Source organism: Acaryochloris thomasi RCC1774, from assembly GCF_003231495.1.
In the GTDB taxonomy this organism is placed as follows: Bacteria; Cyanobacteriota; Cyanobacteriia; order Thermosynechococcales; family Thermosynechococcaceae; genus RCC1774.
The window spans coordinates 1-57,671 of the sequence record NZ_PQWO01000003.1; the positions used below are offsets into that span (position 1 = coordinate 1).

General features: G+C 50.1%; 46 protein-coding genes (1 of these 46 running past the window's edge). 19 read left to right on the forward strand and 27 right to left on the reverse strand.

The window, feature by feature from the left end; all coding sequences use genetic code 11:
* Positions 1 to 735 precede the first annotated feature (735 nt).
* The 4 genes from C1752_RS05650 to C1752_RS05665 all read right to left on the reverse strand — a co-directional run bounded on the left by C1752_RS05650 (position 736) and on the right by C1752_RS05665 (position 4,270).
* The gene (locus C1752_RS05650) at positions 736 to 1,263 is read right to left on the reverse strand and encodes an SHOCT domain-containing protein (RefSeq protein WP_110985094.1); all 528 of its coding nucleotides are present in this window, start codon (positions 1,261 to 1,263) and stop codon (positions 736 to 738) included.
* An 89-nt stretch (positions 1,264 to 1,352) separates the two neighbouring features.
* Entirely contained in the window at positions 1,353 to 1,832 is a 480-nt protein-coding gene (locus C1752_RS05655) for an SHOCT domain-containing protein (protein WP_110985095.1), read from the reverse strand.
* A complete protein-coding gene (locus C1752_RS05660) occupies positions 1,819 to 3,111 on the reverse strand; it encodes a VWA domain-containing protein (RefSeq protein ID WP_110985096.1) in 1,293 nt (430 codons plus the stop codon). The genes C1752_RS05655 and C1752_RS05660 overlap by 14 nt, the downstream gene beginning before the upstream one ends.
* Positions 3,112 to 3,187: 76 nt before the next feature.
* On the reverse strand, positions 3,188 to 4,270 hold the full coding sequence (locus C1752_RS05665; protein WP_110985097.1) for an N-acetylmuramoyl-L-alanine amidase: 1,083 nt from the start codon (positions 4,268 to 4,270) through the stop codon (positions 3,188 to 3,190).
* Positions 4,271 to 4,499: 229 nt separating this feature from the next.
* Between C1752_RS05665 and C1752_RS05670 the strand changes: the two genes are divergently transcribed.
* The 3 genes from C1752_RS05670 (at position 4,500) to C1752_RS05680 (ending at position 9,477) form a co-directional block, all read left to right on the forward strand.
* Positions 4,500 to 7,103 (forward strand): M1 family metallopeptidase, encoded by a 2,604-nt coding sequence (locus C1752_RS05670; RefSeq protein ID WP_110985098.1) that lies wholly within the window; start codon positions 4,500 to 4,502, stop codon positions 7,101 to 7,103.
* Positions 7,104 to 7,219: 116 nt separating this feature from the next.
* On the forward strand, positions 7,220 to 7,948 hold the full coding sequence (locus C1752_RS05675; RefSeq protein WP_274704502.1) for an ABC transporter ATP-binding protein: 729 nt from the start codon (positions 7,220 to 7,222) through the stop codon (positions 7,946 to 7,948).
* A 101-nt stretch (positions 7,949 to 8,049) separates the two neighbouring features.
* Positions 8,050 to 9,477, forward strand: a complete 1,428-nt coding sequence (locus tag C1752_RS05680) for a protein adenylyltransferase SelO (protein WP_110985100.1) — start codon at positions 8,050 to 8,052, stop codon at positions 9,475 to 9,477.
* Between the two features lies 1 nt (position 9,478).
* Here the strand turns inward: C1752_RS05680 and C1752_RS05685 are convergent, their stop codons facing one another.
* Positions 9,479 to 10,060: a DUF1997 domain-containing protein gene (locus tag C1752_RS05685; RefSeq protein ID WP_110985101.1), complete on the reverse strand. Its 582-nt coding sequence runs from the start codon at positions 10,058 to 10,060 to the stop codon at positions 9,479 to 9,481.
* 241 nt (positions 10,061 to 10,301) lie between these two features.
* On the opposite strand from C1752_RS05685, the gene C1752_RS05690 reads away from it, so the two are divergent.
* Positions 10,302 to 11,705 (forward strand): aromatic ring-hydroxylating dioxygenase subunit alpha, encoded by a 1,404-nt coding sequence (locus C1752_RS05690; RefSeq protein ID WP_110985102.1) that lies wholly within the window; start codon positions 10,302 to 10,304, stop codon positions 11,703 to 11,705.
* 32 nt (positions 11,706 to 11,737) lie between these two features.
* On the opposite strand, the gene C1752_RS05695 is transcribed toward C1752_RS05690, so the two are convergent.
* The 3 genes from C1752_RS05695 to cysE form a co-directional block, all read right to left on the reverse strand.
* Positions 11,738 to 12,433 (reverse strand): potassium channel family protein, encoded by a 696-nt coding sequence (locus C1752_RS05695; RefSeq protein WP_110985103.1) that lies wholly within the window; start codon positions 12,431 to 12,433, stop codon positions 11,738 to 11,740.
* Between the two features lie 184 nt (positions 12,434 to 12,617).
* Positions 12,618 to 13,034, reverse strand: coding sequence for a tetratricopeptide repeat protein (locus C1752_RS05700; protein ID WP_110985104.1), 417 nt, complete (start codon positions 13,032 to 13,034; stop codon positions 12,618 to 12,620).
* A gap of 217 nt (positions 13,035 to 13,251) precedes the next feature.
* On the reverse strand, positions 13,252 to 13,983 hold the full coding sequence (cysE, locus tag C1752_RS05705; protein WP_110985105.1) for a serine O-acetyltransferase: 732 nt from the start codon (positions 13,981 to 13,983) through the stop codon (positions 13,252 to 13,254).
* Between the two features lie 172 nt (positions 13,984 to 14,155).
* Here cysE and C1752_RS05710 point away from each other — a divergent pair, with 172 nt between their 5' ends.
* Both C1752_RS05710 and C1752_RS05715 read left to right on the forward strand, forming a co-directional pair.
* Positions 14,156 to 14,479, forward strand: coding sequence for a phasin family protein (locus C1752_RS05710; RefSeq protein WP_110985106.1), 324 nt, complete (start codon positions 14,156 to 14,158; stop codon positions 14,477 to 14,479).
* A 28-nt stretch (positions 14,480 to 14,507) separates the two neighbouring features.
* Positions 14,508 to 15,038 carry an FKBP-type peptidyl-prolyl cis-trans isomerase gene (locus C1752_RS05715; protein ID WP_110985107.1) on the forward strand — a complete coding sequence of 177 codons (531 nt, stop codon included), beginning with the start codon at positions 14,508 to 14,510 and terminating at the stop codon, positions 15,036 to 15,038.
* A gap of 8 nt (positions 15,039 to 15,046) precedes the next feature.
* Here the strand turns inward: C1752_RS05715 and C1752_RS05720 are convergent, their stop codons facing one another.
* The 6 genes from C1752_RS05720 to C1752_RS05745 are packed head-to-tail and all read right to left on the reverse strand — an operon-like array spanning position 15,047 to position 19,909.
* Positions 15,047 to 16,345 (reverse strand): FGGY-family carbohydrate kinase, encoded by a 1,299-nt coding sequence (locus tag C1752_RS05720; protein WP_110985108.1) that lies wholly within the window; start codon positions 16,343 to 16,345, stop codon positions 15,047 to 15,049.
* Positions 16,342 to 17,133: an energy-coupling factor ABC transporter ATP-binding protein gene (locus tag C1752_RS05725; protein ID WP_110985109.1), complete on the reverse strand. Its 792-nt coding sequence runs from the start codon at positions 17,131 to 17,133 to the stop codon at positions 16,342 to 16,344. Before C1752_RS05725 ends, C1752_RS05720 begins: the two co-directional genes overlap by 4 nt.
* 20 nt (positions 17,134 to 17,153) lie before the next feature.
* Complete coding sequence (cbiQ, locus tag C1752_RS05730; RefSeq protein WP_110985110.1) at positions 17,154 to 17,942, reverse strand: cobalt ECF transporter T component CbiQ; 789 nt, start codon at positions 17,940 to 17,942, stop codon at positions 17,154 to 17,156.
* Between the two features lie 9 nt (positions 17,943 to 17,951).
* Positions 17,952 to 18,590, reverse strand: coding sequence for a cobalt transporter CbiM (cbiM, locus tag C1752_RS05735; RefSeq protein ID WP_110985111.1), 639 nt, complete (start codon positions 18,588 to 18,590; stop codon positions 17,952 to 17,954).
* Complete coding sequence (locus C1752_RS05740) at positions 18,590 to 19,045, reverse strand: carboxypeptidase regulatory-like domain-containing protein (RefSeq protein ID WP_110985112.1); 456 nt, start codon at positions 19,043 to 19,045, stop codon at positions 18,590 to 18,592. The genes cbiM and C1752_RS05740 overlap by 1 nt, the downstream gene beginning before the upstream one ends.
* A gap of 9 nt (positions 19,046 to 19,054) precedes the next feature.
* Complete coding sequence (locus C1752_RS05745; protein ID WP_233501391.1) at positions 19,055 to 19,909, reverse strand: DUF4382 domain-containing protein; 855 nt, start codon at positions 19,907 to 19,909, stop codon at positions 19,055 to 19,057.
* Positions 19,910 to 20,276: 367 nt separating this feature from the next.
* Here C1752_RS05745 and C1752_RS05750 point away from each other — a divergent pair, with 367 nt between their 5' ends.
* The 10 genes from C1752_RS05750 to C1752_RS05785 all read left to right on the forward strand — a co-directional run bounded on the left by C1752_RS05750 (position 20,277) and on the right by C1752_RS05785 (position 32,567).
* Entirely contained in the window at positions 20,277 to 21,194 is a 918-nt protein-coding gene (locus C1752_RS05750; protein WP_199464302.1) for a HoxN/HupN/NixA family nickel/cobalt transporter, read from the forward strand.
* Between the two features lie 235 nt (positions 21,195 to 21,429).
* On the forward strand, positions 21,430 to 22,623 hold the full coding sequence (locus tag C1752_RS05755; RefSeq protein ID WP_233501394.1) for a ferrochelatase: 1,194 nt from the start codon (positions 21,430 to 21,432) through the stop codon (positions 22,621 to 22,623).
* Positions 22,624 to 22,896: 273 nt separating this feature from the next.
* Positions 22,897 to 23,103 (forward strand): hypothetical protein, encoded by a 207-nt coding sequence (locus C1752_RS28010; RefSeq protein ID WP_146242276.1) that lies wholly within the window; start codon positions 22,897 to 22,899, stop codon positions 23,101 to 23,103.
* A gap of 8 nt (positions 23,104 to 23,111) precedes the next feature.
* Positions 23,112 to 23,474, forward strand: coding sequence for a type II toxin-antitoxin system VapC family toxin (locus C1752_RS05760; protein ID WP_233501395.1), 363 nt, complete (start codon positions 23,112 to 23,114; stop codon positions 23,472 to 23,474).
* Between the two features lie 24 nt (positions 23,475 to 23,498).
* Positions 23,499 to 26,396, forward strand: coding sequence for a glycerol-3-phosphate acyltransferase (locus tag C1752_RS05765; protein ID WP_110985116.1), 2,898 nt, complete (start codon positions 23,499 to 23,501; stop codon positions 26,394 to 26,396).
* Entirely contained in the window at positions 26,393 to 26,557 is a 165-nt protein-coding gene (locus C1752_RS28335; RefSeq protein WP_158535024.1) for a hypothetical protein, read from the forward strand. Before C1752_RS05765 ends, C1752_RS28335 begins: the two co-directional genes overlap by 4 nt.
* A gap of 230 nt (positions 26,558 to 26,787) precedes the next feature.
* Positions 26,788 to 28,149 carry a hypothetical protein gene (locus tag C1752_RS05770; RefSeq protein ID WP_110985446.1) on the forward strand — a complete coding sequence of 454 codons (1,362 nt, stop codon included), beginning with the start codon at positions 26,788 to 26,790 and terminating at the stop codon, positions 28,147 to 28,149.
* Entirely contained in the window at positions 28,146 to 29,441 is a 1,296-nt protein-coding gene (locus C1752_RS05775) for a DUF1822 family protein (RefSeq protein ID WP_110985117.1), read from the forward strand. The genes C1752_RS05770 and C1752_RS05775 overlap by 4 nt, the downstream gene beginning before the upstream one ends.
* A complete protein-coding gene (locus tag C1752_RS05780) occupies positions 29,438 to 31,828 on the forward strand; it encodes a CHASE2 domain-containing protein (RefSeq protein ID WP_110985118.1) in 2,391 nt (796 codons plus the stop codon). The genes C1752_RS05775 and C1752_RS05780 overlap by 4 nt, the downstream gene beginning before the upstream one ends.
* Positions 31,821 to 32,567, forward strand: coding sequence for a hypothetical protein (locus C1752_RS05785; protein ID WP_110985119.1), 747 nt, complete (start codon positions 31,821 to 31,823; stop codon positions 32,565 to 32,567). Before C1752_RS05780 ends, C1752_RS05785 begins: the two co-directional genes overlap by 8 nt.
* Positions 32,568 to 32,668: 101 nt before the next feature.
* Here the strand turns inward: C1752_RS05785 and C1752_RS05790 are convergent, their stop codons facing one another.
* The 12 genes from C1752_RS05790 to C1752_RS05850 form a co-directional block, all read right to left on the reverse strand.
* Positions 32,669 to 35,107 carry a two-partner secretion domain-containing protein gene (locus C1752_RS05790; RefSeq protein WP_110985120.1) on the reverse strand — a complete coding sequence of 813 codons (2,439 nt, stop codon included), beginning with the start codon at positions 35,105 to 35,107 and terminating at the stop codon, positions 32,669 to 32,671.
* A 298-nt stretch (positions 35,108 to 35,405) separates the two neighbouring features.
* The gene (locus C1752_RS05795) at positions 35,406 to 36,086 is read right to left on the reverse strand and encodes a hypothetical protein (protein ID WP_146242277.1); all 681 of its coding nucleotides are present in this window, start codon (positions 36,084 to 36,086) and stop codon (positions 35,406 to 35,408) included.
* A 245-nt stretch (positions 36,087 to 36,331) separates the two neighbouring features.
* Positions 36,332 to 38,851 (reverse strand): CHAT domain-containing protein, encoded by a 2,520-nt coding sequence (locus tag C1752_RS05800; protein WP_146242278.1) that lies wholly within the window; start codon positions 38,849 to 38,851, stop codon positions 36,332 to 36,334.
* Between the two features lie 358 nt (positions 38,852 to 39,209).
* The gene (locus C1752_RS05805; RefSeq protein WP_110985123.1) at positions 39,210 to 39,449 is read right to left on the reverse strand and encodes a hypothetical protein; all 240 of its coding nucleotides are present in this window, start codon (positions 39,447 to 39,449) and stop codon (positions 39,210 to 39,212) included.
* Between the two features lie 409 nt (positions 39,450 to 39,858).
* Entirely contained in the window at positions 39,859 to 45,846 is a 5,988-nt protein-coding gene (locus C1752_RS05810; RefSeq protein WP_110985124.1) for an EAL domain-containing protein, read from the reverse strand.
* Positions 45,847 to 46,195: 349 nt separating this feature from the next.
* On the reverse strand, positions 46,196 to 47,083 hold the full coding sequence (locus C1752_RS05815) for a methylenetetrahydrofolate reductase (protein ID WP_110985125.1): 888 nt from the start codon (positions 47,081 to 47,083) through the stop codon (positions 46,196 to 46,198).
* A 100-nt stretch (positions 47,084 to 47,183) separates the two neighbouring features.
* Positions 47,184 to 47,699, reverse strand: a complete 516-nt coding sequence (locus C1752_RS05820; protein ID WP_110985126.1) for a DUF192 domain-containing protein — start codon at positions 47,697 to 47,699, stop codon at positions 47,184 to 47,186.
* The gene (nblR, locus tag C1752_RS05825; RefSeq protein ID WP_110985127.1) at positions 47,680 to 48,372 is read right to left on the reverse strand and encodes a response regulator transcription factor NblR; all 693 of its coding nucleotides are present in this window, start codon (positions 48,370 to 48,372) and stop codon (positions 47,680 to 47,682) included. Before nblR ends, C1752_RS05820 begins: the two co-directional genes overlap by 20 nt.
* Before the next feature lie 210 nt (positions 48,373 to 48,582).
* Complete coding sequence (locus C1752_RS05835; RefSeq protein ID WP_110985129.1) at positions 48,583 to 50,478, reverse strand: serine/threonine-protein kinase; 1,896 nt, start codon at positions 50,476 to 50,478, stop codon at positions 48,583 to 48,585.
* A gap of 238 nt (positions 50,479 to 50,716) precedes the next feature.
* Positions 50,717 to 51,295 (reverse strand): hypothetical protein, encoded by a 579-nt coding sequence (locus C1752_RS05840; RefSeq protein WP_110985130.1) that lies wholly within the window; start codon positions 51,293 to 51,295, stop codon positions 50,717 to 50,719.
* Between the two features lie 74 nt (positions 51,296 to 51,369).
* Complete coding sequence (gene glgB, locus C1752_RS05845) at positions 51,370 to 53,676, reverse strand: 1,4-alpha-glucan branching enzyme (protein WP_110985131.1); 2,307 nt, start codon at positions 53,674 to 53,676, stop codon at positions 51,370 to 51,372.
* Between the two features lie 133 nt (positions 53,677 to 53,809).
* A complete protein-coding gene (locus C1752_RS05850) occupies positions 53,810 to 54,574 on the reverse strand; it encodes a type 1 glutamine amidotransferase (RefSeq protein WP_233501397.1) in 765 nt (254 codons plus the stop codon).
* Positions 54,575 to 54,750: 176 nt separating this feature from the next.
* On the opposite strand from C1752_RS05850, the gene C1752_RS05855 reads away from it, so the two are divergent.
* The 3 genes from C1752_RS05855 to kaiC are packed head-to-tail and all read left to right on the forward strand — an operon-like array spanning position 54,751 to position 57,586.
* Entirely contained in the window at positions 54,751 to 55,644 is an 894-nt protein-coding gene (locus tag C1752_RS05855) for a circadian clock protein KaiA (RefSeq protein ID WP_110985132.1), read from the forward strand.
* Positions 55,645 to 55,674: 30 nt separating this feature from the next.
* Positions 55,675 to 55,986 carry a circadian clock protein KaiB gene (kaiB, locus tag C1752_RS05860; protein WP_110985133.1) on the forward strand — a complete coding sequence of 104 codons (312 nt, stop codon included), beginning with the start codon at positions 55,675 to 55,677 and terminating at the stop codon, positions 55,984 to 55,986.
* A gap of 49 nt (positions 55,987 to 56,035) precedes the next feature.
* Positions 56,036 to 57,586: a circadian clock protein KaiC gene (gene kaiC, locus C1752_RS05865; protein WP_110985134.1), complete on the forward strand. Its 1,551-nt coding sequence runs from the start codon at positions 56,036 to 56,038 to the stop codon at positions 57,584 to 57,586.
* Between the two features lie 16 nt (positions 57,587 to 57,602).
* Here the strand turns inward: kaiC and C1752_RS05870 are convergent, their stop codons facing one another.
* On the reverse strand, positions 57,603 to 57,671 hold the final stretch of the coding sequence (locus C1752_RS05870; protein WP_199464303.1) for a glycosyltransferase family 2 protein. It continues 1,125 nt past the right edge of the window; the window shows 69 of its 1,194 coding nt (coding positions 1,126–1,194); its start codon lies off the right edge, out of view — the gene reads right to left on this strand; its stop codon occupies positions 57,603 to 57,605.

Here is a 57,671-nt window from a genome sequence, read left to right on the forward strand (position 1 = left end):
AATTACTGTAAAACAGCAACTCCTTAGTTCATTTGAACGAGGTTTATATGTGCTATTATGGCTTTCAAACTATTAACTTATCTAGGTTCAGAGCGCTTCCGAAAAACGTGTCTCTCTCGAGCGCTTTACTAATATAGCGACCCTCTTTTGCAGAGTCAAGCGCTTTTTGAGAGAAAGTTTGATCTTTTTTTGGGTAGCACTCTGAAGTCTTTTGAGAGCAAGGGATTTCAGGGAAAATATTTTTTCAAATTCTTTGTTTTTTCGTCGAAACGGATGCTGTATCGATGGGATGTGGACCCCAATTGTGGTGAATGTGGGGTAGATGCGTTGAGAGGAAGGGTGCGATCTCACTGCGGTCGTCTGGGCAAGTTTGATATGGATGAAAGGGGAAATTGGTTGAATCGTCCATTAGACTTCTTGCGTTGATCATCATTTCTAGACAATTGACGTTCGTTGTTTAGCAGTGCTGTTGAAATTCCTCACTCTATTGCACTGGCCCGTCCGGCCTCCCAATTCTGGGGGGAGAGCACTGCAAGTTTCGTTGGTGTTGCCTCAAGGGTGACAATTGTTCACTGAGTTAAAGCTGACAAGTGGATGCATTCGCGATGCGATGTTTTTTGCACTTACCAGTCGGCGCTGTAATTTTTGCTGGATATCTTTGAGTTTGCGATCGCTTCCCCATCGTCGCCCAGCCAACCCTCTAAACGCTCTGCTCGCTGTGCTTCAGAACACTCATCAGCTCTTGCCTAGACTTTGACGACGACGCAGATACCGTTCGTGAGCCTTATTGTATTGCTCGGCTTTCTTGTAGACTCTGATACTCAGGTATACGCCGAACACCATAAACAACACACCGAACAGCGGAAAGAGGCTAAAGCAGATCGTAAAAAATGCACCAATGCCGCTGAATTTTATTGAAGATGCAACCGCCGCCGCTAAGGATGCAGACCATATCGTCCAGAGGGTGCCACCAATGACAACGAGGATGCCCCCCAGCACGCTGCCACCTTTAGTGGGTATGAAGCTATACCATCCACCGAATCTACTTGACCGCGAAATCATGTATTTCTTGCGTTCTAGTTCCCATCCGCGATCGAGTTTTGCAAGTGCGTCGTGGGCCTTGATCTCTTCAAAATAATCGGCCAGGCCGCCGTCCTGTGGTTCATCAAGGACTCTGCGTTTAGCCATCTCGAATTCTTCCGGCGAAAGGGTACCGTTGCGGCGAAGCTCGTCCAGTTTCTGGAGTTCATCGGAGATTGTCATTGGTTTGATCTGCGAGTGTGGGGTACAAGCGAATACGGGGCGTTATGCTGGTCCAGCCTATCTGCGGGCTATGCGGCGCTTAGCGATGCCTATGGTTGGCGATTCTTGCTTAGACTTTGACGGCGATGCAGATACCGCTCATGCGCCTTCTTGTATTGACCAGCCTTCACAAAGGATCGAATACTCACACCTATGCCAGCTACTGTAAAAAATACACCGAATAACGGAAAGAGACTTAAAAAGCTGCCACTCGCCATAGATGCAGCCATCATTGTCCATAAGATGCCAAAAACGACAATGATGATGCCCCCAAATACGCTGCCAGATTTACTGGGTATATGCCGACGTCCATACCGCGTCGAAATCATGTAATTCTCGCGTTCTAGTTGCCATTCACGATCGAGCTGTGCAAGTTCGGTGTAGGTCTTGATCTCCTCAAAACGGTCGGTCAGAACGTCGTCCTGTGGTCCTTCAAGGACTCTGCGTTTAGCTATCTCGAATTCTTCCGGCGAAAGGGTACCGTTGCGGCGAAGCTCGTCCAGTTTCTGGAGTTCATCAGAGATTGTCATTGGTTTGATCTTCAAGTTTGCGATCGCGTTCTTCTCTTGCCCCCTCCAGCTTTCGATCTCGCTCTTCTTTGCCCTTGTCAAGCTCTCGATCTCGCTTTCCCTTAGACTCATCAAGAATGCGATCGCGTTCTTCTTTAGCTGGCTTTAGTATCCCGTCTCGTTTCTGCCTAGCTGCATTTAGAATGGCATCGCGAGTCTCTGATGTGATTTCATCCTCCCTGCTTTGTCTATAAACCTCGGTAGATATTTTTCTATACTCTTTGTATGCTTTCTGAGAAAGACAACGGTAGCGACCATATTGAGCTTGAGAGGTTTCTCTATAAGCACCATACTGCTCTTGAGAGATACAACGGTACTTGCTGTAAGCTTCTTGAGAAGTTTGCCTAAAGATACGGTATAAGTCATTGCGGTTAGCGGCCTGCAGGTACTCTCCGCCACCTGCATTAGCAACCTCACGCAGTTGTGCAGCCGCTTTGGCATCGACATCAAAGCCAATCACGTTCACAATCGTCTTCACATCAGACTGATTCAACGCTCTAGCTGCAGTCACCGGATCACCATCACAGGTCTCAATGCCATCTGAAATCAGATAGACAACATTCTCATTTGTCTTCGGGTCATAGGACTCAAAATCACTTGCGGCTTGCTTCAACGAACCCGCAATGGGTGTCCAGCCAGTTGGCTGAAATGATTCAATCGCAGATGCAAACTTCTCTTTGTTGAGGGACTGGAAGTTATACAGGAGCTCTGTCCCTGCACAAGACCTTGCTTTATCTGCGCCGCTATTTGAGCCAATATGTCCATACACGCGCAGCGCCACCCTAGATTGAGACGGTAAACCACCCACAAACTCGGTCAGCGTTTCTTTGGCAACCTTGAGCTTTTGTTCACCGCCCACTGAACCCGCCATTGAGCCAGAGGCATCAAGCATGAGCTGTACATTGAGGTTTTCTCTGGGTGCTTCGCCACCCGTTACGCCATCAGCACTACAGGAGTTGGCCTGCGCTTGAATGCTCGGACCACAGCTTTCGTAATCTTCGTCATACTCTTGCAGCAGTTGAGCATAGAGGCTTTGAGCATCTGAATTCATGGCAATGTCGGCTGACTCATTAGTGTCTATCTCCTCACGAGTTTCTGGCTCCTCACGCCGACCAGAACTCTTTTGACTGCTACTTTTTTCATCACTGAGAAGGTTACAGCCCGTTAGCAGGCCGAGGAGAACTGTCCCAAACAATAGGAAGGCTGTGGGCTTAGGAAGATTTTGAGAAATAAGCCGCATATTAATCCAACCAATGTATTGTCAAAGTTCCGTCTAGAGAAACCATACCGAGTCAAGCTCTGTAGAGTAGAAACGACTAGCGAATTCCGAGGTGACTGAGAATGCCTTCTGCGATCGCATCTGCCATCTGCTTGCGAAAAGCAGGCTGCCGGAGTCTTGGTGAATCTAAGCTACCCGTAACAAAGCCTACTTCTACTAATGACGCTGGCATAGAACTTTTACGAAGGACATAGAAGCGGGCCTGCCGTACGCCACGGTCTCCGATGCGAATACGGCGATGGATACTGCTGTGAATTGACTGGGCAAGGCTTCTGCCGGTTTGGTAATAAAAGGTTTCGACGCCGTTGACGTCAGGACGACTGAGGCTAATAGCGTTAGCGTGAATGCTGACGAAGACCTTGCCTCGGGCGCGTTCGGCAATGCTCACTCGCCCCTGCAAACTTACGTACTGGTCTGTGCTGCGTGTCATTATGACGTTCACGCCTTTTGAACGTAGGATACGTTCGACTTCTTGAGAGATTGGCAACACAACCTGAACCTCTTTTAAGCCGCCGATACCAATAGCGCCAGGATCTCGTCCACCATGGCCTGGATCAATAACAACCGTCGGCCTTTGACTTGAGGAGCGCCACGGAGAGGGAGGGAGAGATGATGACGGGGAGGAAGGCGCTGAGGGCGTAGAGGCCAAGCTAGAGTTTCTGGGTGGTGACACAACAAGAGGAATGGGACGCCGTCGCACGGCCAGAGCGCGACGATCTTGAAAAGAGTATCGCTTCGGTTTCGGAAGCTTGATCAGCCAACGATTAGGAGCAACTCCTTCGATGCGAACCGATCGCGGCGAAACGCGATATTTTTTACCCAACTCAATTACAATTCGGGTCGTGTACTGATCGAATTGCCCAGCACGCAAGCTTTGGAAACGTTTTCTGAGCTCTTTTTCACTATTGGCTTGGCCGAGCTGAGTATTGGGTAAATCAATTACCACCCGAGTTGGATCGGGTACAAGGTACGCTCGGGGAGAGACGTCTGTTTCAGTGACAATTTCGAGCTGCCGTTCGTCTTGGTCAAACTGCCACTTGAGGAGTCTGCCACCAGCATGGGCAGGGAGAGCCGCAAGCAAAAGGCCCAATAGACTGGGAATGAACCAATAAGATCGCACAGGCTAGTCTCAAAACAGTAGGTTCAGGCAAGGAGACGCAGAGAGAAGTCTGCATGTTTCTGAGCCCCCTGAGAATTCCTCAAGGAAAGCTTAGCAGTCTAAGGGGAATTCGTTGAAGAATATTTGACACACATCTGCTATTAAGTCTTGCCCTCTAGAAGCACGCTAATCTGGATCAAATAAGCGCTCTGAGAGCGTACAAGATCGATAACCGCAGCGGATGAGTGTAATGTCTAACTTCTTTATAGATGAACCTAAAAAGCATAAGTCTTTTGAACTGGCGGGCGCGCGTCCCCACTACAACCCCGATCGCCCAGGTCAAGTCGAACATATCTTTTTGGATCTTGCGTTAGATATTGATCAAAAGATCTGTGAGGGAACATGCCAAATTCGTTTGAATCCGGTTCGTAGCGGAATTACACAACTGGCGCTGGATGCGGTCAATCTCAATATCCAAGATGTACGCATCGGGAGGGCTAAGCAACCCTTTGATTACGACGATGAGCGTTTGGTGATTCATCTGAAGCAGGAGACAAAGGTGGGAAAGGCGATTACGGTTGCGATCGCATATTCTGTAAACCAGCCTCAGCGAGGTCTCTACTTTGTGGGACCGGAGCCCAACTATCCCGACAAACCGACACAGGTCTGGACCCAAGGAGAAGATGAAGACTCACGTTTTTGGTTCCCCTGCTTTGACTACCCAGGGCAACTTGCGACCTCTGAGATTCGGGTGCGGGTACCGAAGGAATTCCTAGCGGTCTCTAACGGTGAGCTGGTGGAAACCAGCCTGGAAGAGAATCAGATGATCTACCACTGGCTGCAGAAGGAGATTCATCCGACTTATCTGATGACGCTAGCGGTGGGAGAGTTTGCCGAGATTCGGGATGAATGGCAGGGCAAGCCGGTCCTTTACTACGTCGAGAAGGGCCTAGAGGACAGTGCCCGTTTGAGTATGGGTAAAACGCCTCAGATGATGGCATTTTTATCGGAAAAGTACGGGGTGCTCTATCCTTACCCCAAATATGCTCAGGTCTGTGTTGCTGACTTTATCTTTGGTGGGATGGAGAATACTTCGACGACGCTACTGGGCGATCGCTATCTATTAGATGAAAGAGCCGCCATCGACAATCGCTGGACAGAAAGTTTAGTCGTTCATGAGCTAGCCCACCAATGGTTTGGCGATCTGGTCGTGATCAAGCACTGGTCTCACGCCTGGATTAAGGAGGGAATGGCTTCCTACTCAGAAGTGATGTGGACAGAGAAAGAGTACGGAGTGGATGATGCAGCTTACTACCGCCTCAATGAAGCGCGTAACTACTTCAATGAAGATAGCAATCGCTACCGGCGGCCTGTCGTCACGAATATATATAGAGCGGCGATTGAACTCTACGATCGGCACATCTATGAGAAGGGGGCCTGCATCTACCACATGCTGAGGGCTGAGCTAGGGGAAGATCTCTTCTGGAAAGCCATTCACACTTTTGTTCAGGACAATGCCCACAGTACGGTGGAAACTATCGATCTGTTGCGGGCCATTGATAAAGCGACGGGGCGGAACTTGGCGTTTCTTTTCGATCAGTATGTGTTCCGAGGGGGTTATCCAGACTATAAGGTTAGCTATAGCTGGGATACGGATAGTAACCTTGCGAAGGTGACGGTAAAGCAAACACAGGCAGATCCGAAAAAGCCGAAACACCAAGAACTCTTTGATCTCAAAATTCCGATTGCGTTCGGCTGGGTGAAAACTGCTGGGAAGAAGCCGCCTCAAGTGGAGCAGCAAACGTTTACGGTGCGGGTTCACGAAGCGGAGCAGAGTTTTTACTTGGTACTGCCCTCTAAACCTGACTTTGTCAGCTTCGATGCTGGGAATCATATTTTGAAGCAGGTGATGCTTGAGTATCCGGTACCAGAGTTGAAGACCCAACTGCAGCACGATCCCGATCCGCTATCTCGAATCAATGCAGCAGCAGCGTTAGTAAAGAAAGGTGGATTAGAGGCTGCTCAGGCCTTAGGAGAGGCACTGAAGAAAGATACGTTTTGGGGTGTTCGCATTGAAGTGGCTCAACAGTTATCAAAGCTGCAGTTAGATCAAGCTCTGGATCTTTTGAAGGCAGGGTTGAAGGATGAGGATGCACGGGTAAGAAGAGCGGTGGTAGATGCGATCGCAACTCTAAAACACGGCAACAGTTACAAACTTCTCAAACCCATCGCCGAGAAAGGCGACCCCAGCTATCTTGTCGAAGCCGCAGCCATTCGCGGTATTGGCACCTTAGCTGGTTCGGGCTTAGCAAACAAACCCAAGGAAGATAAAGTCATCAAACTCTTCAAGTCAGTGCTTAAAAAACGAGCGGGCTGGAACGAAGTCATCCGCTCTGGAGCCATTTCAGGTCTGAGTCAGATGAAGACCTCAACTGATGCCCTTGATTTGGTCTTAGAGCAGACGGTTTCTGGTACTCCGCAACCACTCCGTCTCGCCTCGATTCGAGCACTGGGAGCGATTTCAGCCGGACAATCACCCACAGATCTACAGCGGATTTTGGATAGTCTAAAAGCGATTTCAGGCGAATCTTTTTTCTTGACGCAAGTAGCCGTCGTCTCATCACTCGGACAAATGGAAACGCCAAAGGCCATCGGCATTCTGCGAGGTCTTGCGAACCAAACCTCAGATAATCGAGTGGAGCGAATGGCAGAAGAGGCGATCAAAAAAGTACAGAAAAAAGTAGGCTCCGGTCAGGCCATTCAGTCTGTTCAGGAGGAGCTAGAGCAGCTCAAGAAAGATAACCAAACGCTCAAAAGCCGATTGGAGGAACTGGAGGCGAAGGCCAAGAAATAATGTCACGGGTTGTGGAAGTGAGGTTTAGCTAGCGATAGCTCAAATCACGGCCTATACACAAAGACAAATTAAGCACGTTAGGGTGGAACTACAGCTTAAGGTGGAGGTCCATCCCTTTGTCTCCTAACGATCAGTCCCACCCCATCATTTACTTAGAAGAAATCACCAAGGTTTATGGTTCTGGTGAAACGACAGTTAATGCTCTAGGTGGGGTGGATTTAAAGATTTTACCCAGCGAGTACTGCTCAATTATGGGGGCTTCCGGTTCTGGGAAGTCCACCATGATGAATGTGATCGGCTGTCTGGATCGTCCCTCTGCAGGCCGATACGAGTTAGATGGTGTAGACGTTGCGCAGCTTGACGATGATGCGTTAGCCCTAATCCGCAACCGTAAAATTGGTTTTGTCTTCCAGCAGTTTCACTTACTGAGTCAGGTCAGCGCCCTCGACAATGTGATGTTGCCGATGGTCTACGCCAATGTGCCGATACAAGAACGCAAGGAACGCGCCGCCCATGCGCTCAAGCAGGTGGGGCTAGAAGACAGAATGAATAATCGGCCCAATCAGCTTTCGGGGGGACAGCAGCAGAGAGTTGCGATCGCACGTGCAATCGTCAACAATCCGGTCCTATTGCTAGCGGACGAACCCACTGGCGCACTAGATACCAAAACCACCCAAGAAATCCTGGGCATTTTTACAGGCTTGAATGACAGCGGCATGACCGTCGTAATGGTCACTCACGAACCCGAAGTAGCCCAAAGCACCCAAAGAGTCGTTTGGTTCCGAGACGGCAAAGTCATTCACAGCAACATGCGTCCCGAAGACCTACATCAAACCGCTTTTTGAGCATCAAGAACACCAGACTGGAATAGCCACGCAGGCCAGAGAGCAGGCACAATAGCAAAGGAACAGCCGACGTAAAACTTCAAGCAGGATTCCATTGCTCGATGACCACTGCCAACCCCTTTCTCAATCTTGACTATGAACCGGCATTAGAATCTCTAGGAGATGACTATTTTGATCGAGTTGCGGCAGCAGAGTTCCCGCAGCACACTCTACGATTTCGTAACGATGACGTTCTGCAGCAGCTCGGACTCGACCCTCAGCAGATCAGCGAGACCGACTTCATAGAAGCCTTTGGTCAGTTTCAAGCACGAGAACCCTTTCTAGCCCTCCGCTACCACGGCTACCAGTTCGGTGAATACAACCCCTGGCTCGGAGACGGGCGCGGGTTTCTTTACGGGCAGATTCGCGGTACCGATGGCGAACTCTATGATTTTGGCACCAAAGGTTCAGGAACGACGCCTTACTCTAGAACAGCCGATGGCCGCCTAACCCTTAAAGGGGGCATTCGGGAAATTCTAGCGTCTGAGGCCCTGCACCATCTGGGGGTAAAAACCTCCCGCTGCTTCAGTCTGATTGAAACGGGAGAAAAGCTATGGCGAGGCGACGAACCCTCCCCAACGCGATCAAGTGTGATGGTGCGGTTCAGCAAATCTCATATTCGATTTGGCACCTTTGAGCGTCTCTACGCCATTAAACGTCCCGACTTGATCCAAAAGCTGCTTGATCACGTCATCGAGATCTATTACCCACACTTCGATAACCTAACCGATAAATATCTGCAGTTCTACACAGAACTTGTTCAGCGGACGGCTGAGCTGGCAGCCCAGTGGATGTCAGTCGGTTTTTGCCATGCGGTCCTGAACACCGACAATATGTCCATTACTGGCGAAAGTTTCGACTATGGCCCCTATGCATTCATTGAAACCCTAGACCTGAACTTCACACCAGCCTACTTCGACTACTTTCGTCGCTACCGCTACAGCAACCAACCGTCCATGTGTAAGTGGAATCTAGAGATGCTGCAGCGCCCGCTCTCGACGGTCCTGTCCCAAACAGAGATGGCTGTTAGTCTTGATACCTTTGACAAAACCTATCACGGCACCTACCGGCGACGAATGCTGCAAAAGCTTGGACTCGATGACAAACGTTGCGATAGCTTCGATGCCCACGCAACCGACCAACTGCTCACGCTTACCCTAGATTTTCTCCAAAAAACACAGATTGGCTATCACACTTTTTTTGCTGAACTACGGCATCAGTTCAGCAGCCTGTGGTGTACTGATGCAGGCCATATTCTCAGGGAGTCTTCTTTGATAGCTGAATACTCAGCGCAGCTAGAAACCTGGCGACAGCTCTACAACCAACTTTTACAGAAAGATAAGCCCGAGAGCATACAGCAAAGATTAAAAAGCCATAATCCCTGCACTGTAATCACGCGCCCCACCATCGAAGCTGTCTGGGATCCTATCGCCATAGAAAATAACTGGCAGCCCTTCTACGAATTACTGGCTAGCCTGAAAAATCCGTAAGCTAGAACGTCGAGGGATTCGCAGACAGGGTTGACGACGACGCTGTAGACAGTTGTCGAGTCCCGGCCCACTCTTGATAATCAGCAATCAACTGCTGACCAATGCGCTGCTTAAAGGTCATCAAAATGCCCTGGAGTAAGCTATGGCCCGCAGCCTCTAGAATCGGCTTAGGCGTCATCCAGAACAGGGGGGGAAGTTCTACGCCGACCTTCAGATCGCCACCGCCCTCTAGCCATGTTTGACCATTCCGCTGGACAGGATGGAGCTCACCAATCAAGTTGAACTTAAAGCGGTCATTAATATAGTCAATGCCTCGGAGTTCACATCCTTCAGAGCGAACATGAACCTTACCATTGGATTCTGACCAGACTTGCAAGTCAACAACAGGCTGAAACTTCAACGCCATAAATTCTCGAGGGCGCATACTCAAACGAAATAAGCTATCGCTGAGTCGCTCAACTCGCCTACGATCTGCTAGCGCATAGATTAATCGATGCGGCTGACGCAGGTAATGCTGCAGGGGCGCCGATGCAGTCGGGACCTGAACTGAGATGGCTTGGGATCCAGTGAAGTTGACCTGCATACAAGGAGTTGTAAATAGTTATTTAACAATCTTACAGTTATTTTGCAGATCGGCTACGGGTTTCTACTGAGGCCAACAGAAGAAACACTCCATACAGAGGCATATACCCACTTTGATCAGCAGCAAACGACATCTTCAGGTAGCAGACTTGCTATAATTGTTTCGAATTGTAAAGTAGAGTCGGGACAGACTCTTAGGCAATCAGTTCTGCTTTTTTGATGTTCAACTCCCCATTCCAATCATGTTAGACAACTCCACTGTGGCCGTTCAGGTTCCTAGCGCGACAGCATCGCAGGAGCCGACATCAGAGTCTTCAGCCCTAGGCGGATCTGACCCCCATCGATTTGACTGGCATGAAGCATGGCACCCCATTGCTTACATCAGCGACTTAGACGTCGCGCAACCCAATCCCTTTACGCTGCTGGGTCAGGATTTAGTGATCTGGTGGGATCCTCAACAGTCAGCCTGGACGGTTTTTGAAGATCGCTGCCCCCACCGTCTAGCCAGATTTTCAGAAGGCAGAGTGACGGAAGACGGTTTGCTGGAATGTCCCTACCACGGCTGGACATTCTCCGGTGACGGCCAGTGCCAATACATTCCTCAACAGGTCGAGGGGCAAGCAGCTGAAACCTCTTCGCGTGCCTGTGTACAGTCACTTCCTACGGCAATGCGCCAAGGACTGTTATTCGTCTATCTCGGTAACCCTGAATGCGCAGCCCAGGTGAAAGTTCCTATTATTGAGCCGCTGGAGGAAGGTCCAGACGAATGGGTCTGCCTCAATACGTTTCGAGACCTGCCTTACGATGCCTTAACACTGCTTGAGAACGTACTTGATCCGAGCCACTTACCCTATACCCATCATCGTTCGGTGGGGGATCGCGCCAATGCTAGCCCCGTGGAGCTAGAGGTCGTTAAAGCAGGTAAAGCAGGTTTCGATGGTCTCTGGGCAGAAGGACCACGGCGCGGCAAGCTGGGTCCGCAAGATACTCGATTTATTGCACCAGGACTAATGTGGCATGAAATTACATCTGAGCAATATGGTCGCACCGTCACCGCAGTTTATGCTGTCCCAACGAAGAAGGGGCACTGCCGTCTGTTTGCCCGTTTTCCGTTTAAGTTCAAGGCCAAGGCTCCGGGCATTTTTATGAAGCTGACGCCCCAGTGGTATAACCACATCAATCAGAACAACATTTTAGAAGACGATCAGATTTTCCTACACCACCAAGAGCGGTATCTAGAGCAGTCCGGCGGTAGCGGTCGAGCCAGCAAGGCATTTTATTTGCCCACGAAGGCCGATACCTTTGTTAAGGCACTCCACCAATGGGTCAACCAGTTTGAAGCTGATCCGTTTGCAGGAGAGTCTCTGCCACCGGCTCTACCCAAACATGAACTGCTAGACCGCTACTACTCTCATACCGTCAATTGCCCCAGTTGCAGAGGCGCGCTGAAAAATATTAAGCGATTGCGTCTTGGGGTTGGCGTCTTAGGAGTCAGTCTTTGGGGACTCTCGCCGCTCATCCACTCAGGGGTGTTCGTGACCGTACCGGTGGCACTATGCGGTGCAGCTTGGTGGGGACTGAAGCGCCTAGAAAAGCGGTTTTATGAGGGGCGAGCTGTGCCGCTTCGCAACCTACCGGATTCTTAATCACAGGCGGTGCGTGAGGGTGCGATTCGTCTCTACAACGGTAGCTGCTCAATTGCCTCATTGTCACCAATCACAACCATCATGGCGTCCTGCAGCAAACGGAGTTCAGGGGCGGGGTTAATTTCAAACATCTTCTCTCGTCCGACGGCCAAGACATTGAGGCCGTAGCGGTTGCGCAGCTCTAGTTCTGCGAGGGTCTTGCCATGAAACTCTTTAGGAATCAATAGCTCGACAATGCTGTGTTCGGGATCAAGTTCAAATCGCTCTAGGATACCGGGCTTAGTGAGAGATTTCGCTAAAGCACAACCGGCTTCATACTCAGGAAAGACGACGCGATCAGCTCCCACTCGCTTGAGTAGCTTACCGTGGACTTCTGAAGAGGCTTTAGCCACTACGTTGGTGACTCCGGCTTCTTTCATGTTCAGCGTCGTGATGATGCTCTCTTGTAGGTAATTACCGATGGCGATAATGACGGTATCAAACTCATAGAAGCCCGCCTCTTTAAGGGCCAAGGGATCGGTCGAGTCTAGCTGTAAGGCATGGGCCGCGATCTGACAACTCAAGGCTTCTGCTACTAGTTTTTCGTCGACATCAGCCCCTAACACTTCATAGCCAGAATGATGCAGAGACTCGCAAACGGCGCGACCGAAGCGTCCTAAACCAATGACAGCGAATTGCTGATTTTTGGGCTGTAGACCTTGTAAAAAACTGAAGGAGGAAAGATTCACTGCAGATACCTAGATACCGAAGAAACAGAATCAATGCCAATAGCCTCTGATTCCTGCTATTTAGCGTATCAGTACTGAATCCTGAAGGCCACTCAAGTATCGGAATAAACCCGCCCAAACGCATAGCATTCGAGATTGCAGCAGCGCAAACTGCAGTTTATCGTTCTAAAGTCGCGTCTTGTCTTTAACCTGCTGCTGCAGGCTTGACCCTAATCGCTGCGGTCTCAATTCTTAGGGGCTGCAGTGCAGTGTTCTTTGGCAGCCGATTTGCTATCCGTAGAGTCTCTAGAGCCAGCTTCGCTTTGCGATGGTTTTCACAGTTCATCTGCTCAAAGTAAAGATCCGAAGCTTTGGCGAGATCCTGAAGCGCTTCACAAATGTTGCTGCTCTTCAACAGTGAACCACGACTGAAGTAGGCATTGGCATGGGTTGGATCCTGCAGAATCGCAAAGTTATAAGCTTCTATGGCACTCTGAATCAATCCCAGAAATTCATGTCGCAGGCCACGACGATAGTAAAACTCCGCGGCTTGAGAATGAGGAAGCTGATCTTCTGAGGGTAAGTCCAGATGAGTCGGGATTTGATCAAAAATAGAATTCATAATTTTGCTCTACGGTCCCGCTGGCCCAGGCAAACAGTAGATTTGCCAAATTTATACAAAGTAGAGCCAGTGACGTCTACTTGCCTAAGATGGCACGACGGGAGTTGCGATCGCGTTTATCTTCACTCAAAGTCTGTATATCTTACAGAACGCCAAAAGCAAAGGACTGACCAGTCTGTATCCACAGCCAGAAGTACAGGTTTACTACGTCAAAAGACTACATGCCTGAACCGTCTAGGAACTGCTCAATGACGCGATCTTCCAGACGACATCGATTGTGAGGATGGGCAGCACTGACCGGCTCCACGACAGGTTCTGATTGCTTAAAGGCCGCCACTTCTCGTTCTAGAACCTCAATGCGGTCAAGCAAGTAGCGAATCGCCTGCGCCTCAGAGTCAGGGAGTTGAGCATGATCAAGGGGATTGACCTTCGCGCCTTCTCGATACACAATTCGGCCTGGAATGCCGACAACAGTACAGTCAGAAGGAACTTCTCTGAGAACGACAGATCCCGCGCCAATGCGGACGTTATGGCCAATGTTCAAATTACCCAACACCTTTGCACCCGCGCCCACAACCACGTTTTCTCCGAGGGTGGGATGGCGTTTGCCTGTCTCTTTGCCCGTGCCGCCTAGGGTGACACCCTGATAAATCAAACAATAGTCACCCAAGATAGCGGTTTCACCAATAACAACCCCCATCCCGTGATCGATCACCACGCCCTGCCCCAATGTGGCACCGGGGTGAATTTCAATCCCGGTCAAGAAGCGCGAAAGATGGGAAATAATGCGAGGGATCAGCGGCAGACCCAGAACATAAAGCCAGTGGGCTAGTCGATGCATCAAGATAGCCTGCAGACCCGGGTAGCAGAGTAACACTTCTAAACCGCTCCGGGCCGCAGGATCGCGTTCAAAGATACTGCGGAAGTCAGCCCTCAAAGTATTGAGCACAGGCTATCTTCATCCATGCTAGACAAATCACGCTGATCATAGCGTTTTTTCGCGGCGGTAATCCACACCCGATTCTGCAAGAAGAGATCGATACAATAGTGCCTGAGGCAGATTTTCTGTGCTCTCACACGCCCTCAGTTTTGGGTTGCCGATCAGACAGTTAGAGTAATTCATGGACAGCAATAGCTTTTTGAAACAAATGCTGATGATTGGGGTAGGGACAACCTCTGTTGTCGCAGAGAAGCTCCGCGAAGTCAGCGATGAGTGGGTACGAGATGGGCGTCTCAACCCGGAGCAGGCAAAGGCATTCGTTGACGACTTGATGCAGCAGCTGCGAGCAGATCCAGGCAATTGGGAAGCACAAATGCAGCAGCAGGTCCGCAATGTAATGCAAGATCTAGGGGTTGCTCGCCAAACCGAGGTCGATGAGCTTCGCGGTAGAATTGATCGGCTGGAGCGTCAGGTGAGAGACTTAGAAAATAAAAGATGGCGCTAACCTATAAAAACTAAACGGGAGGAGAACCTTGCGCAATATTTTAATTAGTGTCGGAGTCATGGTTGTCTGCGGTTTGGTCTTAGCCTGCGCGCAGCTCGTCAACCCGCCAGCAGACGTGAGCGCAGATCCGCTGCAGAGCAGTGAACCCCAAACAACTATTGCGGCCACCCCCGCAGCACAACAACCTGAGGAACCTAAAACTGACGTGACCGATTCTGACTACACCACCACCGATTCTGGACTGCAGTATAAAGACATTACTGAGGGTACGGGCGAGTCTCCGAAGCGAGGCGATAACGTGACGGTCCACTACACGGGCACGCTCACCGATGGCTCTAAGTTCGACAGTTCGCGCGATCGCGACCAGCCCTTTGTCTTCCCAATCGGTCTAGGCCGGGTAATTAAAGGCTGGGATGAAGGCGTCAGTACTATGCAAGTAGGTGGACGCCGAGAACTCAAGATTCCACCCGATTTAGGCTATGGTGCGCGGGGTGCCGGTGGCGTCATTCCACCCAATGCAACGCTGATTTTTGATGTTGAGCTACTAAAGATCAATTAGAAACGACGTCAACCCATCAATTTACAGCCCCGTGCTGCCAATAACGCTGTTCCATAGGCGGCTTGGCGGTGGCGGGGTTCTTTAATAGATGCTTGCAAATATCGCTGGCGAATCGCTTGCCAAGTCAAATTCTGAGCGCCGCCGCCTGCAGTATAAATCTGAGTGACGGGCGTTGCCCCCTGCTCTTGCAAAAGTCGATAACCCTGGGCTTCGATACGGGCCAGGCTTTCTAAAAGCCCATGCAAAAAAGCAGCTGGCTGATCAGGACGGGGCTGAAGACGAGGCTGTAAATCTGGATCATTAATAGGAAAACGTTCTCCTGGTTTTAGGAGCGGATAATAGTCCAGTGGACTGACCACCTGAGGATCAATCAGGGCACTCAAAGACGCTAGCTCGGCTGTGGAGAAATACTGCTGCAGCACGGCTCCCCCGGTGTTGGAGGCCCCACCGACAAGCCACTGCTGGCCGAAGCGATGGCTATAGATGCCGTACTGTGCCTGATCAATACGGGTTTGACTGAGGAGCTTTAAGACCAGCGTTGAACCGAGTGAGGTAACGGCTTCGCCGGGATAGCTGGCACCGCTGGCGAGAAAAGCGGCGATACTGTCTGTGGTTCCGGCACAGATCTGGCAGTGGGGCGGTAAATCAAAACGCTGAGCGATCGCAGGCTGGACGGGTGCAATGGGCGTTCCGGGCGCAATCACACGAGGGAGCAGCGGCAGCAGGAACCGCAGTTGTTCATCCTGGAACCAGTCTGGATAGGTCTCTATGGCGGGATCGTAGCCAAGCTTTAGACTATTGTGATAATCACTAATGCCCAAACATCCGTGAAGCTGATAGGCGAGCCAGTCGGCCTGGTGCATCAGGGCATGAGCGTCGCTAAAATCAGTCTGGCGGCTGAGGGTTAGAAATTTTGCCAAGCTGGAGCTGGCGCTGAGAACAGTATGACCTAGGGGCACGATCGCATCTAGCAAATCTAGATCTTCAGGATCACAGGTTTCGTTGTAGAGAACCGCCGGGTGCAGGGGTTCTCCTTGAGCATTGCAGAGCAAGATGGTGGAAGAGGTACCGTTGATGGCGATCTGGGTGAGTTGAGCTCGCACGTCTATCGGCAGGTCACCGATCAGCTCGAACAGTGTTGTCTTCCAGACAGAAGCCCGCTCAGCAGGATCAACCTCAGCAAAAGCAGATTTAACCTCGGCCCGAACACAGCAATCTGGGTCAATCACAATGGCCCTGGCCCCTGACGTGCCGAAATCAATACCCAAAGATAGATGGGTTGGAGGCTCTGAGAGCCTTGAAGTCATAGGTGACGCTTCGCTTCTATGCGACCCGCCAGAGAGTAGGGCACTTCAAGACCATGAGCCTCCATCAGGGAACGCTGCTGCATAATCTCTGGTGGGTGGCCGTCTGCAACAATGTGTCCGTGATCAATCAAGAGGATGCGATCGCAAACCTCCAAAATCATCTCCAGATCATGAGAGGCCACCATGATCGTCTCTTCAGAGTCTTGTAAATACTGAATCAGGCGACGGCGGGCGCGTAGGTCTAGGTTGGCGCTGGGTTCGTCGTAGATGATCAGGCGCGGATTCATAGCAACTACAGTTGCGATCGCAACCATCCGCTTCTCTCCCCCTGACAAATGATGGGGCAATCGCTGGGTCAACGACTGGGTTCCCGTCAGCGCCAAAGCCGCCGCCACGCATCGATCCACTTCATCAGGCGGTAAGCCCATATTTTGAGGGCCAAAGGCAATATCTTCCCAAACCGAAGCCGAAAAAAGCTGGTCGTCTGGATTTTGAAACACAAACCCCAAATCGGATCGAAAGCTGCCTGTCTCTACAGGCTGATTAAACAGCTTCACTTCACCCTGAGTCGGACACAACAGCCCACAGATGATTTTGAACAGCGTCGTCTTACCAGCCCCATTAGGCCCCAATACACCAATTCGCTCGTTGGCCTGAAGTTCAAACGAAATCTGCTCTAGAACACTCGTTCTGTCTGGATAAGAAAAGCTAAGATCAGCCACCGTCAGCGCGGGCGCGAACGGCTCTAAAATCGTCGAGTGGTGAGGCGCAGGAAACAATATCGTCATCGGCTATCCCGTTACGTCATTCAAACAGTCCAAAGAAAATCGGAAATCACGAACCCTGCAGCCACCATTAATATAACGACTAAGGCGCTGCTGTTCCAGAACGTAACGGGTTCACGACTGCGGGGTAAATTCGCAGAGGGCTGACCATAGCCTCGCAGCCCCATCGCCTGATAGCTACGCACCGCCTGCTCATAGCTGCGAATCAGTAAAGTGCCCATCAGCGATGCCAGTCGCTGTAGATGCGCCCACTGCCTGCGAACTGCAAATACCGGCGGTGTATGGAAGCCGCGTAATCTCATGGCCTGCTGCATGGTTGTCAACATCTGAGCAAACTCAAACAGATAGCGATAGGACAGCAACATCATATCGGTCAAAACTGAAGACAGGCCGAAAGATCGCATTGCCTTAATCGTTGTCGAGAAGGGACAGGTTCCCAGAATAATTAAGCCCAGCGTCAAAATAGAGAAAAACCGACAGACAATCAGAAGCGTGGTGGATAACCCCTCGGCCCGAATCGCTAGCGTCCCCCACTGCCAAAGAACGGTGTCGCCTGAGACCAGCGGCAGCACTATCACAACGCCCAAAATAAAGAGGCCAGGGTATCGAAGATGATGCAGCAGAAAGGAGAGGGGGAGACGTGAGATCGCATACAGCACCGCCGTCACCGCCAACATCGCAGGCAGCAACCGCAGATCTTCGACCATCGCAAAGGCAAAAATTAGCGTACCTAGCCCCACCAGCTTTGGTCTAGGTTGCCACCGATGCATCCAAGAATCGAGATGAACGTAGCGATCAATTTCATGCAGCACAGGCAAACCTCATTCTGGGATCACCTCTGGCTTCATGCGCGTCAAGAAAGATACTAGCAAAGCCGTAAAAGTCCCCTCCAGCAGCACCAGCGGGATATGAGCCACCAGCAAACCATAGGACACCTGCTGCTCTAACGCCGCATCCACGTCAGCGGGAATCGTCATGATCACCAAGCCATAAAATAGCAGTGCTGACAGACCGATCCCAAACGCCCCGGCCAAGAAGGCGAACAGATTTGTGGACCAAGCGCTTTTGTGCCCTACCCACTGCCGCACTCGAAAAATACGAGCGGCTAAGATGGCCGGAAGGCCCATGATCACCGCATTGATCCCCAACGTCGTCAACCCACCATGCCCAAACACTAGAGCCTGAAAGAACAACCCCACCAACACCGCCGGGAACGCATAGCAGTCTAACACCGCCCCCAATGCGCCATTGAAAACAAAGTGGACGCTGGCGGGAGGCACAGGAAACCGGATCGCTGAAGCGGCGAAAAAAGCAGCCGTCAAAAGCGACGCCTTCGGAATCTCTTCCGTAATCGTTGGACGATGATTGATTTGCCGCAGCGAATACCAAGTCAAGCCGCCCGTGATGGCGTAGCCAATCAGACAGACCTTTGCAGGCAGAAGACCATCCGAGATATGCATTACTGCTTCTTCCTAGAAGAAAATAGGATGGCCGTCAACACAAAGCCTCCAATGACAACAACCCCCAAAAGGCTACGCACCATCGGACTGGCTGGTTCAGACGATACGGTTGCGGTCTCTGCAGCATTTTCGGCCCCAATAGGAATATTGAGAATCTTGCCGTGCCCTGCTTGACGCACTTTCACCTGCCAAGTCCCAGTCTGATCTGCGGGTGGCGTGAATGCAAAATGCCCCTTGCTATCAAACTTCCCAGTTAGCCAAGGCTGAGTGGCTCCATCTGGAGCGTAAACCGTCACCTGAGCATTCGCCATCGGTTCACCCGTATCAAAGGCGGCCTCAATTTCGACCGCCTTTGGCGTAATGCGATAGTTCACGGCGGTCCCGTGTGCCAGGACAGTAGGCATAGTCCATACACTGATTAATAGCCCTAGAACGGGTACCAGCCGTTTGCTCATTATCAACTCCTACGCGGTTGTTTGCTCAGATCGACAGTGACCTTCACCTACGTGTCCGAGTCCGGCCAGAGCCGCGTCTAGCGCTTGAAAATCCTTCGAGTCTAGCTTTTGTTCGAGGGTGGCCCAATCCGCCTTTAGTGATGATCCATCTGCCAATGCAGCCAGAGGAGCAAAGCCCAACGCCTTCACGTTCATCTCATCATCGGCGGGCAGTTCACCATCACCGAATACGTGGTCAAAATGGAAGGTGGCCTCTAGATCAGCGGCCCCACTGGGTTCAACGACGCCCTTGCGCTCATCGCCCACAAACTCTCCGCAGGTGTAGGCAAACTCGCGGTCAACGTTAAGCGTGAAATCAACAGTTTTCCCGTCTTTACTGGCCTGACCCGCCAGCACTAAAGTCTGTCCCGCTGCGGGGCCATCTGTGGCCTTAGCCATCTTCCAGGCGAGAGCATTGTACTGACCTGCTGGTGCTTCTGTTTCACCGACGGTAATCGGAGAGGCGCTTTCATCACCTTCAGCTAAGTCAACCATCTGCGCCGGAATCGTTACCTCAGATTTTGCCTGCAAGGGGTCTTCAGCGTCGGGGTCGAAGGGCGGATCAGTTTGATAAGCCGTTACGTCTTCTAAATTCACATAGACGTGATCAAAGCTGATTTCCCAGCCGTCTTTTGAGGTAAACCCTTGGCGCACAAAGTCTTCACCATTGGCTGCAACCTGGAGCGTCCCAGCCCCTGCCTCGGCCTGCGCCCCCGAATCAGCAGGGCTTGAACTTTGAGACTCGTTTGATGACTGACAGCTCATCAGTAAGCCAGAGCATAGAGCAGTCGTTAAGATCAGCGATCGCGTAGACATTAATTTCATTGAGTGACTTCAATCCATCAAACTTATAAGAGCGAATCGGGTTTTAAAACATCCATCAAAAGTTAGAACAAGCAAGGTCTAAGTTGAGGCTAGAGACAACGCTTGTGCAGCCAGACTTAACATCTACAGTTTGAAAATGTCAGAACTCTAAAAAAATGGTTGCTAAAAATTTTTATCAAACTCGGCCTGTATTTATACTCATGAGCCGAGGTGTATCACAATGTAGCATTAGATTTTAGTGAGCGTAATGCATGGGGGGGGTATCCAGATAGAAAATTAGGGGAAGAAAGCCGTTGTTTACGATCGCTTGACAGCACTTCACAGGGTTGCTAGATAATTGCGGTTAGTTTTGTCGGGGAACTCAAGCATGAGAATCAAATATTGGATAGCCATGCTGTTGACTGTGATGGCAGTGCTGGCGCCCCGCCCAGTCTTGGCCCATCCGGGACATATTCCTGACCTTGATGCTTTGCTGTCTCAGAATCTAACGCCAACCCTCGTGCTGACCAGTATTGGGCTAGCGGCTCTCTTCGGCGCGGGACATGCTTTTTCGCCAGGGCACGGCAAGACAATGGTGGCGGCTTACCTGGTGGGTTCTCACAGCACACCGAAGCACGCCTTGCTGCTGGGTCTAATCACGACACTAACCCATACGCTGAGTGTGTTTGCGTTAGGTTTGGTCGCGCTCCTGCTCTCGCACTACGTTTTGCCAGAACAGCTTTATCCATTCCTGAGCTTGGGCAGCGGCTTAATGGTCACAGGCTTTGGGGTTTGGTTATTTGTTCGGGCCAGGAAGATGCGATGGTCTCCAACCGGCCTTCAAACATCGCACCCTACACCCCATCCGACATTACATACCCACGCAGGCCACAGTCACGGCCACAGTCACGGCCACAGTCATCACGATGATCACGTCCATTCTCATACTGCTTCAGAACACCACACGCACCATCATCATCTACCGCCCAAAATCACCTGGAGATCTCTGATGGTCCTCGGCGTTGCTGGGGGAATGATTCCCTGCCCTTCGGCTTTGATTTTGCTGCTGTCTGCAATCGCGCTGCAGCAGACAGCTTTGGGCTTACTACTGGTGAGTAGCTTTAGCATTGGGTTGGCGATCGTGCTTACGTCTTTGGGGTTAGCAGCGGTTTATGCACGGCGCTGGTTTGAGCAACTGCCGTCCGTTTTCCAGCCCTTACGTCATCGTTTACCGATCTTAAGTGCATTTATCACGCTATGGGTAGGGCTATTACTCAGTGCTAATGCACTGCTAGCATGGCTTTAATGTGCAAAAGGTTCTGAACAATTTCAGCTTTCCTTTATGTCAGCATCAAAAAAGCAAGCTACCATGAGAGATGGTTAAGCCCCTAGGGGGTATGTCCCCAGGAGCATTGCAGGATAACGGTTTAATAGTTATCCCTCAACTTCTTGGTTAGGCCTGCTTGATATTGCGATTCAACCTTGCGCCAATATCTAAGCAACACCATCCTTCTGTTCTATTCGCAATTGAGGTATACAGCGTGGTCGCAATCTCTGAAACTCGTCAACAGCAAGAACACCAACATTCCTCCACATCAGATCGTGTTGCTGTTTTACTGATGGGCTACGGCGAGGTCGAGCGATACGAAGACTTTGCAAATTACAACGAGCAAGCGCTGAACCTGTTGACTGCGAAGTTTGCGCCGGTCCCACTCTGGCTCTATCCACCTTTGGCTAAATTGCTTGCTGTTTTTGACCTGCATGAATGGAGCCACCAACACGATAAGTTTATTTCGCCTCACAACGCCATCTTTGAAAGCCAGCGAGCCGGAATTGAGCAGCACCTCCAGGAAAAGTGGGGTGAAGACGTTCAGGTATTTAAGGCATTCAACTTCTGTGCCCCCCACCTCCCGGAGCAAGTTTTAGCCGAGATTAAAGAACAGGGCTTCACAAAGGTCTTAATCTATCCGCTCCTCGTTGTCGATTCAATCTTCACCAGCGGCATTGCGGTGGAGCAAGTTAACAATGCACTGGCCCAGATGAAGGATCAGGATTCGCACTGGGTGCGGGGAATCCGCTACATTCCTTCGTTCTACAACGAAGATGCCTACATTAATTTGCTCGTGCAGATGGTGGAAGAGAAGGTGGAGCAAGAACTTGCGGCCTCTCATTTGCCATCTCAAACCGGGATCATTTTGATGAATCACGGTTGCCCTCACGAGGCAAAGGGGTTCACGTCAGGCATTGATGAAAGTCAGGCACTGTATGAACTGGTTCGAGAGCGCTTAATCAACCGATTCCCACTGATCTCGGTGGGCTGGCTCAATCACCAAACCCCATTAATTAAGTGGACGCAGCCTAATGCTGACCTAGCGGCAAGAAACCTGATTGATCTCGGGGCCACAGCGCTAGTGATGATGCCAATTGGCTTTGCAACAGAGAACCACGAGACGCTTCTGGATGTAGAACATATCATCGGCAGCATCAGGAAGAAGCACCCAGAGGTGACTTATATTCAGATGCCCTGCGTCAACGACCATCCTACCTTTACAGAGATGTGTGCGGATTGGGCACATGATCATATTGCTAGCCTCCGGGATGCAGAGCCTTTGGCGGTGAATCCCCAGTTGGCGGTTGAGAAAGCGGCGAAGGTTCTTAGCCATAGCCACGACCATGATGGACATAGCCATGACGGGCACCATAGCCACGATCATGACGGGCACCATCATCACTAACTTTTAGTCCGATGAGTTAGTGGCAACACACGTCAATTTTAGGGCGATGCACCATTGAACAGCATCGCTCTAGAGTTTCCAGCACTCATGGGAATGATCCACTCCAACGGCTAAAGTACGTGAGTGTTAGGTGATTTTGATGTGCTCACGCACCCTCCCTAATACCCGCAATACAATAAGCGGAGGAGGCATACAACATGACAATCCAAGAACTATTGAGTGCAGCCCAGCAGCTTAGCTGGACTTGCTCAGCCAAGCTAAGCTGCTGGGCTGATGCAAACTGCTGCTCAACAACTTCAAGTATCGTCTGATACCGCATCTATCCATCCCAAACAAGTGGAAGATCCTCTGATCGGATTATTCGACGGCTCGCCAGAGTTAGCAACGCGCTCTGAAGAAATGCTGGCGCAAAATGTAAGGCCTGCTTCTGGTTTTACACGGAAAGCGTCATTGCAGATAGCGGCTTTATTGTTGCCTTAGCGAACCGATTGGATCAGCGGCACGTTGAAGTTTGCCCCGTTTATCTGCAGTACCCATGGATTTTTCTACCTCAATTAGTTTTGGTCGAAGTTGTTTACCTTATTGGTCGTGACGTAGGGATTCCGACCGTGGTTAAATTCTTGAGAGGCATCTCTGCTAGTCGGTTTGAATTGATAGAAGCGACGGCAAAGAATATCAACCGGGCAGCCGACATCCTAGAGCAATACGCCGATAGCAAGGTAGATTTTGTGGATGCCAGCGTGATGGCAATCGCAGAGCGCCTCAACATCACCACTGTTTTGACGATCGACCGTCAAGATTTTAGCCTCTTTAGACCTCTGCACTGCCAGAATTTTGTAGTGCGACCTTGAACAACGTGAGTTCGACGGATACCCATGGCAGAAATAACACTCATCTGGCGAGTCTTAATTCTCTGTAGCGCTTGTTTCTTAATCGGTGGCCTACCGGTACCGAGCTGGGTTACCCGTATCTTGACCGGGAAGCGACTCTCTAAACTGGGGACTGGCAATGTCAGTGTCTCTGCCGCGTTCTATCACGGCGGCAAACCGGCAGGAATCCTGTCTGCACTTTCAGAGGCAGGGAAAGGGATTGCCGCAGTCTTGTTAGCCCGACAGCTATTTCCAACGATGCCTGCTTGGGAACTTTGGGGCTTGTTAGCGCTGGTTCTCGGTCGCAATTTGATTGGGGGTGGGGCCGGGGCAACGAATACCTTTTGGGGATTTTGGGTTCATGACTGGGTAATGAACCTGATTTTTGTCTCTGGGGGTTGGGTGAGCTTTCACCTAGTGCGAAATCGGAAGAGATCGCAACTCATAATCCTCGCTTTGATGCCTATTGTCGTCGCCCTCCTGAGTAGAGACGGATCTAGAGTAATCGCTATGATGATGCTCAGTGGCTTTCTGGCCTGGACGTTCCTTCGTAAACCGGATGACTTAGAAATGTCAGCAACTCAGGGAAAATCTGACAAGATGCTGCGGTGGATGCAGCGAGATCGCAAACCTCTCTCTCTTAACCAGCAATTGGACACCCCTCAGGTGGGTCAAAAAGCGGCGACACTCGCTCAACTCAAGCAGTGGGGCTATGCGGTGCCGGACGGCTGGGTGCTCCCCGTCAACGGAGATGCGAAAGCTCTGATGGCACAGATTCAGTGCTCACCCGAACAGCCCGTCGTCGTGCGATCCTCAGCGGTCGGTGAAGACTCTGAAGAAGCTTCAGCGGCAGGGCAGTATGAGTCGATTTTGCATGTCATTAGTCAGGGGGCGTTGGGGGATGCGATCTCAACTTGCCTCAGTTCTTACAACAGCGAAGGTGCTCAACAATATCGGCAGGACCGCCAGCTCACGGAAACCGCCATGGCCGTCCTCGTGCAGCAACAGGTGCAGGGCGTTGTCTCCGGCGTTGCCTTCAGTCGAGACCCGATTGCCTGTCAGGGATCAGCAGTCATCATCGAAGCATTACCAGGAGACGCAACTCAGGTCGTATCAGGACAAGTAACCCCAGAACAGTATCGGGTTGAGATCCAGGATCGAGACTGGAGCGACATCGATAGCGATCAGCTTCCGGCTATGACAGAGCAGGTTGTTCTGGGCATGGAAGGGAGTGGTGAAGTTTCGACGCAGATTATTCAACAGGTTGCGGTTCTGGCCCGCCACCTCGAATCTCGCTATCACGGCATTCCTCAGGATTTGGAATGGAGCTTCGATGGTAAAACGCTATGGCTACTGCAGGCGCGACCCATCACCACCCTTTTACCGATTTGGACTCGCAAGATTGCCGCCGAGGTGATTCCTGGGGTGATTCGCCCCCTGACTTGGTCCGTCAATCAACCCCTTACCTGTGGTGTCTGGGGTCAGATTTTCTCCATTGTGTTGGGGGATCGCGCTCAGGATCTAGACTTTGGTCAAACGGCGACGCTACACCACGGCTATGCCTATTTCAATGCCTCTCTCCTGGGTGAAATCTTCCGGCGGATGGGTTTACCTCCTGAAAGCTTAGAATTCCTCACCCGAGGCGCAAAGTTTAGCAAGCCTCCCATCCGGTCAACCCTGATCAATATTCCAGGGTTACTGCGGCTCGTACAGCGGGAACGACAGCTCCTGCAAGACTTTCAGGATGACAACACAGACCGATTCCAACCCGCCCTAAAGAACTTCCAGCAAGAACCCACCGAAATGCTGAGCGCTGAGCAATTGCTATCGCGAGTAGAACAACTGCTGGCGTTGCTGGAGCAAGCAACCTACTACAGCATTTTGGCTCCTTTGGGTTTTGCCGCCCGTCAGGCGCTCTTCAAAGTTCAAGACTCAGATCTCAACAACGACAGTTCACCAGAGGTGACTTCGTTACAGGACATCCGCAGCTTGGCAGCCGTCACCCCAAAGGTCGCAGCAACCGATCAGAACTCACTTTTTGCAGCCTTAGCCACAAGCACAGAAGGGCAAAGCGTTCTAACTCAGCTAGAACAGCTAATTGATCGCTATGGCTATCTCAGCGAAGTGGGGACCGATATCGCCGTCCCCACCTGGAAGGAAGATCCCAGTCCTGTCCGTGAATTATTCACTCAGTTTTGTCTGTCTCCACCGACAGCGCCTCAGAAGACCGTTACCTCAAGCAACTGGAAAACGAAGCAGGTCCAGAAACGCCTGGATCTCAAAGGACAAGTTACATCGGTCTACAGTCAGTTACTGGCCCATCTACGATGGTGCTTTGTGGCCCTAGAAGATCAGTGGCGGCAGTCTGGAGTATTAACAGATACCGGCGATATTTTTTACTTAGAACTTAACGAGGTTCAACAGTGCGTGGCTCAAACAATAGCGCCAGAGAGAGTTGCAGAAAGGATTCACCAACGCAAGCAGAATTTTCATCAGATCTCCCCCCAAGCGCCCTTCTTGCTTTACGGGAAAAATCCTCCGATGCCATTGACGCCCACCAAAATCTCAGCGGCGAAAATGATGCAGGGGATTGGCGTTAGCGCTGGGCAGGTTGAAGGCCCTGTTAAGGTGCTACTAAATTTCAAGGCTGGGGTTACTAACCTTGATCCCGCCACAATTTTAGTGGTTCCCTACACTGATTCTGGCTGGGCTCCCCTCTTGGCCAGAGCCGCAGGACTGATTGCAGATGTGGGTGGCCGACTGTCCCACGGTGCGATTGTGGCCCGCGAGTACGGCATCCCTGCCGTGATGGATATTAATCAGGCGACGCAACAACTGCAGGATGGTCAGATTGTGCGCATAGATGGGCAACGGGGCACTGTTGAGCTGGTGGATGGCCCTTGAATGAACAAGAGGGGATGCGATGGTCTCCGACCGGCCTTCGGCCATCGCAACGAAAACCGCTGGTCACCCCAAAAGCTGCCAACGCCGCTCTCACAGAAACTCTGAGCACGATCGTATACACCGTTAGCTCTAGCCAAAACTTTAAAGCTGGGCGGATGTAGAACTCTCAAGTCCTCAAGCAAAGTGCTGGACTTTTCTCCAGGCAAGCATTTTCTGCAGCAAATGCATCACTAATTATCCCAGAGAGATAAAAAGAGTTAGGGTTTTGTATCCTTACTTTCAGAACTGCAGTGCTTCCAGGTCATTAAGGGAACCTAAGTATGTGGTGATCCTTATCGTTTTAGTGAAACAATTAGGGCTGAAACCATTCACTTTGCATTCTGGAACTGGTGTGGGTACAGCCTCAAGGTATTGGCAACTGGTAAGAATTGATGCCTCTGGTCAGAGAAGGGTTGATAGGATTCAAACAGCCTATGATTTCTTTCAGGAAGTCTTTGGCTCACAGGTCCAGGTGGATCAAGTCGCAGATGCGACGGTACAAAGCAAACTGATTCAATTTTGGAAGACGACCCAAAATTCTTCTCCGGCAGAGTGGTGTCTGCGTTGTTTTATTTCTAACGTGATTGACCAAGCCTGCGGGCAGTTAGAAACGCAGTTTGGTCGTCATCATGGCTTTAGTCGCTATGACCTGTTCCCCTTTGTCCTCAACGACAGTTACCCACCCCCAAGGCAGTTTCAGGGAAACTATCAATCCCTGGCCAGCCAGATCTTACAGACTTTTAAGCCTGAGAACGGTAGCCTAGTGACCTGGACCGTGCGGCGGGTACGTTGCGATCGCAACCTCAACAAATTTCTGCTAGAACACGGCATTTATCTGGTCAGTGACTGGGCAATCCTAAACGACACCTCACTTCAGCAGGTGGAGCGAATCCTATCAGAATTCCACAGCGCCACGGCCAGCGAAATCAAGCAGGCAATGGATCTTTTAAGCCGATATCACGCAGTCTACAGACGCGATCGCATCCAAAGGCGGCAGGCAGGGTTGAAGGGGCGTTGCTCAGAACCCACCGCAAACCAACTATCTCAAATAGCGGGTTCGGCAACTGAAGCAGGCGTGATTCTAGCCCAGCTTCAGAGCCTTGCCGGACAGCTGCGTCGGTATCGAATCCATGCCCGAGGGGGACCAGCTCCGACAACGTCTCTAGATCAGCCCACGAATGAAAAGGGGCAGCTCCCGCAGCTTGCGGCTCCGGTCCCCGATCAGGCTGAAGATGAGCAGAACGCTTTTTTGACCCGCTACCGAGAGCAGTTCCGCCTCAGCTTAGATGAGGCGATCGGACAAATTCTCCGAAAGCAGCTTGAGTCTCGCAAGCCCCGTACAGCCGAGCAATTCCTTCAAGCTCTGTATCTGTTTCACTGTCGCGGACAGTCGATGACAGAGATTGCCCCCCAGGTGAATCTAAAGGCTCAGTATCAGGTCTCACGGCTGTTGAAGCTCAAAGACCTCCGGGCCGATATTCGCCGTCAGGTGCTGCTAGATTTGCGCGATCGCGTGCTTCAACAAGCGAAGGTCTACGCAGATCCAAATCGTCTGCAGCAGCTCAATGGTCAACTGGATACAGTCTTAGAAGAACAGGTTGAAGAGGTGATTCAAGAAGCTGCAGCCGAAGCCAGTGTTCCCCGAAACCGCCCTATTCGGAGTCTGTATGCCCGCAGGCTGTGTCAGGACCTAGACCAGAGGATAGAGAAATGACTGATATCTTCTCTGAATTAGTGTCAGATTTTGCGGTGGTGCAACCGCAGGCCATTGAACTCAAAGAGTCGCAGATTGAGCAGGCACTGCAGTGGAGTCAGGTTGCGACGAGTGAAGAGCAACAGTGGCAGCTTTATTTGCAGGGGCTGGCCTTGCAAAACTTTGAGCAGTGGCTTCAGACCCGAGACTCAGCGCTATCGGTACAGCGGATTCGGGGTTCCTTGCCTTCAGACGTTCCGTTTTTGCCCGCCGTCATGCTGGAGGTTGATCACTTCCGGCTCTGTTTGCTGATCAACGGTAGCTTGAGCGATACCCAAGTGACTGTTCCGCAGGCGGTAGTGGACCTGCCAGCATTTACGGCTCATATTTATGCACTAGTAGAGGTTCAGGAGGAACTCGATCAGAGCGTCGTAACGGCTTGTATGCGCCACGATCAGTTAGCACAGCAAATAGCGACCCTCAAACCGCAATTGGACTGGTCTTATACAGTGCCGAGGAACTGGTTCAATTCGAGTCCCGATGATCTATTACTGTGGCTGCGTTGTCTTGCTCCAGAAGCTATTCCACTAGCTTCAACAATAGAGAGTAGCTCAAGACAAGTTGATTTGGAGCCACTACTGTCTCAACTGAAAACCAGCAAGCATCTATGGCAGGTGCTCAATTGGGAACAGGCGGCTGCCGTTCTGCAGAATAGTGAGCAAACTAATTGGCTACAGCGGGCGCTCCAGTCTCGTGATTTTGTCATGCAGGCATCAGAAGCGATGGAGAATTTGGCATCAAGCCTCAACCCCATCAATACAGCCTTATGGTTACAGCAGACTGTAGAGAACTGGACAAGAGCCTGGGTCTTAGTGCCGTCTCTGGCCCTGCGGTCCAAGACTTCAGAGATGGAGCAGCCGGAGGAAATTTCAGTTCTGATCAGTGAACTGCAGCATCAGGGCGTTGAGATCCCAGCGACAGCGGCGGGGGCCTATCGAGATTTATCGCTAGGCTCAGCACAATTGCGTCTCTCCATTGTGGTGTGGTCTTCTGAAGCTGAATGGACTCTGCTGCTGCTTTTGGGACCGCAGCCCAAGACAGAACTCAGCAATACAGTGCGGCTACAGATCTGTGATGCAGACAAAATGCTGACGGACCTCACGCTGAGTCCAGAGAACCAGGAAACGTGTCTCTATTCAATGGTGAGTGGTGCTTTGGATGAGCAATTCTGGGCGACATTGATCCTAGAGCCTCCAGATCCGCAAACGATAATGAAGCTGGCTCCCTTTAGGTTTGAGCCACCGCAGTCATGAGTGTGCGCCAGACCTATCGACTGAAGGTACAGCAGGTTGAGCAAGCTTGCCTTTTCGATTTGTCTTGGGGCAAGGGGCAGCAGTTGTCGGCCCAGGTTAGCTATCCTGAGGCATTGGAGGCGGCTTATGCAACCTGGGTTCGCTGCTATCTTTTCTTTTATAAGAACCTCTCTCTTGATGCAGCAACGGAACTAAGGGGAAAGCTGAAGGCAACGGGACGGATTACGCCTGTGGGTGTGGACTGGCAAGCTGAGCTGGTGCAGGCGGAGGCGGAGCTACTGCAGCAACTCCATCACTGGCTGCGGAGTGCGGAGCTGTATGAAATTCGGTCGGCTATTCGACAACCGGCTGATCTGTTATTGGTCTGTGAGCCATTATCACTCGCACGGCTCCCCTGGGAAATGTGGGATTTAGGCAACGTCAGGATTGCTCGCTGTCCGGCAAATGTAAGGGCTACAAGTAATAGGTCACCTCACCAACGGCGGCGAGTGAGGGTGCTAGCGATTTTGGGGGATGAGAAAGGGCTCGATTTTGCTGCAGATCGCGCTGCGGTAAAGGCTCTAGCACCGAAGGCAGAGGTACAGTTTGTGGGCTGGCAGCCAGGGCTATCGATTCCTGAATTAAAGCGGCAAATTTGTGATGCGATTTCAGACCCTCTAGGCTGGGATATCTTGTTTTTTGCGGGCCACAGCAATGAAACAAACTTGACGGGAGGGGAACTTGCGATCGCACCCAACACCCTGATCACGATTAAGGAAATTGCCCCCCACTTAAAGCAACTGCAGGAAAAAGGGCTGCAGCTTGCTATTTTCAATTCATGCAGTGGTTTGAGCATTGCGATCTCGCTGATTGACTTAGGCCTTAGTCAGGTTGCTGTGATGCGAGAGCCGATTCACAATCGGGTGGCACAGGTTTTTCTAGGCCGGTTCCTTAAGCATCTGAACAGTTATCAAGATGCCCATGATGCGCTATGTTCTGCGGTGGTGGGTCTGCAGCACGAAGAGAACCTTTCTTATCCATCGGCACACTTAATTCCTTCGTTCTTTCGCCACCCAGAGTCCAAGCCTTTTCGGCTACAGCCGATGGGGATAAGACAGTACATTCGACCTTGGCTACCCACGCGTCGAGAAGCTGTTACCTTGGCCATCCTCATTGTGTTGAGCTTATGGCCTTCACTGCAACGAACCTTGTTAGACCAGCGCATTCTGGCCCAGTCCGTTTATCGGATGCTCACAGATCAGATACCGGCTCAAACGACGCCACCGCTGACACTTGTACAAATTGATGATGCTTCTATTCAAAAGGCAGGCATCCGGGATCCAAAGCCGATGGATCGGGCTTATCTAGCTAAGCTGGTGGATCGATTGGTCGCGCATAAAAGCCAGGTTATTGGAATTGATTATCTATTGGATCGTCAGCAGCCTCAATCGGATCCACTTTTAGCGTCTGCAGTTCGGTCTGCGGTTGCCCAACAAAATACTTGGCTCGTTTTTGCCTCAACAATACAACCCAATGGTTTAGAAATCGGGGTTAATCCGAAGACCGAGATTGCATCACCGACTTGGAGCCTGCAAGCACACATACATGGTCAACCCACTCATATCGAGTTGCCTAGGGATGATTGCCGTCAAGCCTGTCCGTTCGCATATCTCATTGCGATGTTGACGGCATATCAAGAGAATGGAACGGGTCTAGTGGGGCCTAGTCTAGAGAATAAGAAAAAGTTAAAATCGCATTTTCTCAATGATGCTCAGCAACTCTCAGAGCCAAAGCTTGACTTTATTCAGAAGCAACAACAAGCTTGGCTTTCACTTGGTTCTTACTATTTAAAACAGCAGTGGCTGGACCCAATTCTAGATTTTTCGATACCACCAGAGCAGGCCTACCAGAGTATTCCAGCTTGGCAACTGCTAGCGACGAAGCAGGAAGAGAACTTGTCTTCAGTAGTAATCGTGGCTCCTGGCGGGTATAAAGAGGCTGGAGTCAATCAGTCTGATAACTTTGCAATACCTTTGGCTCTGCAGTTTTGGAGAGCATCTTTATCTGAGAATGATGGGAATTTGGACAGAGCGGTTTTTACGGGCGGGGAGGCACATGCCTATATGGTGCATCATCTTCTGCAGAAACGCTTGGTGATTCCGATTCCAAATTTATGGATGGTTTTGCTGATGTCGTTTTTGGGAAAGGTAATCAGCTTAAGATGGGGTTATTCGCGACCTATTAAGTGGTGGCAAATACTTGGGGTGGGAACGGGTACAACAGGTATTTATAGCCTGATTAGTTTACAGGGATATCTTTCAGCATCGGTTTTGTTTCCGGTTTTACTGCCGTCAATGACGGTTTTACTTTATCTTTTACCGCTTAGGGGTAGGCGTAATCATGGATAAGAATCGTGGGCTTTTGCTGGCTTTATTATTAGTCGTAGGGGGTGCTGAGCTTGGAGCTGCTCAACCAAAGAAAGAGGACTCTAACTCGAAGCCAAGACCAGTTAAGGTCCAGAATCAGAAGTCTTCCAGCAAGTCTCGCTCATTAATTAAGGGCATTATTCACGTTATTTTTGGGCCTTTGAAGAAAAAACCCAAGTTGGGTTCGCGAAGCAATCTCTGCGCTATCACACCTGGCCGGTTAGGGGAAACTGACACGATTTGGAGCGATCGACCTATCTTTTCATGGCGTGGCAAAGCTAAAAAACTCCAGCTTTTGGATGAAGAGACAGGAGAACTGCTATGGCAGCGAACTTTATCCGGTGAGGAGCAAAGTGTTGCCTATGATGGTCCAGCGTTGAATCCAGGACAGGTTTATGAGTGGCGGATTTCTAATGGGGGAACTCAGAGATCGACGTTTGAAGTGATGTCGGCAGAAAAACGAGCGAAGGTTATTGCAGACCTAAGAAATCTAAATAATCCTGAAGAGGTTGCAAGCCTAACGCCTGAGGTGAGATTGGCGGTGTCGCAATCGCAATATTTTGGAGAGCAGAGATTGTGGTCAGATGCTTTACAGTCTCTGTATGGGGTACAGGAATCTACAGATGAATTGCAGGCAACATTGGATAGAGTATTGGGTAAGGTTTGTGGGGTTGCAGGTAATGAGAGACTGGCAGAGGACGAGACAATTGCAATGCCTTGAGGTGACACAACTAAGTACTTTCACTCATTAGTCTCTGCAGGCAGAGGGAAATATCACAAACTAACTCTCCCTTCGTTCACGTTGCGAAGAGATAAGTAAGGTCAAGATGGCTGACAGTTAGCAGGCAAACCTACGATCGCAGTTGGGGGTGTTTTGGATTCGGCAGTGAGCATAAGTTGGCCTTCAGAGTTGGTCTTCCAGCCTTGAGCCTCAATAATTTGAGGGGATGTTGGAGCTGAAGCTATTGAAATAGTCGGAGATTCCAAGGCAGATGATTGGATAATTGAGGTTGCCTGCGGGTTATGAACAACCCAGTTTGTCAGCACAGATTCGTTGTTGAGATCTTGGGCAGGATTTGTTGGTAAACCACCACGCCCTGTAATGATCAATTCACTGAGTTCACTAGCTACAACACCACCATTGGGTGCACAGCCTTGGGCAACAAGTTGCGAAGCATCAACAACATTGACGGGCAAGTCGATTAATCCATCACTAGGATCCGTCTCAGGGGTCTGAAATATGACTGTGCCACTGAGAGTTGGTCCACCAAGTTGAGAGAAGGCTGTCACGTCGCTGGTTGATAGTAAAGCTGGATCAGCAGGAATATTCGCGTTCTCAAAGTCGGCCAAGGTGCGTGGTGTTAAGCCAAAGATACCTTGAGCTGTCAGTTCGACCAGTCCTCCCGCCCCCTCCGTAGCATTGGCAGTGATGTCGCTATTATTCTGGGCAAAGATCACATCACTGTTAAGTATGATATTTCCACCAGTGGCCGCTTCTGCAGCATTCGTTGTAATTGCACTGTTGTCGAGCAAGAAAATACTGCTCGCTTTAAGCTTAATATTACCTTCAGCAGAATTTGTAGTCGCACTTAAAGATCCAAGATCGGCAAGACGAATAGTCTCAGCAGTTACGACCAGTGAACCCGCCGGGCCGCTACCAGTTGAACTACTACTAACTTGGGCACCTTGCTCCAAACTAAAATCACTCGTGCTTATTGATAAATTTCCAGCCCCAAGAAGACTCCCACTTTCAGCACTTAAAGTACTTTCAGGATCTTGCAGCGCTACAGACTCAGAAGCAGCAATATCAATACTTCCAGCACGCCCTTGACTACCATAAGTAGATGCAACTGAAATATTCCCTCCGCCCTGAATAGAGAGCCTTTTCGTACTCACATTTATATCACCACCGTTTCCAGTAGTCCCTAGTCCAGTAGTTGCAGAAAATAAAGTACTAGAAACTGCTTGGCCATTAGCGGCAACACCCTGACCAATAATATTTATAGACTCAGAAGCATTGATAGTCAATTCTCCCGCATTCCCTATCGCTCCATCCGTAACCGTACTATTTACTTGTGCTCCGTCAAGTAACACTAGCCTTCTCGTACTTAGTTTAATATCACCAGCTTTTTTACCTCTTGAGAATGATGTCAATGAACTAAAAGCACCATCTCCACGAATTTCTATGAGTTCTGAAGCCTTGACATTTAAATCCCCTGAAGATCCTAGACCATTACTACTACTATCAATAAAAGAAGCATTACTAAGAATCAATCTTTTCGTGTCAATATTAATATCTCCAGCTATACCATTTTCACCTAGATTAATAGAATTAATTGAACTAAAATTCCTAACGACAAGAGACTCAGTAGCTACTATATCTAAATCTTCTCCAGGCATATCGCCAAAGTTTAGTGCAGCCAGTGCAGAGTTATTATCAAAAGAAATCCTCCTTCCATACAACCGAATAGGGCCATTAATAAACCCAGAAGTATTAATAGCAGAACCATTCGAGAAAGAAATATCTTCAAGTAAATTATTATCAGAAAAGTCCAGTGACGGACTATCTCCCGAAAGATCCAAGCCAACCACAGTTGGACCTGAAACACTTCCTATCTCAACGCTACGTGATGGAACAGAAAGAACAGCATTTTGAAAATGCACTCCGTTCCCTAAGACAAGGAAAGAATCACCCACCTGAAAGTCAAAAAAAGGATTACCAGAATCTTTCAAGATTTGAATATTTTTTGAACTCCTGCCAATATACAAACCGACAGGGAGTCTCATAGTCAACGTTAGCGGCTTTGAAATATCAGTATCAAAGAAACTTCCATCTTCAAAGTCAAGCCGATTAGCAGTAGATAGAAGCAAGGAACCAGAAACATCTATCTGAGCACCGTCTCCAAGTACAATTCCATTGGGATTGAGCAAGAAAAAATTCGCTCTTACATTAACTAGACCCTCAATTATAGATGGCGAAGAGCCCGTTACTCTTCCAATGATATTTTCAACATTCCTATTTCTAAACACGACAGATTTACCTGGAGGTACAGAAAATTTTTTAAAACTATGAAAAAGATTTTGACCACCGATTAGAGTGCCGCCGGTAATAGTAAAATCATCCGATCCCGTGTCGGAAACAACTGTTCGAACAGGCAATGTTGTATCACCAAAGACTTGTGCACAAGTCATTTCGGCCAAAGATACATCGAACAAAATAACAAGGTACAATGCAAAAAAAGCTTTCCAAAAATCAAACATATACAACAATATTCAACCTATAGAGAAAGCCAAAGACAAAGTCTACAGAGAAAGTACAGATCAAAGCGATCATACTTCAGATAGAAAATAAATTCATCCGTGATGTCACAGACCAGATTAAGTAGGCAGTAAATTTTCGATAGATGTAAATCAGAACTAGTTCTTTAAAAGCATGCCACTAAAATCCCTCATAAATTCTTATAGAATATTTCAGTCTGGAAAAACATAAAATATTTTTTCAAGAGACAGAAATATATATTGTCACAAACAACAATTAGAAGTCCAAAATCTCACCTCATCAATTTATTGGAGGACAATAAGCACACAATACTCCCCGAATAATCCAACGGCCATCTTTTATACCTGGAACAGAAGAATTACAGTTTACAAATCCTGGATCTGGCTCTTTTTCCTCACCAGGCAACTTGCATCTACTCGAGTCCTTATCAAATAAAGCCTTTCTACTCTCTTTTTCTTTTTCTTCTCTCTCTTCTCTCTCTGGCCAATCTGTCAGACAGTACGAAAAATATATTGCATCTAGCTCAAACCTTGCTTGTTCATCATTCAATTCTCCATTTTTGACCTTAAAAAATACCAAGTGAGATTCTGCTGTAGCTAACACAGCAGAATCATTATCTTTAGCCGCTACCTGCACTGCTTTCTCTAGATATTTTTTGGCAGTTTTGAGTTCATTACACTGCAAATAATGCTCACCATACCTTAAATATATAGAGGGCTTAACACTTATTTTTGCAACTAGTTTACTATTTACATCTAAGAGATTCTTCAGCTCTGTTTTTTTTCTGCAAGAATCCAAAAGCTGATCATCACCGACTGAGGTGCTTTCAGATATTTGCGCCTTAGATTCTGACATATAGATAAGTGAGGAACTCACTGAGACTAACAATGAAAGACAAGCAAATCTTGACAAAAAACTTTTTTTAGTCATTTGATTTAATTTTCCTTTAGGATAGAACACAAGAATATCTACTCTCTTTATGCTATTGCAAATCCAAGTTTTTTTTAAGCAGGACAAGAAAATATTGGATTTAAATACCTAGAGAAATACATATGATAGCCTGAGAAACAAGACAAGAATTTATCGCAAAAATACAAAAATCATCATTCATTTCCCCAGTGAAACTTACTAATAAAGGCCATTCACCCTTATCAATAATACTAAAAAGAATATAGTGAATTAAATTCACTATCCTAATATTCAATTCATTGCCAACTCCCTAACAAAATAAAGGGACTCCAATAATATGGATTTCCATTATCTTCTCCTTGTTTTAATATCGAAATCTTCGCTTGTCTAAGTGCCTCTGCAGTTGTAGTAAAGTCCTGTGCTAAATTTTGATAAAATCCACGCATCAAGACAGTTGTAGCCTGATCATTTACCTGCCACAAGGTAGCTATCGTACTTCGCGTTCCTGATCTCATAGCAATTCCAGCCAAGCCTAACGCAGCCATTTCATCTCCCACAGCTGTTTCACAGGCACTCAAAACGAGAAGCTCAACCCCCCCCCTCTGCAATTCATTTGTTTGCAGTATTCCTCTTAACTGATTCGCATTAATTCGCCCCTCCCAAGTCAACAAAAATGTCTCATCTAACCGAGAACTAAACTGCCCATGAGTTGCCAAGTGAACTACGGGGAAAAACTCTTTATCTAAAGTTGATTGCAGTCTCAACTGAGTAAAAGTCTCATTTAGCAACGAACGGCCTTTAGACTGCCGTTCAACACTTTCTATCTCTGATGGCACATGCACTAATGCACTAAACCCATCCTGAGGCTCAGAAAGCCCCGCAATCAAAACCTTCGGGCGACTCGACAACAAAGACTTCGGCTCAATCAACTGCAGCCCTGGCGTTAAAGCAGTCGCATACTTCTCAACCAAGTACTCCAACCCATCATGCAACGCCGCCATCGGAATATTCCGCAAAACCCCATCCTGCACAAACACCAGCGTCTCCACATCACTCACAGCCAAATCCTTAGCCACCGGACGCAACAACCAGTCATAAATCTGCTGCGCCAACGGTATCACCCTCGGACTATTCGGCTGTCCCAACGCCAACCGAAACCGATCCACCGTACGCTCCACCAAAGCCTGCGGCACATCAGTCGAGAAAAGCTTCAACCCCTCCCCCGGCAAACTCACAATCACCGCCAACCGATCCGGCAAAATAATCGGATACACCACCGCCGCCTGCGGATCAATCTCATCAATCAACACCGGGTTCGCATCCAAACAAGCTTCCCGAAAGAAATTATCCAGCTCCGCCAACTGCAGCGACTCAATCGTTAACCGCGCCACCTCCAGATTCTTTGTACTCGGCTGCTCCGTCTCCGCATCTAACAGCAGCGAAACCAACTGCCGATGGATCGGTTCCACACTATCCCGAAACGTAAACTGAACCTCAGGGTTGATCGCCACCAAATCTCGGCGCAAAGACTGCAGCGTTTCCACCGCCCCAGAATAAGACGCGATTGCCCCTTGCCGATCACCCTTGACCTTCAGTAAGCGCCCCAACTGCCACTGCCAACGAAACGCACCCTCTGGAATATTTTTTGACAGCACTAACGCCCGCCGCGTCAGCTTCTCCGCCGTTGCCCACTGCTGCTCCTGCTCATAAAGCGACCCCAAAGCCCCCACCACATAGGATTCCGTCTGCGAATCTCCTAACCTCTGCGCCTGCTGTCGAGCCCTAACCAAAAGCTCAGCAATGTGCCACGCATTAGGAGCAGTCACAGGACTCAACCGCCGCAGCTTCATCAGACTGTCAGTCAAATTGAGATAGGCATAAACTGTAGAACGGCTACTGGGCTGTTGAGACAGCCCTTGCTCAATCTGCGGCCAGCCATCTTGAGCGGCAGACCACTGTTGCTCATCAATCTGCAAACTCAACTGATTAAGCTGCACCTGAATCGGCACCAAACCCGCCCCTGACGCTGCAGATTGATACTGCTCTTGAGCCTGTTCAGAATTTCCCAATGCCCTCAGCGTATTGCCAAGGCTCAGCTGAGCAGCCTGACTTTCTTGCAATAGCTGAAGCTGACGCGCCATTTCTAGACTCTTTTGCAGAACCTCTTTTGACTGCTCAAGCTCTCCTCCAATTCGCAGCGCATCACCAAAGCTCCGCAAAGCCACAACCTGATCCCGCGAAGGTGCAGCCTCTGATAACGTCGCCGTAATCTCAGCCAGACTTGCGATAGCTCTCCGGTATAGCCCCAAAGACTGCAGCGCCTGCGCTTGATTAATCAGACTTCGGGTCACGCCTCCAGCATTCTTTATCTGAGCAAAAGCTGACTCAGCCTGCTTCCAAGTGGCCAGTGCCTCCTGCGCTTTGCCCTGCGAGAGCTGCAACCGCCCTTGAATGTTCAGTGCCTGCGCAAGAGTCGGCAATAAAGACGTATCGGGTTCAAGCCCATCCGCCTTCAGCAAATTGACACTCATCGCAATAGCATGATTCGCCTGAGGCCACTGCCCCAACTGCTCATAGACCAGCGATAAATTACTGAGCGTCACAGCCTGAGAGACGTGATCGCCTTTTGCCTTATGCGAGTCGACAGCCTGCTCCAAGACAGAAGCAGCCTCAGCAAATTTTTTACGTTCAAACAGGTCTTTCCCCTGCTGATCCAAGTCATTAAACTGAACCACTAAATTAGATAGCTTTAGTTCAGTCTTAGCCAAAACGGGAACGGCTAAACAGACTGGAACAGCACCCCACAAACCAGCCACAGCAAAGCCAAAACATAGAGATGTACGCGACAGACAAAATCGCCGTCCCTGATTATAAAAGTAAATATTACTCACCCCACAAGCAACTGACTTAATCAGCTATCAATATGGTCTTTATCATGCAACTAATTTGCATCATGGAGCAAAGGAGTCAAAGAATCTTCATCAATCAATAATATTTCTACACTGTAAATCAAGACTTCATTCTTAACCCAGCATCCAGCAAAGGTTTATCAAATTGTTTTAGCCTCTCCACTATATAAGGATAGATATTGAGCACCATCTTTTATTTGCCGAGAGAAATACTTTAGGCACCCGACACCTTCTGCACAAGCTTTTCTAGTGAACGTGCACTCAGTCATGGCGTACTAGGGAAAAGTCTTGCACCTGAGTTGTCTTTTGCGTCAACGACAGGCGTTACTTGACTTCGCCCCCAGACAGTTGCAACAACATTTCCAAGTGCAACTAGAACAGCACCGATGAGACCGATCTGCTCCTTTGTCAGTGGGAGACCAAAAGTAGCTGCCAGCATGAGAGCGACTTCAACGAGTGCAATCAAAAAATTGATAACCGCTAATGGTTCACGACTTCCATTCATGTTCAATACCCTTTTAACAACAAGAAACTGAAGGCAAGAAAGTATTCCTATACCTCACTCAGCACATTGACCAAGCTGATAGATAAAGTGAGCCTTTTCCTGAGTTATGGTGCTATATATCTTGCTATTTTCTACCTATGCGATTATGTATTCAGGCACTATTAGTATTAGCTGATAAAAGCTATCTAGAATTCGGTGAAAGACTCTATACAGAGAGATTCCATAGAGCACGAGTAATGTCACCTCCGTGTTCACACTTAGCGTATCTGCAGTCTATGGAAGCACATCAATCGAATTCTCCGAGAGCACGTGCGATCGCAAGCAGAACAATGCATGGCTCCCAGTTCAATCATTATTGAACGCATTTTCAGCAACCGTACTGGTGCTTAAGATTGAAGACTAAGTATGGTTAGAGATACTGCTCAGAAATCCTCTCAGAGAAAGCTGCCTTAATGACAGCCGTAGCGGCTTCGCTATCTACTGGCTTAGAAAAGAAATAGCCTTGCCCTGACTCGCAACCCAAAGTTCGAAGTTTTTCAAGTTGTGCCTCGGTTTCAATGCCTTCTGCCACGACATTCATATCTAAGCTATGAGCTAGGGCCAAAATAGTCTGGACCACGGCCACACCATCAGCAGCTTGTCCCTCAATACGGTTGACGAAGGCACGGTCAATTTTCAAAGTATCTATCGGGAATTCATGAAGTCGGCTCAAAGACGAATACCCTGTCCCAAAGTCATCAATACAGAGCCGAACACCCTGGTCTCGCAGCTCAAAAAGCTGTGCCGATGGACTAGAAGTGGCTGACAACAGACAGCTTTCCGTGACCTCTAGCTTGAGGGTTGCAGGGTCAATGTGATACTCAGTCAGCAGCTTCAGCAACTGCTCCGTGAAGTCTGGCTGCTGAAGCTGCAAAGCAGACAGATTGACATTCATAACAAGGGACGCAGCCTGAGGGAACTGATGCTGCCACTGCTGGATTTGTCGGCAAGCTGTCTCCAATACCCACCAGCCTAAAAGACCAATTAATCCTGTTTCTTCAGCAATGGGAATAAACTTGACGGGTGAGATCCAGCCACGCTGGGGATGATGCCATCGCAGCAGCGCTTCAAATCCAAGGAGTTGCCCCGTTTGCAGGGCAATAATCGGCTGGTAGTTGAGCTGAAAATCGACGGGAGAAGGCGATTCACCCAGCCAACTAGCCACGTCAATAGCGTGTCGCAATTCGTTCTCAAGCTGCAGACGCTCCGTCGCACTGCTTTGCATGATCGGGTCGAACATCGCGTAACACCCCCGTCCCTCAGCCTTGGCACGATAAAGAGCGGTATCGGCATCCCGCAGCATATCCTCAGGGCTTTGATAGTGACTGCCAGTACTTCGAGCAATGCCGATCGAGGTTCCGGTAAACACTTCGTATTGGTGAAGCTGAAAGGGCTGAATAAATTGGCGCAGAATTCGATCAGCCAAACCAATGATCTCCTTTGCAGAGGCATCTTCGATGAGTACCGCAAATTCGTCACCCCCCAGGCGCATAATACTGTCGGGATGGGGTAAACAGGCCTGCAGCCGCTCCGCAACCCGCTGGAGGAGTTGATCTCCGACAATATGCCCCAAGCTGTCATTAACCACCTTAAACTGATCGAGATCTAGAAAGAGAATTGCATACTGATAGTCTGGCACTTGTTGACTGAGCAGCAGATTTTCAGAAAGCCGCTCCATGAGGCAGGCTCGGTTTTTCAGCCCGGTGAGTAAGTCATGAAAGGCATCGTGAAGAAGCTGCTCGTGTACCTCCAGCAGATCGGCCTGAGATTGTTCGAGCTGTTTAGCATAATCTTGCGAAGCTTGATAAAGACTGGCATTCTTTAGCGAAATGGCTGCTTGAGCACACAGCAACTTGAGCATTTCGAGCCGGTCCCCTCTGAAGGCGTGGGCTGCTAGATTATTCTCAAGGTAAAAAATTCCCACTAGCTTCCCCTGGGTCTGAATCGGTAGGCTCAGGACGGATGGGGGGCAGTGCTCAGCGATATAGGGATCGAGCGTAAAGCTGGTCAGTGCCGTGACGTTATCTAGAATTAACGGCTCTAAGGTCCGTTCAACATGGCGAATCACGGTTTCAGGGACGTCTGCACCAGAGATGGGCCGAGGGCGATGGTTGAGCAGCTTGCCGTCCCGGCAGCGCACGGCGAGGATCCACTGCTCGTGTTGCTCTGGTAGCAATAAGGCCCCCGCATCAGCCCCAGAGTTTTCGATCACAATCTGCATCAACGTCGAGAGCAGGTGATCGAGATGCATCTCTTTTGAAACAGTCTGAGAAGCTTTGATCAGCGTACTTAAGTCAATGAGCGATGAAGTGGAGGTGCTGCTAGTGGTCAGAGTGCCAATCGATAAAGCAGTGATGGTTTCAGTGCTGTGCGAGCGTTCATGGGTTTGCTCCAGAATTGAGGCCAGCAGAGGGCGATATCGCTTTTCTAGATCTTCAACTTTAGCTGCAGCCCCCCAGTGCGCATAGGCGTAATAGGCATCAATCAGATAGGTCTTACCAATTTTCTCTTTGCCCCAGGCTAGATAGAAGCGGGCGGCCAGCTCATTGGCTAGGGCAACATCCTGAAGATAGCCGTGTTCGACTGCAGTTGCGATCGCAACATCATACCCCTCCATTGCCGCCATAGGTGCCCCTAGAACACGATGGCGCTCAGCACAGATTAGTTCGAGTCGATGCTGGTGGTTCTGGGGGGCAGAGTTAGCCCAGTGCTGCAGTTGCGTCTGACTGGCATCCACCTGAGCGAGCAAATCAGTCTGGTCAGCCTCAGAAGCCTGCGGATAAACCGCCAACCGCACCAGCGCACTGTAGAAGTGAAAAATAGGCACATCGGGCATTCCCGTCACGCAACCCACAGACGGCTCTGCAGCTATGACCGAGCGGAGCGCCTCATCCTGCTGTTCAAAGAGGTAAGCCAGCAACAGCTTCTTGAAGTTGAGATAGAACAACGCCAGCACATCATTAGCAGCCAGATGCTGCGGCTGCATCACTTGTTCGCTATAGACCGCGCCCACCAAAACCCAAGGCTCTTCAGTAGGCTCCGTCAGGTGCAGCACCATCTGCCACAGCATGTCGCAGTAACAAAGAATAGTTCGCTGCTGTAAGTAGCCGACCGTCTCGCTGCTCGCTCGAATTTCCGGCTCTAGCTGACTCAGCTCTTGACCAGCGAAAAAAGCATTCTCGACATAGTGATGGATGGTATAGGCAGCATATTCTACATCCCCAGCCTCCAGGGATAGCTGATGAGCCTGATGCATCGGGACCAGCGTATCCCTTAGTGGATCACGAAAGTGGCGAATAAACAGATTAAGTAGCGCTAAGATCTTAGGCTGCAGTTCTTGGTTGGGATATCGCGCCAGCAGGTCCTGGGATAACTGTCCAAATCGATAGCCAGCCTCTATTTCCCCCGTCAACCCACAGAGGATAACGCCGTAGGTCACGTACCCAAAGGCAGAGAGAGATGAGTTGCCGTGACGGAGCGTCAGCGCCACCAACCGAAAAACAATCAGCGGCACTAGGGGCGAACCTGCCAAGTAAGAAATCGGCCAGATTCTAGCCAGAATCAACATCTTGGCAAACTGTACCGGATCCTTCATTGGCGGCAGATCCAGCAGTTCTTCACGGCTCTGATTAGCCAGTAACATCGCCGTTTCCTGCAGGCCCTGCTGCACGGCCGCAGCATCAAGCGGCTCCGGAAAGTGGACGTCTAGCTGAGCAAGATAGTCCAAGGCAATCTCAATGGCCTCCACCAGCTGGCTTTGGGCCGCGCGACTGAGGATCCGACTTTCTTGAACTTTGAGGGTATCGAGGTGGGTAACCGCATGACTTAACACCTGTTCAGCAAAGGTATCCATGTCGTCATAGCGACCGCAAAGATAGGCAGTCTCTACGGCCTCGGTATAGAGGGCCAGCGTCAGCTGATACTGCTGCTGCCAGCCTCGATCTGGCAGTAGGTTGATGCCGGCTTGAAAATAATCTAATGCTGCAGTGTGGGCCGTTGAATGTTTGGCTTTGCGTCCTGCAGCTAAATTAAGCTGAGCGAGCTGGAGCTGTTCGTAGGTCTCAATGATCAGCGTGTGGCCCTGGTTAAGCTGGTTTGCGATCGCAAATAAAGCCTCGTCTGTTCCCTCGCGATCTCGATAGGCTAGCAGAAGCCGCCCAATGGAGAGATGGGTACTGGCCCGCTGCAGTCGAGGGATCAGAGTATAGGCAGCCTGCTGTACGCGGTCATGCAAAAACCGGTAGTGAGGGGCTTCCTGTTCAGATAAAAACTCCGTTTCTGCCCGCAGATCGTTGGCCCCTTGTTCAGGCTGATAAAACTTGTAGGTTTCACGCTGGGGCAAAATTAGCCCCTCCTGTAGCGCAGGCCACAAAGCGGCCGCCGTTTCAGCCTGCGATTGCTCACACACCGTCGCCAGCGTCGCCAAATCAAATTGACCTCCAATACAGGCTGCTAGCTGCAGGGTTCCGCGCGTCATTTCAGGTAACTTCTGTATTTGTTGGGCCACGAAGGTGACCACATCATCCGTGAGCGCCAGCGCCCTCACCTGCGTTAAATCACATTGCCAGGATCTAGCCGCCTGACTATAGGCCACCAACCCTTCTTTGTGCAGCATCTTCAGAAACTGCGTACTAAAGAACGGATTGCCCTGCGTCTTTTGAAAAATCAGCTGCGTTAGCGGACGCGCCACATCCCCTGGGCACTTCAACGTGTCTGCCACCAACTGATTGAGATCGTAGAGCATCAGAGGCGTCAGCGTCACCACCTGAGACCGAACCCCCACTTGCTCTAGCATGCGCAGCGTCGCCAGCAGCGGATGGGCCGGAGACACCTCATTATCTCTGTAGGCACCCATCAGCAGTAAATGCCCTTGATGTTCGGTAGACATCAATACCTGAATCAGATTTAGAGAGGCCAGATCGGCCCACTGTAGATCATCCAAAAACAGCACCAGAGGATGCTCCTCAGTGGCAAAGATCTGCACAAAGTGCTGAAATAGCCGGTTGAATCGGTTTTGGGCTGCGGTCCCAGATAACTCTGAGACCGGGGGCTGAGCGCCCAGAATCTGCTCCAGCTCAGGAATTACGTCAATGATTACCTGGGCATCTTGCCCCAAAACGTCCAGAATATCGGTCCGCCAACGCTGCACGGCATCAGGGCTGAGGGTCAGAATCTGCCCCATCAAATCCCGCAGCGCATCCACAAAAGCAGAGAAGGGGACGCTGCGCTGAAACTGATCAAATTTACCCTTCACAAAGTAGCCCTGACAGCGCACAATCGGCTTGTGAACTTCAGAGATAACAGCGGTTTTGCCAATCCCAGAAAAGCCCGAGATCAGGACCAGCTCTTGGCCGCCATGCGCGACGCGCTCAAAGGCATCTAGCAGCATTCTCACTTCATGGTCTCGACCATAGAGTCGCTCAGGAATCACAAAGCGATCGCATAAATCGCCTTGCCCTAAGGGGAACATCACCCTCGCTCCCATCGCGACCTGGTCCACACAGCGCTGCAGATCCTGCTTCAATCCCAAGGCACTCTGGTAACGATCTTCAGGATTTTTTGCCATCAGCTTGGCCACAATCGCCGACAGCATCGGCGGCACATCAGCATTGCGCTCCAGCACCGCCGGAACAGATTGGGCAATGTGGCGATGAATCCATTCAATCGGCTGTTCGGCCTCAAACGGCAGTTGGCCGGTCAACAGCTCAAAAAACGTGACCCCAAGGGAATAGAAGTCAGTACGGTAGTCAATCCCGCGATTCATTCGCCCCGTCTGCTCTGGGGAAATATAGGCTAGCGTTCCTTCTAGAACCCCTAAGTTTTGAATCTCCTGCGTTTCTCGAGGCAGCACCGAGGCCATGCTGAAGTCCGTCAGCTTTACCTCGAGGGTCTCAGGGTGAATCAGAATATTGTGGGGCTTGAGGTCTTTATGAATAATGCGTTGCGCGTGTAACCCCTCTAGGCTTTGGGTAATACTCAGGGCGATGTCTAAAAATTGGGTCAGGGGCAGGATGGGGCAGGTCTCTAAATCCTGTACATATTGCTTCAGCGAAAGACCACCAAAGTCTTCCATCACTAGCGCAAAGCCGTTATCACAGGGTTCCAAGCCATAGAACTGCACAATTCCAGGCAGTGAGAGTGGCCGTGTAATCGCGTACTGATTGCGAAATTGAACCAGCTCAGCACCACTGGGATAGACTTTTTTCAATTTTTTGATGACCACAGGGGTCTGATCGAGCTGACGCTGCCCCCGAAAGACAAGGGTTCTCGACCCATCATAGAGGGTCTCCAGGATCCGATAGCCTTTGAGCACAAAGGTAGTGGATGACGAGTTTTGTTGAGTATTGAGAGCGTTCAAGCGATCCCCTTGCTCTGCTACGCAGCAATGACTTCTATGAGCAGTACCCGGCTGAGTTAGGTCAGCCCGTCCTTAGCGTAGATGGACATCAGCATGGCTGAAGTCCCAATCAATACGTGTACCGCTATGAGCTAGGGTTCCCCGTCCCCTTTTGCTTATGACATCAGGATGGAGAGCTAGAGAGCATAGACAGATTTTTTACGCTTCTTCTGCGGCAAAAACGTCCCTCGCAGAAATTGAGGATAACGAGGAAATCTTGATCCTTGGGTTTGGAAGTACAGAAGCCAGCAGCCAAAACAGCTCAAGGGCTTGGGATGGCTCGCATTATTCAATCTTTGATGTATCTCAGCTAGGTGCAAGCGATGGGCTCAACACCTGCTCGATCGAGAATTTGGGGAATCAGCTCTTCTCGCTTGACCGCCATCATATGAACACCCTGGCAGATCTGGCGGGCCTGCTGGACCTGTTCAGATGCGATCGCAATTCCTTCCTGCAGCGGCTCTTTTGATCGCTCTAGTCGCTCAATAATCCAGTCCGGGATATTGACGCCGGGAACACAGCGATTGATAAACCGAGCATTTTTTGCCGACTTGAGTAGAAAGATACCAGCCAACACGGGCTTGCCGTGCGGTTCAGCAATCTGAGACATAAACTTATCGAGGCGATCAAAATCAACGATTAGCTGACTCTGAAAGAACTCGGCTCCGGCCTCTACTTTGCGCTCAAACCGTTTCTGCAGCCCCGACCAGCTAGCAAGCTGCGGGTCAACTGCAGCCCCAGCAAAAATCTCAGTCGACCCATCCGGCAGCGGTTTATCGTTGGCATCTATTCCCGCATTGAGCTGGGTAATCGTCTTCAACAGACGAACGGATTCTAAATCAAAGACTGAGCGAGCTTTGGGATAATCTCCAGCTTTGACCGGATCACCCGTGAGCGCCAGAATATTGCGAATGCCTAAGGCGTGGGCACCCATGAGATCGGCCTGGAGGGCAATGCGGTTGCGATCGCGACAGGCCATCTGACAGATTGGCTCTAGACCATGCTGACGTAGAATCACAGCCGAAGCCAGCGAACTCATGCGCAACACCGCCCGGCTACCATCGGTAATATTGATCCCGTGGACCCATCCCTTAAGCGTTAGGGCCTGCTGCACCATGTGGTCAACCTGACCACCCTTGGGCGGCGTGACTTCTGCGGTCACTAAGAACTCGCCTGCCTTAATTGCAGATTTCAACAATGCTTTTACTCATTTCTTCTGTCCTGGTATCATGCCGCCATCTTCAGCTGGCGTCAACCAGAGCAGAAAGGCAGAGATAGACTTAGAATAGCTGATTCATTTAGGGGGTTGCCTGGGCCTCTAGGTCTTTGACCGCCACCGAGTCTCCCACCTGAAGCCCCAACTCGTTAGCACGACCTGCGCGCAGCTCAATCACCTGATCAACGGGTACCTGGGGACCATACACTGGGCAGGGCCGATTTGTGCAGGGTGGTGCGCTGTTTTGAATCCCCACAACCTGACCCTGATGCAGAAACACCATATCAAGGGGCACCGGGACATTTTTCATCCAGAAGCCCACCTTTCTCGCTGACGGAAAGGGAAACAGCATTCCTCGATTATCAGGCAGTGGTTCACGATGCATGAGTCCGGTGGCCTGCTGTTGTCCGGTACGAGCCACCTCCAGTTCAATCATCTGGTCAGCCATCACGGCCTGGGCGGTAATGGGAAGAAACTGTCCTGCCGACTCTGCAGGAACATCAGGCAGTGCATTACTCAAGGACTGACATCCCAGCAGCAGCAGCCCCGAGACGGCCACAGACACAGGCCAGAGGCGCTTAAGCTTCACGTAGAACATATCCCACTCCTCGAACGGTATGAATTAGGCGTTGATCTGCGCTCGCTTCAATTTTGAGGCGCAGATATCGAATATAGACCTCAATGACGTTGGACTCCCCCATGAAGTCATATCCCCACACCTGATCTAAAATTTGCTCCCGCGTCAGCACTTCACCGGGATGCTCCATAAATAGCTTAAGCAGTTCAAATTCTTTCATGGTCAAGTCAATCGTGCGTTGTTTGCGCATGGCGGTTCGCGTCGGTAGATGCAGCACCAAATCGATAAATCTTAGATGCTGTCCCACCTCGACATCCTGGCTTGGCTGCAGGTAAAGACGCAGGCGATCTTGCAACGCCTCACGCTGATAGGGTTGCAGCACATAGTCATCAGCACCCGCATCTAAGCAGGCGGTCCGATCTGCAACGGTTTCGGTGGGCATCAGCATCAACATCGGCACCTGCACCCCGACAGCCCGTAACTGACGACAGAGCTGAAAACCGCAGTCCTTACCCAACTCAGAATCGATCATAATGAGAGCCGGTGATAAGTCAGCCTGCATCAGAGCACCTTTGGCATCTGAGGCAGTCGCGAGCTGATATCCCAGCGCCTGCAGGTCTGCTCCCAAGGCATCAATCGGGCCGGTGGGGAGCTGCACCAACAAAACTTGGGCATCAGACAATGAATCATTCATGGGCATCAATAATAGATCACACCTGAGAACGCGGCTCAAAGACCAGACATCGGGACGTCGAGCAGCACAGCTTTTCTTGGCTCCTGTTCTAGCATGCCCTATTGATGGCGGAACGGGGGCGTCCGCTTTCATGAAGCAAAACGGGAGGACAGAGTTCCGCACCCCTCGAACTAAATATCAGGCGATTGAAGTCGCTGCAATAGCAATAACCTAGGCTTTCCGCACCCTAATTTGAACTCGGTTTTGAGCGGTACGACGAATGACGCCCCGCAGGTCACCGGTATTAAAGGTGGCGTCTACAGCCTCTCCACGACGGGCCTTTTCAAGCTGAGAAATGATAGAAGGTGTAGACTGCCCAGCCAGCATCTGATCGAGCTGCGTTTTCATTAGATCTAGGGACAGAGAGGGATCAAGCTGCACCTCAGTTTGAATAATGACGTTGGTGGTGCAGCCGTAAAGCACGTTTACTGCCATTTTATCGGAGGCAAAGGCATAGGATTCGCGCCAGGGATCGCCCCATGACTTCGGATCAGATTTAAGATCGGCTGAGGTGGGCTGATCATCTTGGGGCCAATTTTTCGTCCAGGTCTTGATGGGAGAGGAACCCAACTGCGTTTGGATGGGCTTAGCAGCGGTTTTAGGTTCTACATCAGCACGGCGGCGAGCATCGAGGTTTGCCAGCTTCCGCTTGGCGTTGGGGACGTTGAGGGGCTTGAGGACTTGGTCCATGCTGCTGCCCAGATCCACCGCGGACCACTGGGCAACTTTTTCCCAGGCGGGTTCGGCGTTGGCGGCATTGGCAGGAATGTCTTTGAGGAGGGTTGCGATCGCATCTCCCTTTTTACCTTCTCCTGCCAGCTTCTCAGCAGTCTGCAAAGCTTCCCACACCTCAATCGACTGCTCAGCCTTAGCGTGCAGCTTTTGATCATCGCTGGGCACCTGAGCCGCTGCATCAATAGCCGCCTGATACTTGCCGTTCATCGCTAAAGACCGCGCATCTTTGAGCAAAGCTGTAGACTCTTCTTTACCCTGATCTTTACCCCTATCTTCCTGAGCCATGATCACCACGGAAGCCCCCAGCGCACTGGCGGCAAACAGCGCCACAAGACCCGCCGCAATCGCTGCAGCATTTAACGGACGCCGGGGCCTTATAGAAGAAGTCACCGAAGAAATAGAGGCCTCACTAGGGGATCCACCAAAGGGCTGGTGAGAGGAGCCGGAGAAAGCATCAAACACCGTCACAGCAGCCTGCGGCGCAGCAGGAGAAATTAAGGTGGGCGACACTGGCGTTAGACCTTGCAAAGCCTGCAGCATTTCATGGGCGGTGCTGTAGCGATCTCGGGGATCAAGCTGAGTCACCCGCGTGAGCACAGCAGCCATCGCCGGACTGACCTGAGGCGCATACTGCTGCCAGAGCAGTTCACTCGTCCGGGAATCTTTTTCAAGATCACCCAACAGCCTACCGGTAAGAGCGAAGATAGCCGTAACCCCAAGACTGTAGAGATCGCTGGAGTAAACCACCCGTTGAGCTGCCTGTTCAGGCGGCATAAACCCACCAGAACCAATGACCACCGAGCAAGTTACATTTCCAGAGGAACTCACTACCGTTTTTAGAAGCTGCTTCACCGCACCAAAATCAATCAGCACTGGCTTCTGGTCTGACTGTCGCAGAATAATATTCTCGGGCTTCACATCTCGATGAATCACTTCACGGGGTGCGTGATGATGCAGATAGTCCAGAACCGGCAGCAGCTGCGTCATCATCTGCAGAACATCAGCCTCCGGCAAAGGACCCGCTTGTCGCACCCTTACCCCCAAGGTTTGCCCCTGGATCCACTCCTGAACCAGATAGAACAGCCCATCTTGCTCAAAGTAAGCATAAAGCTTCGGAATTTGGTCGTGATTGAGCTGCTCCAGCGTAGCCGCTTCTTCTTGAAACTTCTGCAGCGCCATCTGATAGGACTGCTGATTGGGCGTCTCCGGCCGGAGCTGCTTGACCACACAGCGACGCTGGGACGGCATATGGGTATCTGCAGCCAGAAACGTAGTGCCAAACCCACCTTGTCCGAGCTGCTCTAGTATCTCAAAGCGGTTGTTCAAAAGCATCGCTACAAATTCTCCTCGGTGGTTCAACGACGGCCAAAGGCAAAGAAACGAACAAAGGCCGGAGGTATTGAAACTGTATACCTTCAGGATAGTTGCCACCCCTCTGTCTGTCAGTCCTGCAGCAGCAAACAACTAAGGGAAAATTAAGCTAAATGACTCAGCCACAAAGGGAAATAAAGAGAAATAGACGCCTTACAAGCACGAGCGCGACTCGCCAGCCCAGTGAATCTGATTTCGCTCAGTCCTCTGCAGGCAACTCCCGTCGGGGCGGAAACTGACCGCGCTCCTTGCGAGCCGCCATCGCTCTTTCCAGCAGCGCCAGCAACCCCGGCGCTTCTTCTTCCATCGTCAGCAGCAACCGCTCACCCAAAGCCATATCGCCGGGATCGGTCCCAGTCGCCAAAACTTCCTGGAGCCGAGGGATAGCCCAGACATCCACCATCTCAACAAGACCATTAAAGCACCGGTCGAACTGACGCTCCGTCAAAGTCGCATCTTCCAAAGGGAACTCAATGATTGCTCGAATCTCGCCATACATTGGGTCATATTCCCACTGCAGCATCTTGGTTTCCCAAGAGATCACCAGCATCGTCTGTAGAATTTGGGCCTTATGCGGATGATCCTGCACCCCCGTGATCACCTCTGGCATAAACAGCTTGAAGAACCCTCCTTCTTCATCTAACTGCACCACAGTCAGTAAGTTATCCTTGTTCTCACCCGCAATGTAGGTCAGAATACGGAATTTATCCGACTGGACTTGGTAGTCTAAGCCTCGGCTTTCTAAATAACCTGCAATTTGCTGTAGCGTTGCACCCATTTAGGGATCCTCACCTGACGCCCAAGTTCATGGAACCAGTGTGACAGATTTCTGGCATTTGAAAAAGCCTAAACTCAATCAGAGCTAGAGGATCCGTCCAGAGCAGCAGCCGTTTTCTTGCGGTCGAGCTTAAACACGAGACAAGCCAACGGAGGCAAACACAGGTCAAGGGAATAGGGCCGGTTATGCAAGGACCACTCTTCAGCCCACTTACCGCCTAAATTCCCCATATTGCTGCCGCCATACTCGCGGGCATCGCTATTGAGTAGTTCTGTATAGAACCCAGCCTCAGGAACCCCAACGCGATAATGGCTGTGGGGCTGAGGTGTGAAGTTACAGATAGTCAAAATACATTCATCAGAGTCCTTCGCCTTTCTCAAGAACGAAATGACGCTGTGGCGATTGTCATTACAGTCAACCCACTCAAACCCATCATAGGAAAAGTCTTGGGTATACAGTGCCGGCTCAGATTTATAGAGCCGATTCAGCACCGAAAGGAACTGCTTAAGCTGCTGATGCGAGTCATATTCAAGCAAATCCCAATCCAGATCTCCCCACGCATTCCACTCGCTCCACTGCCCAAACTCCATACTCATAAACAGCGTTTTTTTGCCTGGATGGGTAAACATATAGGAATAGAGACAGCGGATATTTGCAAACTTTTGCCATTCATCCCCCGGCATCTTACCGAGCATGTTGCTCTTCCCGTGCACCACTTCATCATGGGACAGCGCCAACATAAAGTTCTCGCTGAAGGCATACATGATGCTGAAGGTTAGATTGTTTTGATGAAACTGGCGAAACCACGGATCCATGTTGAAATAGTCCAGCATGTCGTGCATCCAGCCCATATTCCACTTGAGATTGAATCCCAGGCCCCCGACGTAAGTAGGCCAAGAGACCATCGGCCAGGACGTGGATTCTTCAGCAACAGAAAGAACGCCAGGGAAATAGCTGAAAATCACGTGATTAAGCTGACGCAGAAACTCCGCCGCCTCAATATTTTCCCGACCGCCATACTCATTCGTCACCCATTCCCCCGGCTCTCTGCAGTAGTCGAGGTAGAGCATTGAGGCCACCGCGTCTACGCGAATGCCGTCAATATGGTACTTGTCGAACCAAAATAGCGCGTTCGCCATCAAGAAGTTACAGACTTCATTACGGCTGTAGTTAAAAACGAGAGTCCCCCACTCCTTATGCTCACCTTTGCGGGGATCGGCATGCTCATAGAGATGTGTCCCATCGAAAAATGCCAATCCGTGACCATCTTTGGGGAAGTGGCCTGGCACCCAATCCACCAAAACACCAATATCGTTCTGGTGACACTGGTCAATGAAGTACATCAAGTCTTGGGGCGTACCAAAGCGAGAGGTACTGGCGTAGTAGCCTGTCACCTGATAGCCCCAAGAACCATCGAAAGGATGTTCAGCCACGGGCAGCAGCTCAACATGCGTAAAACCCAGTTCCTTAACGTAGGGAATCAGCTTATCGGCAAGCTCTCGATAGGTCAGAAAGCGCGCACCTGGCTTCAGATCTGAAACCAGGATAGGAGGAAGGGGCTTCCCATCTGCGCTCAGAGCCGGTTCATCCGAAGCACCATGCATCCATGACCCCAGATGAACCTCGTAGACAGAAACTGGCTGATCCAAAGGCTCAGTTTGCCGACGACTTTCTAACCAGTCTTGGTCGCTCCAGGTGTAGCTATCGAGATCCGTGACGATGGAAGCCGTCTTAGGTCTAACCTCTTGCTGGAAACCGTAGGGATCTGACTTCTCGTAAATATGTCCATCGTTATTTTTAACTTCGTACTTGTACGCAGTATCGACCATCAGCTCTGGAATAAACAGTTCCCAAATGCCTGTATCTCCCTTACGCATTTGATGCTTGCGGCCATCCCAGACATTAAAATCACCCAGAACAGAAACGTTGCGAGCATTAGGTGCCCAGAGCGCAAAATAAACGCCGCTGATGCCGTCCAGAGCCGTTAAGTGAGCCCCTAGCTTTTCATAGATACGATGATGGTTGCCTTCAGCAAAGAGGTGTCGGTCATACTCAGTGATGCGGGGTGATTTAAAAGCATAGGGATCATAAATAACCCGCTCATGCACCCCTTCTTTAATCCGTAGCTGATAGTTCAAAGGCTCAGAGCTAGGAATCTCGCACTCGAAGAAATGGGGGTCATGCTGAGAAGCCATTGGATAGTCTGGCTGATCACCTGGGCACACAACAGTGACCGCATCTGCATTCGGCAGATATGTTCGAATCACCCATCCAGGCTTGCCGTCTAAATCAACTGCGTGAGGCCCCAAAATCTCAAAGGGATCGTGGTATTGATTGTTGGCTATCTTGCTGACGTGATCGGCGGTGATGGAGATGGACATGAAGCTACCTATGGAGTGTGCGATGGCCTGTGATCAGCCGGTCTCTCAAAAAGGAGCTGTGCTAACGGCTATCACAGAATCTTCAAAGCGGGTAAAAGTGGCAGTAACAAGCTTAAACGCCAGTGTTAATACCTTAATTGAAGTCTGTCGCTTCTGAACGCAAGAGCACGCGATCCACAAACTTGTGCAGGAGCAAATTCGCCTCTGGCGTGGGATAGAGATGCGACAGAATTTCCTGCAGATGCCCATCTGTTTTAAGGTAGCGATCTTGATAGCGAGAAATTCGCGATTCAAGATCGTGGTGATCCACCTCTGGATGAAACTGAAATCCGTAGAACGGCTTGCCTTCAAGCTTGATCGCGTGATAAGGACACCGTTCGGTAAAAGCTAAGAGCGTCACACCCGGAGGCAACTCCACCGCCCGCTCTTTATGCCCAGAAACGGCTAAAAACCCGTCAGGGGAGTCATGGAAAAGCAAATCTGTTTGAGCAGCCGGGGTAAGCCGAATCGGGTAAATCCCCATTTCCATGTGGTCGTGATCGAGAATGACCTTACCACCCAAAGCCTCAACCACCAGTTGAAAACCAAAGCAAGAAGCAAAAACCGGAAGACTCTGATCGACACAGTGGCTCAGCAAGGCTTTGGCCGGCTCCACGAAAGGATAGGTTTTAGGCTCAAGCACTGAAGCATCGCTTGAGCCACCAACAAAAAGAGCGTCATAGGCATCAGCACAGCCTGGAGGGAAGGTCAGCTGCTCGAACACGTTAAGTGTCGTAAATTGAGAGGCCTGGAGGCCACTGTGGCGAACAAATTCCTGCAGCTCTTCAGCACAGGTAAGGGCATCGCTACGAATTTGCATATAGAGAATCCGCAACTGTGAGCGAGGCTTAATATTCACTGGCTAAAGCATGCATACGCTAATTACAGCTCAATCATGACAGATTGAGGGCCTGCAACAGAGCAAATGCGATCGGCGGATGGAGCACTTGCAGTTTGTTTAGTAATCTTTAATAATCAGTATAATAATGAAGCAAATCTTAAGTTTTTAATGTATTGTCATCTTTAAAATCTAGTTTGAATTCAGTTTCACAGTCTTTTTTAACCATATATACCTGTGTCGGTTCATCGGCACTGGCCGATCAGCTTGAGAAATTACTGAAGGGCGATCGCTATCAGACCACCCATCAACTCAACACAGAGGAGTTTGTCGGTACGGTCGAGAATCAAAAGCATTTAATTGACTGCTTAATACTGGAGCAGACGCCTGAGTTACCCAACATCCTCAAGTATTTACATCAGGGAGCCATCCTGCTGCCAGCGATTATTTTGATGCCCATAAGCATCACAAAAGCAGCAGCAGAGAGCCAGCAAACAAGCGCAGACTGCAGCTATCACACAGCAGAAGTCTGGCTTCAGCAGTCACAGTTAGGTCATATTTCGCAGCAGATAGAGCGAGCCGTTAGTCAATTTCTACATCTAACAGCGGCATGTCGACTCCCTGATCAGGTGGAGCAAGAGGAGATGGCACAGGCAGAGGATCCTGAGTGGCAGAGCAACTTGGGAGTCCAGCAGCGACGGCTGTCGGACAAACTGCAGGAGCGATTAGGGTACCTTGGCGTTTACTACAAACGCAATTCGCAAGATTTCCTGCGCAACTTGTCTGCGCCTGCGAAGCAAAGTCTGTTAGGAGATCTGAAGTCTGAGTATCGAGACATCGTATTAGAGTATTTTCGTAAAGAGAGTAGGGTCAACCAAAAGATTGATGCCTTTGTCACGAGAGTCTTTCTTGCTGATGTCTCAATATCACAGATTCTAGAAATACATATGGAGTTAATGGATGCCTTTGCCAAAAAACTTAAGCTAGAAGGGCGTAATGAAGATATTTTGCTCGACTATCGGTTGACCCTCATTGATACGGTTGCCCATCTAGGTGAGATGTATCGACGGTCTATTCCTCGTGATGCTTAATAGACCTACCACCTGCGATTACGTGAACTTATGAGCCCTCCTAGAAAAACCTACGTTCTTAAGCTCTACGTTGCGGGCAATACCCCCAACTCTATTCGAGCACTACGAACACTCAACAATATTTTAGAACAAGAGTTTCAGGGTGTTTATGCCTTGAAAGTGATTGACGTTCTGAAAAATCCTCAACTGGCTGAGGAAGATAAGATTTTGGCAACCCCGACTTTATCAAAGGTTTTACCGCCCCCTGTCCGCAAGATAATCGGGGATCTATCTGATAGAGAACGAGTACTCATTGGCTTGGACTTGCTGTATGAAGAGCTCTCAGACAATGGCTTTGCCTAGTTTTTAACAATATTTTCCTATTAATTTAATGCGTCGATATCAATAAAAAATGCTAGATAATCCGAGTGCTGAACAAGAACCAAACACCCAGCGAGTTGAAGTCAAAAAAATCCAGACCCGCATTGAAGGTTTTGATGACATTAGCCATGGCGGCATCCCCAAGGGGCGAACAACGCTGATCAGCGGTACTTCTGGCACAGGTAAAACGTTACTTGCGATTCAGTTTCTCTATTACGGCATTATCCACTTCGACGAACCGGCTGTTTTCATCACCTTTGAAGAATCCCCCACAGACATTATTCAAAATGCCTTGAGCTTTGGCTGGGATTTGCAGCAAAAGATGGACAGCCGCAAGCTATTTATTTTAGATGCGTCACCCGATCCTGAAGGCCATGACATTGCGGGTGAGTTCGATTTGTCAGCGCTCATTGAGCGCATTCAGTACGCGATCCGAAAATATCAGGCGAAACGGGTGGCGGTTGACTCAGTGACAGCTATTTTTCAGCAGTATGATGCGGCGGGCGTTGTACGGCGGGAAATTTTTCGGTTAACGGCGCGTCTGAAACTGATTGGAGTCACTACGGTGATGACGACGGAGCGGATCGAAGAATACGGTCCAGTGGCCCGCTTTGGGGTAGAGGAATTTGTCTCTGATAATGTGGTGATTCTTCGGAATGTTTTGGAGGGTGAGCGTCGCCGCCGAACGCTGGAAATTTTGAAGCTGCGGGGCACGAGCCACATGAAGGGGGAATATCCGTTCACGATGACCCATGATGGCATCAGTATCTTTCCGTTGGGGGCAATGCAGCTCACGCAGCGCTCTTCTAATGTACGGGTCTCGTCTGGTGTCAAAACGTTAGATGAGATGTGTGGCGGTGGTTTCTTTAAAGATTCGATCATTCTGGTGACGGGGGCCACAGGTACGGGCAAGACGCTGTTGGTCAGTAAGTTTATTGAGGATGCCTGTAAAAATGGAGATCGTGCGATCCTCTTTGCCTATGAAGAATCACGGGCGCAGCTATCACGAAACGCTTTCTCTTGGGGAATTGACCTTGAGGAGATGGAGAAGCAAGGTTTACTGAAAATTTTGTGCGCTTACCCAGAGTCATCGGGCCTTGAGGACCATCTGCAGATTATTAAGTCTGAGATTGCCGAGTTTAAGCCCTCTCGAATCTCAATTGATTCGCTGTCGGCGTTGGCCCGGGGAGTGAGTAACAATGCCTTCCGACAGTTTGTGATTGGGGTGACGGGTTTCGCGAAGCAGGAAGAAATTACTGGGTTCTTTACCAATACGACGGATCACTTTCTAGGGTCTCATTCGATTACGGAATCCCATATCTCGACGATTACCGATACGATTTTGATGCTCCAGTATGTGGAGTTTCGGGGCGAGATGTCACGGGCGATCAACGTCTTCAAGATGCGCGGTTCTTGGCACGATAAGGGAATCCGAGAGTACACCATCAGTGAGAAGGGACCGAATATTCAAAGCTCGTTCCAGAATTTACAGGGAATCATCAGCGGAACACCCACGCGAGTGGCGGTGGATGAGAAGTCAGAACTGTCTCGGATTGTCCAGGATGTCAAAGGGCTTGAGTAACTCCAGAGGCTTTTGACTAAGCCATTAGGCCCAGTCCTTCAAGGGTCTGACGCAGTCGATTGGCTTCAGTAAAGTTTTGGGCATC

What these genes read in the sequence shown, in the direction of transcription:
- C1752_RS05650 (WP_110985094.1), bottom strand. Translation starts at nt 1,263, where the DNA reads ATGACAATCTCCGATGAACTCCAGAAACTGGACGAGCTTCGCCGCAAC.
- C1752_RS05655 (WP_110985095.1), bottom strand. Translation starts at nt 1,832, where the DNA reads ATGACAATCTCTGATGAACTCCAGAAACTGGACGAGCTTCGCCGCAAC.
- C1752_RS05660 (WP_110985096.1), bottom strand. Translation starts at nt 3,111, where the DNA reads ATGCGGCTTATTTCTCAAAATCTTCCTAAGCCCACAGCCTTCCTATTG.
- C1752_RS05670 (WP_110985098.1), top strand. Translation starts at nt 4,500, where the DNA reads ATGTCTAACTTCTTTATAGATGAACCTAAAAAGCATAAGTCTTTTGAA.
- C1752_RS05680 (WP_110985100.1), top strand. Translation starts at nt 8,050, where the DNA reads ATGACCACTGCCAACCCCTTTCTCAATCTTGACTATGAACCGGCATTA.
- C1752_RS05685 (WP_110985101.1), bottom strand. Translation starts at nt 10,060, where the DNA reads ATGCAGGTCAACTTCACTGGATCCCAAGCCATCTCAGTTCAGGTCCCG.
- C1752_RS05690 (WP_110985102.1), top strand. Translation starts at nt 10,302, where the DNA reads ATGTTAGACAACTCCACTGTGGCCGTTCAGGTTCCTAGCGCGACAGCA.
- C1752_RS05700 (WP_110985104.1), bottom strand. Translation starts at nt 13,034, where the DNA reads ATGAATTCTATTTTTGATCAAATCCCGACTCATCTGGACTTACCCTCA.
- C1752_RS05710 (WP_110985106.1), top strand. Translation starts at nt 14,156, where the DNA reads ATGGACAGCAATAGCTTTTTGAAACAAATGCTGATGATTGGGGTAGGG.
- C1752_RS05720 (WP_110985108.1), bottom strand. Translation starts at nt 16,345, where the DNA reads ATGACTTCAAGGCTCTCAGAGCCTCCAACCCATCTATCTTTGGGTATT.
- C1752_RS05725 (WP_110985109.1), bottom strand. Translation starts at nt 17,133, where the DNA reads ATGACGATATTGTTTCCTGCGCCTCACCACTCGACGATTTTAGAGCCG.
- cbiM (WP_110985111.1), bottom strand. Translation starts at nt 18,590, where the DNA reads ATGCATATCTCGGATGGTCTTCTGCCTGCAAAGGTCTGTCTGATTGGC.
- C1752_RS05740 (WP_110985112.1), bottom strand. Translation starts at nt 19,045, where the DNA reads ATGAGCAAACGGCTGGTACCCGTTCTAGGGCTATTAATCAGTGTATGG.
- C1752_RS05745 (WP_233501391.1), bottom strand. Translation starts at nt 19,909, where the DNA reads ATGAAATTAATGTCTACGCGATCGCTGATCTTAACGACTGCTCTATGC.
- C1752_RS05750 (WP_199464302.1), top strand. Translation starts at nt 20,277, where the DNA reads ATGAGAATCAAATATTGGATAGCCATGCTGTTGACTGTGATGGCAGTG.
- C1752_RS28010 (WP_146242276.1), top strand. Translation starts at nt 22,897, where the DNA reads ATGCAAACTGCTGCTCAACAACTTCAAGTATCGTCTGATACCGCATCT.
- C1752_RS05765 (WP_110985116.1), top strand. Translation starts at nt 23,499, where the DNA reads ATGGCAGAAATAACACTCATCTGGCGAGTCTTAATTCTCTGTAGCGCT.
- C1752_RS05775 (WP_110985117.1), top strand. Translation starts at nt 28,146, where the DNA reads ATGACTGATATCTTCTCTGAATTAGTGTCAGATTTTGCGGTGGTGCAA.
- C1752_RS05780 (WP_110985118.1), top strand. Translation starts at nt 29,438, where the DNA reads ATGAGTGTGCGCCAGACCTATCGACTGAAGGTACAGCAGGTTGAGCAA.
- C1752_RS05785 (WP_110985119.1), top strand. Translation starts at nt 31,821, where the DNA reads ATGGATAAGAATCGTGGGCTTTTGCTGGCTTTATTATTAGTCGTAGGG.
- C1752_RS05790 (WP_110985120.1), bottom strand. Translation starts at nt 35,107, where the DNA reads ATGTTTGATTTTTGGAAAGCTTTTTTTGCATTGTACCTTGTTATTTTG.
- C1752_RS05805 (WP_110985123.1), bottom strand. Translation starts at nt 39,449, where the DNA reads ATGAATGGAAGTCGTGAACCATTAGCGGTTATCAATTTTTTGATTGCA.
- C1752_RS05820 (WP_110985126.1), bottom strand. Translation starts at nt 47,699, where the DNA reads ATGTTCTACGTGAAGCTTAAGCGCCTCTGGCCTGTGTCTGTGGCCGTC.
- nblR (WP_110985127.1), bottom strand. Translation starts at nt 48,372, where the DNA reads ATGAATGATTCATTGTCTGATGCCCAAGTTTTGTTGGTGCAGCTCCCC.
- C1752_RS05835 (WP_110985129.1), bottom strand. Translation starts at nt 50,478, where the DNA reads ATGCTTTTGAACAACCGCTTTGAGATACTAGAGCAGCTCGGACAAGGT.
- C1752_RS05840 (WP_110985130.1), bottom strand. Translation starts at nt 51,295, where the DNA reads ATGGGTGCAACGCTACAGCAAATTGCAGGTTATTTAGAAAGCCGAGGC.
- glgB (WP_110985131.1), bottom strand. Translation starts at nt 53,676, where the DNA reads ATGTCCATCTCCATCACCGCCGATCACGTCAGCAAGATAGCCAACAAT.
- kaiB (WP_110985133.1), top strand. Translation starts at nt 55,675, where the DNA reads ATGAGCCCTCCTAGAAAAACCTACGTTCTTAAGCTCTACGTTGCGGGC.
- kaiC (WP_110985134.1), top strand. Translation starts at nt 56,036, where the DNA reads ATGCTAGATAATCCGAGTGCTGAACAAGAACCAAACACCCAGCGAGTT.